Annotated in this window: 58 protein-coding genes and 3 tRNA genes (2 of these 61 only partly in view); 47 read left to right on the top strand and 14 right to left on the bottom strand. The window is 57.0% G+C overall.

Features of this window, described 5'->3' with window-relative positions:
• Positions 1 to 336: the final stretch of a lipoprotein-releasing ABC transporter permease subunit gene (locus C7H09_RS18150; protein ID WP_106765394.1), read on the top strand. 909 nt of this gene lie to the left of the window's left edge; only the last 336 of its 1,245 coding nucleotides appear in the window; the start codon falls outside the window, past its left edge; its stop codon occupies positions 334 to 336.
• Positions 329 to 1,027 carry an ABC transporter ATP-binding protein gene (locus C7H09_RS18145; RefSeq protein ID WP_106765391.1) on the top strand — a complete coding sequence of 233 codons (699 nt, stop codon included), beginning with the start codon at positions 329 to 331 and terminating at the stop codon, positions 1,025 to 1,027. Before C7H09_RS18150 ends, C7H09_RS18145 begins: the two co-directional genes overlap by 8 nt.
• Here the strand turns inward: C7H09_RS18145 and C7H09_RS18140 are convergent.
• Positions 1,015 to 1,569, bottom strand: a complete 555-nt coding sequence (locus C7H09_RS18140; RefSeq protein ID WP_106765390.1) for a DUF2062 domain-containing protein — start codon at positions 1,567 to 1,569, stop codon at positions 1,015 to 1,017. The genes C7H09_RS18145 and C7H09_RS18140 overlap by 13 nt on opposite strands.
• 82 nt (positions 1,570 to 1,651) lie before the next feature.
• Here C7H09_RS18140 and C7H09_RS18135 point away from each other — a divergent pair, with 82 nt between their 5' ends.
• The 9 genes from C7H09_RS18135 (at position 1,652) to murB (ending at position 10,519) form a co-directional block, all read left to right on the top strand.
• Positions 1,652 to 4,069, top strand: coding sequence for a DNA internalization-related competence protein ComEC/Rec2 (locus C7H09_RS18135; RefSeq protein WP_240616651.1), 2,418 nt, complete (start codon positions 1,652 to 1,654; stop codon positions 4,067 to 4,069).
• Positions 4,070 to 4,141: 72 nt separating this feature from the next.
• Complete coding sequence (locus tag C7H09_RS18130) at positions 4,142 to 4,768, top strand: MotA/TolQ/ExbB proton channel family protein (protein WP_106765387.1); 627 nt, start codon at positions 4,142 to 4,144, stop codon at positions 4,766 to 4,768.
• 5 nt (positions 4,769 to 4,773) lie between these two features.
• Positions 4,774 to 5,199, top strand: a complete 426-nt coding sequence (locus C7H09_RS18125; protein WP_106765385.1) for an ExbD/TolR family protein — start codon at positions 4,774 to 4,776, stop codon at positions 5,197 to 5,199.
• Positions 5,196 to 6,968 (top strand): lipid A export permease/ATP-binding protein MsbA, encoded by a 1,773-nt coding sequence (gene msbA, locus C7H09_RS18120; RefSeq protein WP_106765383.1) that lies wholly within the window; start codon positions 5,196 to 5,198, stop codon positions 6,966 to 6,968. Before C7H09_RS18125 ends, msbA begins: the two co-directional genes overlap by 4 nt.
• Positions 6,965 to 8,026 (top strand): tetraacyldisaccharide 4'-kinase, encoded by a 1,062-nt coding sequence (lpxK, locus tag C7H09_RS18115; RefSeq protein WP_106765381.1) that lies wholly within the window; start codon positions 6,965 to 6,967, stop codon positions 8,024 to 8,026. Before msbA ends, lpxK begins: the two co-directional genes overlap by 4 nt.
• On the top strand, positions 8,019 to 8,207 hold the full coding sequence (locus C7H09_RS18110; protein ID WP_106765379.1) for a Trm112 family protein: 189 nt from the start codon (positions 8,019 to 8,021) through the stop codon (positions 8,205 to 8,207). The genes lpxK and C7H09_RS18110 overlap by 8 nt, the downstream gene beginning before the upstream one ends.
• A 23-nt stretch (positions 8,208 to 8,230) precedes the next feature.
• A complete protein-coding gene (gene kdsB / locus C7H09_RS18105; protein WP_106765377.1) occupies positions 8,231 to 9,016 on the top strand; it encodes a 3-deoxy-manno-octulosonate cytidylyltransferase in 786 nt (261 codons plus the stop codon).
• Positions 9,009 to 9,488: a low molecular weight protein-tyrosine-phosphatase gene (locus C7H09_RS18100; RefSeq protein WP_106765375.1), complete on the top strand. Its 480-nt coding sequence runs from the start codon at positions 9,009 to 9,011 to the stop codon at positions 9,486 to 9,488. The genes kdsB and C7H09_RS18100 overlap by 8 nt, the downstream gene beginning before the upstream one ends.
• Entirely contained in the window at positions 9,485 to 10,519 is a 1,035-nt protein-coding gene (gene murB, locus C7H09_RS18095) for a UDP-N-acetylmuramate dehydrogenase (protein ID WP_240616650.1), read from the top strand. The genes C7H09_RS18100 and murB overlap by 4 nt, the downstream gene beginning before the upstream one ends.
• Positions 10,520 to 10,596: 77 nt before the next feature.
• On the opposite strand, the gene C7H09_RS18090 is transcribed toward murB, so the two are convergent.
• On the bottom strand, positions 10,597 to 12,330 hold the full coding sequence (locus C7H09_RS18090) for a proline--tRNA ligase (RefSeq protein ID WP_106765371.1): 1,734 nt from the start codon (positions 12,328 to 12,330) through the stop codon (positions 10,597 to 10,599).
• A 161-nt stretch (positions 12,331 to 12,491) separates the two neighbouring features.
• Here C7H09_RS18090 and C7H09_RS18085 point away from each other — a divergent pair, with 161 nt between their 5' ends.
• Positions 12,492 to 13,115: a TetR/AcrR family transcriptional regulator gene (locus C7H09_RS18085; protein ID WP_106765369.1), complete on the top strand. Its 624-nt coding sequence runs from the start codon at positions 12,492 to 12,494 to the stop codon at positions 13,113 to 13,115.
• Here C7H09_RS18085 and C7H09_RS18080 read toward each other — a convergent pair.
• On the bottom strand, positions 13,103 to 13,600 hold the full coding sequence (locus C7H09_RS18080) for an Lrp/AsnC family transcriptional regulator (protein WP_106765367.1): 498 nt from the start codon (positions 13,598 to 13,600) through the stop codon (positions 13,103 to 13,105). The genes C7H09_RS18085 and C7H09_RS18080 overlap by 13 nt on opposite strands.
• Before the next feature lie 145 nt (positions 13,601 to 13,745).
• Between C7H09_RS18080 and leuA the strand changes: the two genes are divergently transcribed.
• On the top strand, positions 13,746 to 15,440 hold the full coding sequence (gene leuA / locus C7H09_RS18075) for a 2-isopropylmalate synthase (RefSeq protein WP_106765364.1): 1,695 nt from the start codon (positions 13,746 to 13,748) through the stop codon (positions 15,438 to 15,440).
• Between the two features lie 98 nt (positions 15,441 to 15,538).
• Here leuA and C7H09_RS18070 read toward each other — a convergent pair whose 3' ends face one another.
• From C7H09_RS18070 to xseA, 3 genes are all read right to left on the bottom strand, one after another.
• On the bottom strand, positions 15,539 to 15,748 hold the full coding sequence (locus C7H09_RS18070; RefSeq protein ID WP_106765361.1) for a cold-shock protein: 210 nt from the start codon (positions 15,746 to 15,748) through the stop codon (positions 15,539 to 15,541).
• A 310-nt stretch (positions 15,749 to 16,058) separates the two neighbouring features.
• A complete protein-coding gene (locus tag C7H09_RS18065) occupies positions 16,059 to 17,933 on the bottom strand; it encodes a propionyl-CoA synthetase (RefSeq protein WP_106765359.1) in 1,875 nt (624 codons plus the stop codon).
• 96 nt (positions 17,934 to 18,029) lie between these two features.
• Positions 18,030 to 19,400 carry an exodeoxyribonuclease VII large subunit gene (xseA, locus tag C7H09_RS18060; protein WP_106765357.1) on the bottom strand — a complete coding sequence of 457 codons (1,371 nt, stop codon included), beginning with the start codon at positions 19,398 to 19,400 and terminating at the stop codon, positions 18,030 to 18,032.
• A 214-nt stretch (positions 19,401 to 19,614) separates the two neighbouring features.
• Here xseA and guaB point away from each other — a divergent pair, with 214 nt between their 5' ends.
• From guaB to C7H09_RS18030, 6 genes are all read left to right on the top strand, one after another.
• Positions 19,615 to 21,078: an IMP dehydrogenase gene (gene guaB, locus C7H09_RS18055; protein ID WP_106765354.1), complete on the top strand. Its 1,464-nt coding sequence runs from the start codon at positions 19,615 to 19,617 to the stop codon at positions 21,076 to 21,078.
• A 65-nt stretch (positions 21,079 to 21,143) separates the two neighbouring features.
• Positions 21,144 to 22,721, top strand: a complete 1,578-nt coding sequence (gene guaA, locus C7H09_RS18050; protein WP_106765351.1) for a glutamine-hydrolyzing GMP synthase — start codon at positions 21,144 to 21,146, stop codon at positions 22,719 to 22,721.
• 20 nt (positions 22,722 to 22,741) lie between these two features.
• The gene (gene tadA, locus C7H09_RS18045; RefSeq protein ID WP_106765348.1) at positions 22,742 to 23,263 is read left to right on the top strand and encodes a tRNA adenosine(34) deaminase TadA; all 522 of its coding nucleotides are present in this window, start codon (positions 22,742 to 22,744) and stop codon (positions 23,261 to 23,263) included.
• Positions 23,260 to 24,261 (top strand): UDP-glucose 4-epimerase GalE, encoded by a 1,002-nt coding sequence (galE, locus tag C7H09_RS18040; protein ID WP_106765346.1) that lies wholly within the window; start codon positions 23,260 to 23,262, stop codon positions 24,259 to 24,261. The genes tadA and galE overlap by 4 nt, the downstream gene beginning before the upstream one ends.
• A 16-nt stretch (positions 24,262 to 24,277) precedes the next feature.
• Entirely contained in the window at positions 24,278 to 25,624 is a 1,347-nt protein-coding gene (locus C7H09_RS18035; RefSeq protein WP_106765344.1) for a UDP-glucose dehydrogenase family protein, read from the top strand.
• A 17-nt stretch (positions 25,625 to 25,641) separates the two neighbouring features.
• Positions 25,642 to 26,067, top strand: a complete 426-nt coding sequence (locus tag C7H09_RS18030; protein ID WP_106765342.1) for an HIT domain-containing protein — start codon at positions 25,642 to 25,644, stop codon at positions 26,065 to 26,067.
• A gap of 17 nt (positions 26,068 to 26,084) precedes the next feature.
• On the opposite strand, the gene fabR is transcribed toward C7H09_RS18030, so the two are convergent.
• Positions 26,085 to 26,711: an HTH-type transcriptional repressor FabR gene (gene fabR / locus C7H09_RS18025; RefSeq protein WP_106765339.1), complete on the bottom strand. Its 627-nt coding sequence runs from the start codon at positions 26,709 to 26,711 to the stop codon at positions 26,085 to 26,087.
• Between the two features lie 209 nt (positions 26,712 to 26,920).
• On the opposite strand from fabR, the gene aspS reads away from it, so the two are divergent.
• From aspS to nadA, 14 genes are all read left to right on the top strand, one after another.
• Complete coding sequence (aspS, locus tag C7H09_RS18020) at positions 26,921 to 28,720, top strand: aspartate--tRNA ligase (RefSeq protein WP_106765337.1); 1,800 nt, start codon at positions 26,921 to 26,923, stop codon at positions 28,718 to 28,720.
• A gap of 187 nt (positions 28,721 to 28,907) precedes the next feature.
• The gene (ruvC, locus tag C7H09_RS18010) at positions 28,908 to 29,435 is read left to right on the top strand and encodes a crossover junction endodeoxyribonuclease RuvC (RefSeq protein WP_106765335.1); all 528 of its coding nucleotides are present in this window, start codon (positions 28,908 to 28,910) and stop codon (positions 29,433 to 29,435) included.
• Between the two features lie 29 nt (positions 29,436 to 29,464).
• Positions 29,465 to 30,094, top strand: a complete 630-nt coding sequence (ruvA, locus tag C7H09_RS18005; RefSeq protein ID WP_106765332.1) for a Holliday junction branch migration protein RuvA — start codon at positions 29,465 to 29,467, stop codon at positions 30,092 to 30,094.
• 158 nt (positions 30,095 to 30,252) lie between these two features.
• Positions 30,253 to 31,284 carry a Holliday junction branch migration DNA helicase RuvB gene (gene ruvB / locus C7H09_RS18000; RefSeq protein ID WP_106765330.1) on the top strand — a complete coding sequence of 344 codons (1,032 nt, stop codon included), beginning with the start codon at positions 30,253 to 30,255 and terminating at the stop codon, positions 31,282 to 31,284.
• On the top strand, positions 31,277 to 31,702 hold the full coding sequence (gene ybgC, locus C7H09_RS17995; RefSeq protein WP_106765328.1) for a tol-pal system-associated acyl-CoA thioesterase: 426 nt from the start codon (positions 31,277 to 31,279) through the stop codon (positions 31,700 to 31,702). Before ruvB ends, ybgC begins: the two co-directional genes overlap by 8 nt.
• 38 nt (positions 31,703 to 31,740) lie before the next feature.
• Positions 31,741 to 32,424, top strand: a complete 684-nt coding sequence (gene tolQ / locus C7H09_RS17990) for a protein TolQ (protein ID WP_106765326.1) — start codon at positions 31,741 to 31,743, stop codon at positions 32,422 to 32,424.
• Positions 32,425 to 32,464: 40 nt separating this feature from the next.
• Positions 32,465 to 32,911: a protein TolR gene (tolR, locus tag C7H09_RS17985; protein ID WP_106765323.1), complete on the top strand. Its 447-nt coding sequence runs from the start codon at positions 32,465 to 32,467 to the stop codon at positions 32,909 to 32,911.
• 18 nt (positions 32,912 to 32,929) lie between these two features.
• Complete coding sequence (tolA, locus tag C7H09_RS17980) at positions 32,930 to 33,937, top strand: cell envelope integrity protein TolA (RefSeq protein ID WP_420844200.1); 1,008 nt, start codon at positions 32,930 to 32,932, stop codon at positions 33,935 to 33,937.
• Positions 33,938 to 33,951: 14 nt separating this feature from the next.
• On the top strand, positions 33,952 to 35,271 hold the full coding sequence (gene tolB / locus C7H09_RS17975; RefSeq protein ID WP_106765321.1) for a Tol-Pal system beta propeller repeat protein TolB: 1,320 nt from the start codon (positions 33,952 to 33,954) through the stop codon (positions 35,269 to 35,271).
• A gap of 54 nt (positions 35,272 to 35,325) precedes the next feature.
• Positions 35,326 to 35,895, top strand: a complete 570-nt coding sequence (gene pal, locus C7H09_RS17970) for a peptidoglycan-associated lipoprotein Pal (RefSeq protein WP_106765530.1) — start codon at positions 35,326 to 35,328, stop codon at positions 35,893 to 35,895.
• 24 nt (positions 35,896 to 35,919) lie between these two features.
• Complete coding sequence (gene ybgF / locus C7H09_RS17965) at positions 35,920 to 36,696, top strand: tol-pal system protein YbgF (RefSeq protein ID WP_106765318.1); 777 nt, start codon at positions 35,920 to 35,922, stop codon at positions 36,694 to 36,696.
• Between the two features lie 112 nt (positions 36,697 to 36,808).
• Positions 36,809 to 36,884, top strand: a tRNA-Lys gene (locus C7H09_RS17960).
• Between the two features lie 63 nt (positions 36,885 to 36,947).
• A tRNA-Lys gene (locus C7H09_RS17955) sits at positions 36,948 to 37,023 on the top strand.
• 187 nt (positions 37,024 to 37,210) lie between these two features.
• Positions 37,211 to 38,272: a quinolinate synthase NadA gene (gene nadA / locus C7H09_RS17950; protein WP_106765315.1), complete on the top strand. Its 1,062-nt coding sequence runs from the start codon at positions 37,211 to 37,213 to the stop codon at positions 38,270 to 38,272.
• A gap of 32 nt (positions 38,273 to 38,304) precedes the next feature.
• On the opposite strand, the gene C7H09_RS17945 is transcribed toward nadA, so the two are convergent.
• Positions 38,305 to 39,777 (bottom strand): M48 family metalloprotease, encoded by a 1,473-nt coding sequence (locus C7H09_RS17945; RefSeq protein WP_106765312.1) that lies wholly within the window; start codon positions 39,775 to 39,777, stop codon positions 38,305 to 38,307.
• Between the two features lie 166 nt (positions 39,778 to 39,943).
• Here C7H09_RS17945 and C7H09_RS17940 point away from each other — a divergent pair, with 166 nt between their 5' ends.
• A complete protein-coding gene (locus C7H09_RS17940; protein WP_106765310.1) occupies positions 39,944 to 40,174 on the top strand; it encodes a sulfurtransferase TusA family protein in 231 nt (76 codons plus the stop codon).
• Between the two features lie 15 nt (positions 40,175 to 40,189).
• Positions 40,190 to 41,263 (top strand): AI-2E family transporter, encoded by a 1,074-nt coding sequence (locus tag C7H09_RS17935; RefSeq protein WP_106765308.1) that lies wholly within the window; start codon positions 40,190 to 40,192, stop codon positions 41,261 to 41,263.
• A gap of 21 nt (positions 41,264 to 41,284) precedes the next feature.
• Here the strand turns inward: C7H09_RS17935 and C7H09_RS17930 are convergent, their stop codons facing one another.
• The gene (locus C7H09_RS17930) at positions 41,285 to 41,752 is read right to left on the bottom strand and encodes a peroxiredoxin (protein ID WP_106765306.1); all 468 of its coding nucleotides are present in this window, start codon (positions 41,750 to 41,752) and stop codon (positions 41,285 to 41,287) included.
• Positions 41,753 to 41,826: 74 nt separating this feature from the next.
• Between C7H09_RS17930 and dapA the strand changes: the two genes are divergently transcribed.
• The 5 genes from dapA to C7H09_RS17905 are packed head-to-tail and all read left to right on the top strand — an operon-like array spanning position 41,827 to position 46,393.
• On the top strand, positions 41,827 to 42,705 hold the full coding sequence (gene dapA / locus C7H09_RS17925; protein ID WP_106765304.1) for a 4-hydroxy-tetrahydrodipicolinate synthase: 879 nt from the start codon (positions 41,827 to 41,829) through the stop codon (positions 42,703 to 42,705).
• Between the two features lie 31 nt (positions 42,706 to 42,736).
• Positions 42,737 to 43,825, top strand: a complete 1,089-nt coding sequence (bamC, locus tag C7H09_RS17920) for an outer membrane protein assembly factor BamC (RefSeq protein ID WP_106765301.1) — start codon at positions 42,737 to 42,739, stop codon at positions 43,823 to 43,825.
• Between the two features lie 42 nt (positions 43,826 to 43,867).
• On the top strand, positions 43,868 to 44,581 hold the full coding sequence (purC, locus tag C7H09_RS17915; protein WP_106765299.1) for a phosphoribosylaminoimidazolesuccinocarboxamide synthase: 714 nt from the start codon (positions 43,868 to 43,870) through the stop codon (positions 44,579 to 44,581).
• Positions 44,582 to 44,605: 24 nt separating this feature from the next.
• On the top strand, positions 44,606 to 45,331 hold the full coding sequence (locus C7H09_RS17910; RefSeq protein ID WP_106765297.1) for a TIGR04219 family outer membrane beta-barrel protein: 726 nt from the start codon (positions 44,606 to 44,608) through the stop codon (positions 45,329 to 45,331).
• A gap of 54 nt (positions 45,332 to 45,385) precedes the next feature.
• The gene (locus tag C7H09_RS17905; RefSeq protein ID WP_106765295.1) at positions 45,386 to 46,393 is read left to right on the top strand and encodes an NAD-dependent epimerase; all 1,008 of its coding nucleotides are present in this window, start codon (positions 45,386 to 45,388) and stop codon (positions 46,391 to 46,393) included.
• Between the two features lie 66 nt (positions 46,394 to 46,459).
• Here C7H09_RS17905 and C7H09_RS17900 read toward each other — a convergent pair whose 3' ends face one another.
• A complete protein-coding gene (locus C7H09_RS17900; protein ID WP_106765293.1) occupies positions 46,460 to 47,266 on the bottom strand; it encodes an RluA family pseudouridine synthase in 807 nt (268 codons plus the stop codon).
• A 160-nt stretch (positions 47,267 to 47,426) separates the two neighbouring features.
• Here C7H09_RS17900 and C7H09_RS17895 point away from each other — a divergent pair, with 160 nt between their 5' ends.
• The gene (locus tag C7H09_RS17895; RefSeq protein WP_106765291.1) at positions 47,427 to 47,597 is read left to right on the top strand and encodes a DUF2897 family protein; all 171 of its coding nucleotides are present in this window, start codon (positions 47,427 to 47,429) and stop codon (positions 47,595 to 47,597) included.
• Positions 47,598 to 47,600: 3 nt separating this feature from the next.
• Here C7H09_RS17895 and C7H09_RS17890 read toward each other — a convergent pair whose 3' ends face one another.
• Complete coding sequence (locus C7H09_RS17890; RefSeq protein WP_106765289.1) at positions 47,601 to 48,500, bottom strand: LysR substrate-binding domain-containing protein; 900 nt, start codon at positions 48,498 to 48,500, stop codon at positions 47,601 to 47,603.
• Between the two features lie 148 nt (positions 48,501 to 48,648).
• On the opposite strand from C7H09_RS17890, the gene putP reads away from it, so the two are divergent.
• The 5 genes from putP to C7H09_RS17865 are packed head-to-tail and all read left to right on the top strand — an operon-like array spanning position 48,649 to position 53,449.
• Positions 48,649 to 50,127, top strand: coding sequence for a sodium/proline symporter PutP (gene putP, locus C7H09_RS17885; RefSeq protein WP_106765287.1), 1,479 nt, complete (start codon positions 48,649 to 48,651; stop codon positions 50,125 to 50,127).
• 22 nt (positions 50,128 to 50,149) lie between these two features.
• Positions 50,150 to 51,019 (top strand): urea carboxylase-associated family protein, encoded by an 870-nt coding sequence (locus C7H09_RS17880; protein ID WP_106765284.1) that lies wholly within the window; start codon positions 50,150 to 50,152, stop codon positions 51,017 to 51,019.
• 30 nt (positions 51,020 to 51,049) lie between these two features.
• Positions 51,050 to 51,799, top strand: coding sequence for a 5-oxoprolinase subunit PxpA (locus C7H09_RS17875; RefSeq protein ID WP_106765282.1), 750 nt, complete (start codon positions 51,050 to 51,052; stop codon positions 51,797 to 51,799).
• Positions 51,799 to 52,509, top strand: coding sequence for a 5-oxoprolinase subunit B family protein (locus C7H09_RS17870; protein WP_106765280.1), 711 nt, complete (start codon positions 51,799 to 51,801; stop codon positions 52,507 to 52,509). The genes C7H09_RS17875 and C7H09_RS17870 overlap by 1 nt, the downstream gene beginning before the upstream one ends.
• A 1-nt stretch (position 52,510) precedes the next feature.
• Positions 52,511 to 53,449 (top strand): 5-oxoprolinase subunit C family protein, encoded by a 939-nt coding sequence (locus tag C7H09_RS17865; protein WP_106765278.1) that lies wholly within the window; start codon positions 52,511 to 52,513, stop codon positions 53,447 to 53,449.
• A gap of 147 nt (positions 53,450 to 53,596) precedes the next feature.
• Here C7H09_RS17865 and C7H09_RS17860 read toward each other — a convergent pair.
• Positions 53,597 to 53,673: transfer RNA gene (locus C7H09_RS17860), tRNA-Val, on the bottom strand.
• Positions 53,674 to 53,716: 43 nt separating this feature from the next.
• On the bottom strand, positions 53,717 to 54,676 hold the full coding sequence (locus tag C7H09_RS17855; protein WP_106765276.1) for a DMT family transporter: 960 nt from the start codon (positions 54,674 to 54,676) through the stop codon (positions 53,717 to 53,719).
• A 427-nt stretch (positions 54,677 to 55,103) separates the two neighbouring features.
• On the opposite strand from C7H09_RS17855, the gene C7H09_RS17850 reads away from it, so the two are divergent.
• The gene (locus C7H09_RS17850; RefSeq protein WP_106765274.1) at positions 55,104 to 55,517 is read left to right on the top strand and encodes a helix-turn-helix transcriptional regulator; all 414 of its coding nucleotides are present in this window, start codon (positions 55,104 to 55,106) and stop codon (positions 55,515 to 55,517) included.
• An 8-nt stretch (positions 55,518 to 55,525) separates the two neighbouring features.
• Here C7H09_RS17850 and galU read toward each other — a convergent pair whose 3' ends face one another.
• On the bottom strand, positions 55,526 to 55,606 hold the final stretch of the coding sequence (gene galU, locus C7H09_RS17845; RefSeq protein ID WP_106765271.1) for a UTP--glucose-1-phosphate uridylyltransferase GalU. It continues 756 nt past the right edge of the window; only the last 81 of its 837 coding nucleotides appear in the window; its start codon lies off the right edge, out of view; the stop codon is at positions 55,526 to 55,528.

Here is a 55,606-nt window from a genome sequence, read left to right as displayed (position 1 = left end):
ATTCTTCGGACGATGGGCGCAACGCCCGGGCGCATCATGAGAATTTTTATTGTTCAGGGGGCGGTGATCGGAGTATTTGGCACGCTTACCGGCACGGCACTGGGTATTCTGGGAGCCTTGAAAATCAGTGCGTTCATCTCCTGGCTCGAGAATGCCCTGGGGCACCAGTTCCTGAGCGCAGATGTGTATTTCATCAGTTATCTGCCGTCCCAGTTGTTGCTTGAGGACGTGATGATTATCAGTGGAGCGGGCCTGGCAATGAGCTTGTTGGCGACGATCTATCCGGCCTGGCGGGCTTCGCGGGTCGAACCGGCGGAGGCACTGCGTTATGAGTGATACCCAGAAAAATCTACCGGTTATCGAATGTCGGACGGTCACCCGCACCTACAGCGAAGGGCCGGAAAAGTTGACCATTTTTTCCGATATTTCACTGCAGGTGAGTCCTGGTGAAACCGTCGCCATTGTCGGCAGCAGTGGCGCAGGCAAGACGACCCTGCTGAATTTGCTGGGCGGCCTGGACAAACCGTCGTCTGGCCATATCCGAATTTGTGGCGAGGATATCCACGGCTTGTCCGAAGCCGGCCGGGCCCGTTTCCGTAATCAGCATTTAGGGTTTGTATATCAGTTCCATCACCTGCTCCCGGAATTCTCCGCCCTTGAAAACGTAATGCTGCCGTGTGTGTTGGGCAAAATGTCGCCGCGACAGGCGCGCCCGACGGCCGAGGCTCTACTGGGCCGGGTCGGTTTGGGTGAGCGGCTGAAGCACAAGCCCGGCGAATTGTCCGGGGGGGAGCGCCAGCGCGTGGCAATTGCCAGGGCACTGGTGAATAATCCGAACTGTGTACTGATGGATGAGCCGACCGGTAATCTGGACGAGCACACAGGTGAGGGTATTCGGGCGCTGATCGGGGAGTTGCAGGAAACGTCGGGTACGGCGTTTGTGATGGTGACCCACGATATGGCGATGGCGAGAAGTCTCGGGCGGGTGTTACGGCTGGAGCAGGGGCGCCTGGTTCAGGAGGCCTGATCCCGGGAGGCAGGCGGTGTAGCATCGGAGTTTCGGCTCTGGCGCCGTATCCGCCAGTCGGTTCGGATTTTTCGGCGCCAGATGTATTGAATGGTGAGATAGGCAACACAGGCGGTGACGGTGGCCATCACCAGAGAGCCCAGGTACAGGGGGACGCCGATGTCGACTAAGCGGTGGCTGATCCAGTCCCACTCAAGCTGGAATTCAAATGCCAGAACCGGTCGGTTCAGTATCCAGGCTCCTACCTTGTAGTTGAAGTAGAACATCGGAGGCATGGTCAGCGGGTTGCTGATCCAGACGAGTACGACAGATAACGGCAGATTGGCGTTGAACCAGATGGCGCAAAAGGCTGCGGCGAGCATCTGGAAGGGCATAGGAATAAAGCAGAACCAGACGCCGACCAGAAAGGCGCGGGCAACCCCGTGCCGGTTGATATGCCACAAGTTCGGCTCATGAAGGATGTCGCCCATAAAGCGTAGCGACTCCATCGCCTGCACTTTCTCAGGGGAGGGCAAGTAACGTTTCATGAACTTCTTCGGCATAGGAAGTTCGGCCTGTCTGCAAAAGAGTTGGGTAATGCTGGCAGGCTGACGCCGCCAGTTTCAAATTACAGGAGGACAAGGATTGTCCGAATATCCGGTCACTGGCCGATGGGCCAGCCACAGGCAACTGATTCCTGTTGGCATTATCGCATTTTCGCTGGGCGTTATCTTACTGTATCGATTCACGATCTTGCCACCATCTGCGGGTTTGTTTGTGGCCGGGTTGGCCCTTCTTCCCTTTGTTCTCGCAGGGCGCTTATTTGCACGTAAAGTTTCCGTGATGCTGTTTGCAGCGATCCTGGGGTTGGGCTGGGCTGCGGCGCATTCCGAGCGTAGCCTCCAGCAACAACTGCCTGCGGAACTGGAGCGGACACCGCTTCAGGTTTCCGGCTATCTGTGCAGTCTGCCAGCACCGGGCAGCTTTGATAGCTTGCGTTTCGATTTTTGCGTATCGCGATGGCATGACCTGAGTCAGGCAGAGCGACCACTGCCGGACAAACTGCGCCTTTCCTGGTATGGCCGCAAAGGTCAGACCTTGCCCGGGCATCGTTTGCAGTTGCAGGTGTCCCTGAAGCGCCCCCATGGCAACCTGAACCCGGACGGCTTCCGCTATGAAAACTGGCTGTTTCGCCAGGGTATCCGGGCGACTGGGAGCGTGAAAAGGGTGGAGGAGGACAACTCGGTTGCCTGTGGTATTCGTTGTCGCTACCACAACTGGCACCGCAACATGGCGGAACAGGCGCAGAGAAGCTTCGGTAACGCACAGCACTATCCGCTGGTGGCATCCCTGCTGATAGGCGATCGCCGGTATTTGAATGAAGAGCACTGGCAGGTGCTCAGAGCGACCGGCACTATCCATTTGGTGGCTATTTCCGGATTGCACCTGGGCCTGGTGGCGGTGGCCATCGGTCTGGTTGCGCGCAGGGTGCTGTTGGCTGGGGTTGCCAGCTCCGTGAAGGCGCAGACCCTGCGTACGCTGATATTTTTCGCGGTTTTATGTGGCTGTACCGGTTATGCGTTATTGGCAGGCTTTACGGTGCCTACGCGGCGGGCACTGATCATGGTTTCAGTTGGTGGCTGGTATCTGCTCAGAGCCCGTCAGCACAGCGCGTGGTGGCCGTTCAGCCTGGCCCTGCTGGCAGTGTTGCTGCTCGACCCATTGGCCCCTTTGGATCAGGGCTTCTGGCTTTCCTTCGGTGCCGTGGCGTTGTTGTTGATGGCCTTCGCCGGTCGGCTGAGGTCGCCGGGTTGGCTGGCGTCGCTGTTCCTTGCGCAGCTGGTGGCGTTCTTCGGGTTGTGGCCGATGTTGATGCTGGCCGGGCAGGATCAGCCGCTGGCGGCCATGCTGGCTAATTTGCTGGCGATTCCCTGGTTAACCCTTATTGTTATGCCGTTGTTGTTCGCAGGTGCGGTACTTGTATTTGCGGGCGTGCCTGCAGAACCGTGGGTTGTGTATGGCTACGACGGCAGTCTGGGCCTGCTTTGGTATTGGCTTGGCCACGTGGCAAGCCTGCCGCTGGGCAGTCTTCAGGTGATGTCTTTGCCATTGGCGATTTCCGTGGCTGCGCTGGTGCTGTTCGGGGTTCGCTGGCCAGACTGGCGGTGGTGTGGCTTGCTCGTTGCCGCCATGGGGTTGTCGGTATGCAGCGTATCGGGTGATTCGGTTGACGGTGAGAACCCCCTGGTGGCGATTCCGGAAGTGCGTGTGCTGGACGTCGGGCAGGGGCTGGCCGTGGTTGCCCGGACAGGGCACAAGGTGATGATCTACGATACGGGCCCGGAGGTGAAAGGTGTGTATTCGGCTGTTGAAAGTGTGCTGATTCCCGGGCTTCGCGCCATGGGCGTGAAGGCCATCGACCTGCTGGTTATCAGTCATGGTGACAGTGATCATGCTGGCGGGCTGGAGGCGCTAGCTGAAGCGTTTCCCATCGGCGATATTGTCAGTGGCGAGCCGGAGCTTGTTTCCGGGCGCCTGAACCGGCCGGTCAAACGGTGCAGGCAGGATGTCTGGCTCTGGCCTGGCCTGGAGTTGTCGTTCTGGCGCACCCGCGAGCAGGCGCAGGGCAATGATGCATCCTGTGTGCTGAGCCTGCGGCACCGGCCGTCAGGCGCTGAGCTTCTATTAACGGGGGATATCAGTACCCGGGTGGAAACGGAAATGATCTTGGAGCCCTGGCCAGCGGCAAAGCTGGCAGGGCAGCGGTTTGTGATAGCGCCCCACCATGGCAGCAAAACGTCGTCGTCACGCGCCTGGATCGAATGGATACGCCCGGATACGGTCATCTACACGGCCGGATACCGCCATCATTTCGGACACCCCCATGAAGACGTTACGGCCCGCTACCGGGTTGCGGGCGCAAACGCTTTCAACACCGCCTGTTCCGGCCAGATTACACTGAAGTTCACCCCGCTGGGATTGGTAATGTCTGAGATCTGGCGCACCCAGCCATTCTGGATAAGTGCCGATAACCAGGTTCGCGCCCAATGTAAAATACTGTGACAATCTGAAGGTGGTGTGCACGGGCAGCTATGCTAAAGTAGCGCGGCTTGTAATTAACCAGGGAGATCAAGCGTGTTCGAGCTGTTGAAAGCCGGTGGCATCCTGATGGTGCCGATTGTTGCCTGTTCCATTTTAGCCCTTGCCATTATTCTGGAACGTTTCTGGACGCTGCGTGAAAAGCGCGTAGCACCAACGCAATCGATCAACGAACTGTGGCGCTGGATTAAGAAAAAGGAATTGAATGGTCGCAAGCTCAAGGCACTGCAGGCGTCCTCTCCCCTGGGGCGTATTCTTGCCGGCGGGCTGATTAACGCCAAGCATGGCCGTGAAATCATGAAAGAAAGCATCGAGCATGAGGCCAGCCAGGTGATTCATGAGCTGGAACGTTTCCTCAACCCGCTGGGGACTGTAGCCACCATAACGCCACTGCTTGGCCTGCTGGGTACCGTCATCGGTATGATCAAAGTGTTCGCAGAAATCCAGCTGGCGGGCGTTGGCAATGCCGGTAATCTCGCCGGAGGCATATCCGAGGCATTGATTACCACTGCAGCAGGCCTGAGCGTAGCCATTCCAGCTCTGATTGCCCACCGCTATTTTATACGCCGGGTTGATGCGCTTGTTGTCAACATGGAACAGGAAGCCATCAAACTGGTAGAAGTCGTCCACGGCGACCGCGAAATCGACGTTGAGGGAGCCTGAACACCGTGAAGTTCAAGCGCCAACGCAGTCAGGAGACAGGGGTGGATCTCACGCCCCTGATTGATGTTGTTTTTTTGTTGCTCATTTTCTTTATGGTGTCGACCACCTTTACCCGGGAAAGCCACCTGCAGGTGGAATTGCCCGAAGCGAGCGGTGAACCGGCGACCCCGTCAGAGGTTCAACAGATCGATGTGGTGATCAATGCCGAAGGCCAGTATTTTCTGAATGACAAGCCCCTGGTGAACAACCGCAGGGAAACCCTTGAGCGCGGTGTCAGCGAGCTGGCGGCAGGCGATGCCGGTCTGCCGTTTATTATTACCGCCGACGCCCGGACACCCCATGAATTTGTGGTTCGGGCCATGGATGTGGCAGGTCGTCTGGGTTTTGCCAAACTGAGCATTACCACCGAGCGGGAGGCTGAGGGCCAGTGAGTCAGGTTCGGCCGGAAACACTGACGACACCTGCAACAGGTAGCTGGGCCACCTACAAGCGCCTGCTGCGCTATGTAAAACCTTTCTGGCTGGCATTTTCGCTGGCGGTCTTTGGCAACATCATCTATGCAGCGGCCTCTACGGGTATGGCTGCGGCCATGGAGTATGTGATAGCCGCCATCGAGAACCCTACCGACCAGAACCGCCTGCTGCTGACAGGGTTGATTGTCGGTGTTTTCGCACTGAGGGGTGTGGGCACATTTTTCAGTCAGTATTTTATCAGCTATGTTGGCCGCCAGGTGATCAATGCACTGCGCAACGAGGTCTTCGACCGGTTGATGACCTTACCGTCGCGCTATTTCGATGACAATGCGACCGGCCGGCTGGTATCGAAGCTTACGTTCAACGTGGAGCAGGTGGCCGAAGCCTCCACCAACGCCATTACCATTACCCTGCGCGAAGGCCTGACCATTCTGGGCCTGCTCGGTTTTATGCTTTACACCAACTGGAAGCTGACACTGATTTTTCTGGCCGCCGGGCCGATTATCGGTCTGGTGGTAAATTACGCCAGCAAGCGGTTCCGCCGGATCAGCCAGCGTATCCAGGGTTCCATGGGCGACATTACCCATGTGGCGTCTGAGTCCATCAGTGGTTATCGGGTGGTCAGAACCTTTGGTGGCGAAGACTATGAGCGGGAGCGGTTCCGCGATGTCAGTGCTCGCAATTTGAAACAGAGCCTGAAAATGGCGTCGACCCAGGCTATCAGTGTTCCGGTAATCCAGGTGCTGGTGGCCTTTGCCATTGCGGCACTGGTCTGGACCATGCTGGCGCCGGAAATCCGTGGTGAAATGACCACCGGCCAGCTCGTTGCCTTCATCACCGCCGCCACCACCATGGCCAAGCCGATTCGCCAGGTGACTTCGGTTCACGCCAAGATTCAGAAAGGGGTGGCGGCAGCCTATGATGTCTTTGAAACCATGGATGAAATGCCCGAAGACGATCATGGAACCTATGCCCCGGAGCGGGTGAATGGAGAAATTCAATTCGATCAGGTGTGCTTCCGGTATCGTGACCAATTGGACAACGTGCTGGACAACATCAGCGTAGACATTGCCGCAGGGCAGAGTGTGGCGCTGGTTGGGCGTTCCGGTAGCGGCAAGTCGACTCTGGTGAGCCTGTTGCCGCGCTTTTACGATTACACCGGTGGTGATATTCGCATTGACGGCCAGTCTCTCAAGGCATTTTCTTTGCGGGCGCTGCGCTCCCAGATTGCTCTGGTGAACCAGAACGTGGTGCTGTTCAACGATACCATTGCCGCCAATATTGCTTATGGTGCTCTGCGGGACTGCAGCCGGGAAGACATCAGGGAGGCGGCAGAAAAGGCCCACGCCCTCGAATTTATTGAGCGCATGCCCGAAGGTCTGGATACCCGGATCGGAGACAACGGCGTGATGTTGTCCGGAGGCCAGCGCCAGCGCCTGGCCATTGCCCGGGCGATCCTGAAAAATGCCCCCATCCTGATTCTGGACGAGGCGACCTCGGCCCTGGATACTGAATCCGAACGGCATATTCAAGAAGCTCTGGAAACCGTGATGCAGGGGCGCACAACCCTGGTGATTGCCCATCGCCTGTCGACCATCGAAAAGGCCGACCGGATTCTGGTGATGGACAATGGCCGGATTGTCGAGTCCGGCAGCCATCACGAGCTTCTGGAAAAAGAGGGTGCCTACGCCCAGTTGCACCGTATCCAGTTCAGCGAGCATGCATGAGTACGCAGTGGATTGATCGGCTATGGTATGGCCAGAAGCGCCCACTGGCGTTTTTGACCCCGCTGGCCTGGTTGTATCGACAGGTGTCCGAGTCTCGTCGTCGTAAAGCCTGGGATGCCCGCAATAAGAGATTGCCCGTGCCGGTTGTTGTGGTGGGAAACATCACGGTCGGTGGCACCGGCAAGTCCCCATTGACCGCGCGTTTGGCTGAAATCCTGTCGGAATCAGGCTGGCGGCCTGTGATTATCAGCCGTGGTTATGGTGGCCGCAGTGATCGGTATCCGCTTCGTGTAACCGAGCGGACACCAGCGTCGGTCTGCGGCGATGAGCCCTTGATGCTGGTCCAGACAACCGGCCATCCTGTGGTGGTGGATCCGGATCGCTTACGTGCTGCCGAGTGGGCGATTGCCGAGAACCTGGGCAACCTGTTGCTGTGCGATGATGGACTTCAGCACTATCGCCTGCCCCGAGATATTGAGCTGGCGGTGTTTGACGCTTCCCGCGGCGTTGGTAACGGAGGCATCATTCCGGTAGGGCCATTGCGGGAGCCATTGGCGCGGCTGAGTGGTGTTGATTTTGTGATATTGAACGGAGAGAGTTTCCCGGATTCTGGCGATCGCATCGAGTCCTTTTCCGACGTTGATCACCCCGACATTCACGCCATGGCTTTGCAGCCCGCCGCTCTGGTTAACCTGAATACGGGTGAACGCCTGATGCCGGAAACCCTGAACGGCAAACGGGTGAGGGCGGTTGCGGGTATCGGCAATCCCGGGCGTTTTTTCGATACCCTCAAGCGTCTTGGCGCTCTGGTCACCGAGCAGCCGTTTCCGGATCATCATCATTTTCGGCCCGAGGATCTCGGATCTGCCGCTGGCGAATGGCTGGTGATGACCGCCAAGGATGCCGTGAAATGCCGTGGATTTGCGCCAGACAACGCCTGGATGCTGACCGTCCAGGCCCGTTTGTCAGGGCCCTTTGAACAAACCTTTCTGGAGCGGGTACAGGCCTGCTCCTCTCTGTTACAACATCCGGTATCCGAGGATAGTGATCATGGATAAGAAATTGCTGGCGTTGCTGGCGTGCCCCGTATGTAAAGGCGAATTGAAATTGAACGACGCCCGCACCGAGCTACTCTGTTATCAGGATGCCATGGCATTTCCTGTGCGCGAGGGTATCCCGGTTATGCTCGCCAGTGAGGCCCGCACACTGACCACCGACGAGCGGCTCGACAAGCACTGACAGCCCCGTAGCAGGACTCTAGTATGACTTTTACCGTTGTCATTCCCGCCCGTTATGCATCCACCCGTCTGCCGGGTAAACCGCTCGCCATGATCGGTGGTAAACCGATGATCCAGCACGTCTGGGAGCGAGCCAATGAGAGCAGGGCCAGCCGGGTCGTGATTGCCACCGACGATACGCGCGTTGAGGAGGCTTGCCTGGCGTTTGGCGCCGAAGTCGTGATGACCTCGGCCAACCACGCCAGCGGTACCGACCGGCTGGAGGAAGTGGCCAGAATGCTCGAGTTCCCGCCCGAGCACCGGGTGGTCAATGTGCAGGGCGATGAGCCGCTGATCCCGCCGCGCTTGATCAACCAGGTGGCGGACAATCTGGAGCAGTATACTGAGGCGGCCATTGCCACCCTGTGTGAGCGTATCCATGACGCCCGCCAGGTATTCAATCCCAATGTGGTCAAAGTGGTGTTCGATGCCAGGGGCATGGCCCACTATTTCAGCCGCGCCCCCATTCCCTGGGCCAGGGATTATTGGCCTGAAAATGCCGCAGCCCGGAACATTGACTTGCCCGATGGCATTGGTTTTTTCCGACACATCGGGATTTATGGGTATCGCACCCGGGTGCTGGGTGATTTTGTTAGCTGGATGCCCGCGCCCACCGAGCGGCTGGAGTCGCTGGAGCAGCTGCGTGCCCTTTATAACGGGGCCCTGATTCATGTAGATGTGGCGGAAACGCCACCCGCACCGGGTGTTGATACCCAGGAAGATCTTGATCGCCTGAGGGCGTTAATGGAAGCAGGAGGCTCTTATGTCTGACCAGGTAAGCGTATTGTTTGTCTGCCTGGGCAATATCTGTCGCTCACCCAGCGCCGAGGGTGTGTTTCGTCATCTGGTGGCGGAGCAGGAGATGACAGATAACGTTCGTATTGACTCGTGTGGCACCGGTAACTGGCATATCGGCAAAGCGCCGGATGCCCGGGCGATTGCGGCGGCGGAACGCCGTGGTATTGCCATTGATGATCTGAGAGCGCGGCAGTTCCGGGCTGAAGATCTCGACAGCTTTGATTACATTCTGGTGATGGATCGGCAGAATCTGGCCGATATCCGGGAAATCTGGCACCAGAACGGTGGTACCGAGCCAAGGCTGTTTCTGGAGTTTGGTCAGGCGGATCTGGCCGAGGTGCCAGATCCGTATTTTGGTGGTGAAGACGGCTTCGAGCATGTCCTGGACTTGATCCAGGAAGCCAGCCAGGGCTTGCTGGATGACATTAGAGGGCGTCTGGCTTGAGTCCAATGCTGCCTTTGCAGGAGCAGGCCTTGCTGCAGTCCCTGAACACCATGGCGGTGCCTGCAGTGGCCCGCTTCCTGGTGGAGGTGACCTCTCAGGATCAGCTCACGAGCGCACTTGACTGGGCCCGTGAGGAAAGCTTGCCGGTGCTGATTCTGGGCGGCGGCAGCAACCTGGTGTTTGCCGGGGATTATCCAGGACTGGTGATTCGCATAGCCTTGCAGGGCCGCAGCTGGGAACAGGTAACGGATGATTCTGCGGTGCTGGTGCTGAAGGCAGGAGAAAACTGGCATGATTCGGTGCTCTATGCGGCCCGCTCGGGGTATCGGGGTATTGAAAACCTGGCGTTGATTCCGGGCACGGCCGGTGCTGCGCCGGTACAGAATATCGGCGCTTACGGCACAGAACTTTGCGATATCCTGCAAAGTGTGACCGTGCTCGACCGCCAAACCCACGCTGTCGAGCGCCTGACAGTCAATGATTGTGCCTTCGGTTACCGGGATAGCCGGTTCAAACGGGAGCCCGGTCGTTATGTGATCCTGGAGATCCGCCTCAAGCTTTCCCGTAGCGCGTCGTTGAACATCGGCTACAAGGACCTTCAAGAGTATTTTGGTGAGGCCTCTGGCTCCGGGTTAACGCCGCTGGAAGTGGCTGAGGGTGTGATGGCCGTCCGGCACCGTAAACTGCCAGACCCTTCCGTGCTCCCCAATGCCGGAAGCTTCTTCAAGAATCCTGTTATTCCATTGGCGCAGTTCAAGGCGCTACAGTTGGCCCACGAGCATGTAGTCTTCTACCCAGTGGGAGAGAGCCAGGTGAAGCTGGCCGCGGCCTGGCTGATTGATCAGGCGGGCTGGAAGGGCTACCGGGATGCCCGGGTAGGGGTTCATAACCGGCAGGCGCTGGTGTTGATTAACCACTCGGGCGGCACCGGTGAAGACATACTCCGACTCGCCGCTAAGATCAAAGAGTCGGTCTGGAAAACGTTTGGCGTTGTGCTGGAAATGGAACCCGGAGTTGTTGGCGGGCTGTGATTCGCCCGACAGACTGTAGCGTGCCAGTCGTTGCTTTGCCCCGCAACACCAATTACTGGGTGTGCGGGGCGAGAGTCTTACAAACCGGCTTTCGGTGAAGTCTTCACCAGAAACGCCAGCGCATCTTCCAGTGCGATGTCCTGCTTGTCCGCATCCCGACGCCCCTTGTATTCCAGAGTGCCCGCCTGCAGCCCGCGTTCCGACACCACAAAGCGATGGGGAATGCCGATCAGTTCCATATCGGCGAACTTGACGCCTGGGCGTTCATTGCGGTCGTCCAGCAATACGTCGTAACCCGCCTGGCGTAACTGTTCATATAGCTTTTCGCCAGCTTCGGCCACGACCGGCGCTTTGTGAGCGTTGAGAGTGACGATGGCCACCTCAAACGGTGCAATGGCGTCTGGCCAGATGATGCCCTTGTCGTCGTGATTCTGTTCGATGGAGGAAGCCACAATGCGGGAAACGCCGATGCCGTAACAGCCCATCTCCAATACTGAGGTTTTGCCGTTCTCGTCCAGTACGGTGGCGCCCATGGCGTTGCTGTATTTGTTGCCCAGCTTGAAAATGTGGCCAACTTCGATACCGCGGCGAATTTCCAGGGTGCCGTTGCCGTCCGGGCTGAGATCACCTTCCACCACGTTGCGCAAATCCTCCACGCGGGCCAGAGGCAGATCCCGTTCCCAGTTGACGCCGGTCAGGTGGTAATCATCCTTGTTGGCACCGCAGACGAAGTCTGCCAGGTGCGCGGCGCTGCGGTCGACGATGACCGGCACTGGCAGATTAACCGGGCCGATGGAGCCAGGCTGGCAGCCAATGGCTTTTTCGATTTCTTCATCGGTTGCCATGGTCAGGGGCTCGGCAACCCCTGGCAGATTTTCGGCCTTGATCTCATTCAGGGTATGATCGCCCCGCAGAATCAGTGCCACCAGACCAGACTCGCCGTCTTCGCTTGCCTCGCCTTTCACCAGCAGTGTTTTCACGCTCTGTTCCGGAGCCAGGCCGAGAAAAGCCGATACCGCATCAATGGTACGCTGGCCGGGAGTGTGTACCTCGGTCATGTCGGCCGTCGGCGCCGCCCGCTCGCCAGCAGGGGCAACGGCTTCGGCCTTTTCGATGTTGGCGGCATAGTTGCCACTGGTGCTGAACACGATGTCATCTTCGCCGGAAGACGCCAGTACATGGAATTCGTGGGAAGAACTGCCACCGATGGAGCCGGAGTCGGCCTGTACCGGGCGGTAGTCCAACCCCAGCCGGTTGAAGATGTTGCAATAGGTCTGATGCATCACCTGATAGGTCTCATCCAGTGATTCGGCATTCAGGTGAAACGAGTAGGCGTCTTTCATCAGGAATTCCCGGGCCCGCATTACGCCAAAGCGAGGGCGACGCTCATCCCGGAACTTGGTTTGAATCTGATAGAAGTTGGCGGGTAACTCCTTGTAGCTCTTGAGCTCATTGCGGATCAGATCGGTGATCACCTCTTCGTGGGTGGGCCCGAAGCAAAAATCCCGGCCATGGCGATCGTTCAGCCGCAGTAATTCGCCGCCATACTGCTCCCAGCGTCCGGATTCCTGCCAGAGTTCGGCCGGTTGTACCGCAGGCATTAAAACTTCCTGGGCGCCGCTTTTGTCCATTTCCTCACGGACAATGCGCTCTACTTTGCGCAGGGTGCGCAGGCCCATGGGCAGCCAGGTGTAAAGGCCCGCGGCCAGTTTTCGAATCATGCCCGCCCGCAGCATCAGCTGATGGCTGATTATTTCGGCGTCTGCAGGGGTCTCTTTCTGGGTCGCAATCAGGTAACGGCTCGCTCGCATTGTCTCTTCCGCTGTCGTCAGATAATTGGGGTTGCAGGGCTGGCTAGTGTTGCAGCTTCTGCCCCGTGCGACTAATTGGCAAGGCAGTATGGGGTGCTGCTGCCTTTTATTGTCGCTGAGTGGGCGTTATTGTACGGAGCCTGTTTCACAAGGTACAGATAATGACAGACGAATCCGTTGATGTTTCACCGCGCAGGCGCCCGGTGCAGGCTCGAAGCCGGGAGCGCGTGAGCGCCATTCTCCGGCACGCGGCGAATATTTTTCATGAAACCGGGGTAGAAGGTTCCAGCATGTCGGCCATTGCCCGGGCTTCTGAAATGTCGCTGGCATCGCTTTATCGGTACTTTCCGAACAAGGCGGCCATTGTGCATGCCATCGCTGAAGAACACGTGGAAAAAATGGAAGCGGCGTTGCGGGCCAGGCTGCCTGAAGTCAGCCTGACCGAGGCCGTCGATGTTTTGATTGATCTGTTTTACGATTTCTATCGCTCCGAGCCCGCCTATTCGGCGATCTGGAGTGGTGTCGAGGCCATGCCCGAGCTTCGGGAGCTTGACCTCCGGGAGCTGTACAGTAACGCCCGGGATCTTGATGCCCGTTTGCAGCAGGAGTGCCCGGCGTTACCGACAGATCGCCGCTGGACAGCCAGCCTGTTGTTACCACGCGCTGCCGGGACGATTCTTCGACTGGCGGCAACTCTGCCGGACGACCAGGGGGCCTTGCTGGTACAGGAGATGAAAGCTATGGCCAACGCGTACCTGCAGACACTGACTGGTCAGGACAGATAGCCCAGGGGCAGGGCGGTGCTGTCAATTACCCGCCTCAGCACGAAGCTGGAATGGACGCCGCTGACCCCCTGAATGCGGGTAATGTGATTCAGCAGAAAGTGGTGGTAGTGATCCATATCCGGCACCACCACTTTCAGCATGTAGTCAGCGCTCTGGCCGGTAATCAGATAGCACTCCTGTATTTCCGGATACTCGGCCACCTGCTCCTCGAAAGCGGCAAAGCGTTCAGGAGTATGCCTGTCCATGCCGATCAGAACAATCGCGGTCAGAGACAGGCCCAGCTTTTTGTGATCAAGAATGGTTGCCGTGCGGATGATGATGCCAGCATCTTCCAGGGCTTTGACCCGGCGCAGGCAGGGGGATGGCGACAGCCCGACCTTTTCGGCCAGTTGCTGGTTGGTCAGTGAGCCATCTTTTTGGAGGTTTTCCAGGATTCGCCGGTCTGTTCGGTCAAGTTTAACCAGTGATTCATCAGTCTTCGCCATTTTATGCCCCATGTTTAAGATTTTGAGCGTTTTCGTTGCTCATTATTGTTATCGAAAGAACGTAAAAGCAACCAAATAGCGCAGTTTCATCGTTACACTGTCATTTCATCAAGCCGTTCATTTCATTTTGAAGGAATATTCCATCATGGCCTTTGATCATCGCAAATATGTTGCTTTTCAGCCGGTCGCAAAAAAAGATCGTCGCTGGCCCGACCAGGTTATTCAGCAGGCGCCTGTGTGGTGCGCCGTTGACCTTCGGGATGGCAATCAGGCGCTGGTCAAGCCGATGTCGGTGGCTCAGAAACAGCGCATGTTTGATCTGCTGGTGAAGCTCGGGTTCAAGGAAATCGAGATTGGCTTTCCAGCGGCCAGCCAGCCAGATTTCGATTTTTGCCGAAAGCTGATCGACGAGAACCGCATTCCGGAAGACGTGAAGATTCAGGTGTTGACCCAGGCACGGCCGGAGCTGATTGAGCGCACCTACGAAGCATTGCGAGGCGCCAGGCAGGCTATCGTGCACGTGTATAACTCCACCTCGACCGTGCAGCGTGAGCAGGTGTTTGGTCTGGGCCGTGATGGTATCCGGGATATTGCCGTCCGGGGTGCTGCGTTGGTTAAGGAATTGGCCAGCCAGCATCCGGAAACCGACTGGACGTTCCAGTACTCACCGGAGAGCTTTACCGGCACCGAGCTGGATTTTGCTGCCGAAGTGATCGATGCGGTGAACGAAGTATGGCGTCCGGATCAGGGGCAGCCTGTCATTATCAACCTGCCGGCAACGGTGGAAATGTCGACGCCGAACGTCTTCGCCGATCAGATCGAGTGGATATGCGACAATGTGCGTTACCGTGAACACATCACCATCAGTCTGCACACCCACAACGACCGGGGCTGCGCCGTGGCGGCGGCCGAGCTGGGTGTGATGGCCGGTGCCGACCGGATTGAGGGCACCTTGATGGGGAACGGCGAGCGCACGGGTAACATGGATCTGGTCACCATGGCCATGAACCTCTACTCCCAGGGTATAGATCCGAAGCTGGATTTGTCGGGAATGGCAGAAATCACCGAGGTGGTCGAAGCCTGTACCGAGATTTCCACCCATCCTCGCCATCCCTATGCGGGCGAGCTGGTGTTCACCGCCTTCTCCGGTAGCCACCAGGACGCCATTCGCAAATGTCTGGCGCGCCGTAACGAGGGCGATGCCTGGAACGTAGCCTATCTGCCCATTGATCCTTTCGATGTGGGACGGCGCTATGAAGAAGTGGTTCGGATTAACAGTCAGTCTGGTAAGGGTGGTGTTGCCTATGTGCTGGAGCGTGACTACGACATAACCTTGCCGCGCTGGTTACAGATCGAATTTAGCAAAGTGGTGCAGGGTGAGGCGGAGCAGAATGGCGGTGAGATCGATTCCCATACCATTCACCGTCTGTTCGAAGAGCACTACCTGAAGGTCTTTAATGGCTGGAACCTGCGCTCCTACGACTTGCATCGCGACGATGACGGCGTGCGTGCCGAAGTGGTGGTTGGCGAGGATGCGCAGCGGACGCTGCTTGAAGGTCGCGGGTTGGGAGCGGTTGAAGCCGTTTCGGATGCGCTGGCGCAGCGTTACGGGGTATCGGTGTCGGTAGAAGCCTATGACGAGTTTGCTCTGGGCGAAGGTACCAACGCCAACGCGCTTGCCTGTATTCGTTTGATGGCGAACGGCCAGCATTGCAGTGCGGCGGCGTTGGCGGAGGATACAACGTCGGCAACCTTGCAGGCATTACTGTCGGCGGTCGCTCGGGTGATGGTTAACAGTAAGGTAGACGGCGCGGTATCGCCGCAGGCCGAACCGGCCTGACCGGATTTTCCTGAAACGAAAAAAAACGGCTGGCAATGTTCATTGTCAGCCGTTTTTCGTTGAGCCCGTGAGGGGCATCAGCGTGTCAACATAACGAATTACAGGGGCGTTACGTTTTCAGCTTGCGGGCCTTTCGGGCCCTGGGTCACGGTAAACTGCACCTGCTGACCCTCGGTCAGGGTACGGAAACCGCTGGAGTTGATTGCACTGTAGTGAACGAAAACGTCACTGCCGCCTTCCTGGGCAATGAAGCCAAAGCCCTTGGATTCGTTGAACCACTTTACGTGGCCTGTTTTTGTATCGGACATTGATCTTTCCTGTCTTACTGGGTATTTGCCCTCACGGGGCCTTCTGAGCCTGCTGGACACCTGGAGCGTACTGAGGAAGGGCAACGAAAAGCCGGAGGCAGGACGTAAAGCGCATTCGCCAAATACCGCTGCAGAAGTACACAGCAAATCTCAGTATAGACCGACTTACCGGTGCGTCAATTGTTTTTTTTATGAACAGCTGGCGCTGGTAAATTGATATAAAACAAAAAGTTGGAATAGGGCAAAGGCGCCCGGCCCGGCGGTGAAACGCCAGGCCGGGTAATCGGATTGAGCCGGTTTTCCGGTGTGATCAGCCGGTGAGCTTCTCGCTGATTTCCTCAAGAATGGCCGGGTCATCAATCGTGCTGGGAACGCTGTACTCTTCCCCGTCGGCGATCTGGCGGATGATACGGCGCAGAATCTTCCCGGAGCGGGTCTTTGGCAGGCGGTCGACCACGATGGCCCGGCGGAAGCAGGCAATGGCGCCGATCTTGTCGCGCACCATTTCCACCAGCTCTTCCTCAAGCTCATCCTGGTCGATGGTGGCGCCATCCTTGATCAGCACCAGCCCCACCGGAATTTGCCCTTTCAGGTTGTCATGAACGCCAACTACGCAGCATTCGGCGATGGCCGGGTGCGATGCTACCACTTCTTCCATTTCGCCGGTGGATAGCCGGTGCCCTGCCACGTTAATAACGTCGTCGGTGCGGCCCATAATGAATACGTAGCCGTCTTCATCGACGTAGCCGCCATCACCGGAGCTGTAAAAATCAGGAATGGGTGCCAGGTAGCTGTTCCAGAAGCGGCCATCGTCTTCCCAGACGGTGGTCAGGCAACCTGGAGGCAAGGGCAGTTTGACGGCAATCTGCCCCTGTTCTCCGGGAGCAACCTGATTGCCCTGGCTGTCGACCACCTGAACGTTGTAGCCGGGAGAGGGCACGGTGGCGGAGCCGGGTTTGGTGTTCATCATTTCAATGCCGACCGGGTTGCAGCAAATGGCCCAGCCGGTTTCGGTCTGCCACCAGTGATCCAGGATTGGCAGGCCGGTGTGTTCTTTCAGCCATTCATAGGTCGGCGGGTCCAGTCGTTCGCCCGCCAGGAAGATGCGCTTGAGGCTTGAAACGTCGTAGCGTTGCAGTTGGTCGGCCTCCGGATCTTCTTTGCGAACCGCACGGAAGGCCGTGGGGGCGGTGAACAAAATATTGACCTTGTGATCCTGAATAACGCGCCAGAAGGCTCCGGCATCCGGAGTTTTGACCGGCTTGCCTTCATAGAGGATGGTTGTGCAGCCTGCGAACAGTGGGGCATAGACAATGTAACTGTGACCGACCACCCAGCCGACATCCGAGGCGGCCCAGTAAACATCACCGGGTTTTGCATCGTAGACCAGCTTCATACTGTAATTGAGGGCGACAGCATGGCCGCCGTTGTCCCGCACCACGCCTTTGGGTTTGCCGGTAGTGCCGGAGGTATAGAGTATGTAAAGCGGGTCGGTTGAACGAACCGGCACCGGGTCGGCAGGTGTGGCCTCTGCCATCAGGGTGTCCCAGTCGTAGTCACGGCCCGCTTGCAGGGTTGCTTTGGCCTGGGGCCTGGCGTAAACCACGCAGCATTCGGGTTTGTGGCGGGACTGTTCAATGGCTTTGTCGACCAGCGGCTTGTATTCGATAACCCGGTTGATCTCGATGCCGCAGGAGGCAGTGATGACTGCTTTCGGTGTGGCATCTTCTATGCGAACCGCCAGCTCGTGGGCGGCGAAACCGCCGAATACAACCGAGTGAATTGCGCCGAGCCGGGCACAGGCCAGCATTGCAATCGCGGCCTGGGGAATCATCGGCATATAGATAATAACCCGGTCGCCTTTTTCGATACCCTTTGCCTGCAGGGCGCCTGCAAACAACGCAACCTGATCGCGCAATTCGTTGTAGGTGAACGATTGCTGGCTGTTGGTGACGGGGGAATCGTATATCAGGGCTTTCTGGTCGCCGCGACCGGCCCGGATATTGGCATCGAGAGCTACGTCACAGGTGTTCAGCATGCCATCCGCAAACCATTCGCCGTGGCCGTTTTCGATTGGGCGCCAGATGATTTCCGGTTCTCTGATCCAGCTGATGTGTTTGGCCTGTTCGCTCCAGAAATCTTCCCGATTATCGATTGAGCGTCGGAATTCGGAGTTGTAACCCATGTATACCACCTCAGTTGTGACTGTTCTTGTTGTTGAATGGATCTCACAACTTTAGGAAGTTTCAGCGGTGGAGCTAGTAGACCATAGGCGTAGTCGTTATAACTTTAAGTCCTGCTGGCCTTTTTCAATACGGTCACAGACCCGTGCGGTTACCTGCCCGTGGGCCAGTTGTGCCCGGATCAGATCGCCCTCTGCCAGGTCTCCCGCATCCCGCACAATCTGATCCTGATCATTTTTGATGATGGCGTAACCCCGGCCCAGAGTAGCGAGTGGGCTGACGGCGTTGAGCGTTTGGACGGTGCTTTGCAGGCGATCCGATGTTTGTTTCAGCCTATGCCTGGTGGCCAGAGCCAATCTTTGCCGTAGGTTGTCGATACGCGCGTCCTGGGCGGTCAGGAGCCGGGCCGGGGATTGTGCCGACATACGTTGCTGCAGGTGATCTGCGCGTTGATGGCCTTGCTGCAGGCGGCGGGTGATCACCTGTCGCAGGCGCATTTCCAGTTCGTCCATTCTCTGGGCCTTATCCTGAAGATCCCGCCGGGGGTCTTTCAGGCGGGATGACAGGTGATTCAGCTGGGTTTGTAACCGTTGCAGCAGCCTCAGGCTGGCATGACCCAGGCGACTCTTCTGATCTTCCAGTTGCCTGGCCCAGGCCAGCTGATCGGGCGAGATTTTCTCTGCAGCAGCAGAGGGAGTGGGCGCCCGCAGATCGGCCACAAAGTCAGCGATGGTTACATCCACTTCGTGGCCGACCGCGCTCACGGTGGCAATCGTGCACTGGGCGATTGCCCGGGCCACGGCTTCCTCGTTAAAGCACCAGAGATCTTCCAGTGAGCCGCCGCCACGGCCAATGATGAGGACATCGGCAACGCCATGGCTCTGCGCGTTGGCGATGGCCTGAACGATATCAGCAGCAGCGGCCTGGCCCTGAACCGCCGTGGGATAGAGCGTAACCGGAATCGCCGGGCAACGGCGCCGGAGTACTGTAAGAATGTCGTGAATAGCGGCGCCGGTGGGCGAGGTAACAACGCCGATGTGTCTGGGGGTGGGAGGTATCGTTTTTTTGCTCGCTGCATCGAACAGGCCTTCACTCTGCAGCTTCGCCTTGAGCGCTTCAAAAGCCTGTTGCAGAGCGCCCAGCCCGGCCGGTTCCATGTGTTCCGCAACAATCTGGAAGTCCCCCCGGTTTTCGTACAGGGTTACCTTGCCTCTGATGCGCACCTGGTCACCCTCTTTGGGTAGTGTGCGAATTCGCTGATTGGCGCCGCGGAACATGGCGCAGCGCACCTGGCTTTTCTGGTCTTTCAGGGAAAAGTACCAGTGCCCGGACGATGGTCGGGAAAAACTGGATAGCTCGCCCTCTACCCACACCTGCATAAAGCTGGATTCAAGCAGATGTCTCGCCTGGTGATTCAGCTCGCTGACGGAAAGGGCACGGGGGCGGGTATCCGGAAAACGGGTGCTCACAGAAAATCTCCAGGGCGGGGTTATAAGCAATAGCCGAAAGAATCGGGCAAAAATAACGAAAATTCAGAAAGATGCAACCGGGCGGCAAAATTTGCGCGGTTTACTGTGCTACGGCTCCACCTTATAATAGATCGATTAAGGATTTTGTTCGGTTGCACCGCCGCGGGTGCGGCACGAGACTTCCCAATTTAGCACGTTCAAAAGGCGGATCCCAATGCTGCGAATTGCCGAAGAAGCCCTCACGTTTGACGATGTTCTGCTTGTACCTGGTTACTCTGAAGTTCTGCCCCATCAGGTGGATCTAACCACTCAGCTAACCAAAGGCATCACCCTGAATATACCGCTGGTATCAGCTGCCATGGACACTGTCACCGAGGCAGAGCTGGCGATTGCCATGGCCCAGGAAGGCGGCATCGGCATCATGCATAAGAATATGACTGCAGAACAGCAGGCAGCTGCTGTGCGCAAGGTCAAGAAGTTCGAGAGCGGTGTGGTGAAAGACCCGATCACGGTCACGCCCGATACCACCGTGCGCGAGCTGGTCGATATCACCATGGCCAACAACATTTCCGGCTTGCCGGTGGTGGATGGCGACAACCTGGTGGGCATTGTAACCGGCCGGGATATTCGTTTCGAAAGCCGCATGGACACGCCGGTGCGTGACATCATGACCGGCAAAGACAAGTTGGTGACGGTAAAAGAAGGTGCCAACCTTGAAGAAGTAAAAGAGCTTCTGCACCGACACCGGATTGAGAAAGTACTTGTGGTCAACGACGCTTTCCAGTTACGTGGCCTGATTACGGTTAAAGACATCCAGAAGTCCAAGGATTATCCGCTTGCCTGCAAAGACGAGCAGGGGCGCCTGCGGGTCGGCGCGGCTGTGGGCACGGGTGGCGATACTGAAGCCCGGGTGGCTGCACTGGCGGAAGCCGGTGTCGACGTGATTGTTGTCGATACCGCACACGGCCACTCCCGAGGCGTGATCGATCGTGTGCGCTGGGTAAAAGAAAACTACCCGGAAGTCCAAGTGGTCGGTGGCAACATTGCCACCAGCGATGCTGCTATTGCGCTTGCTGAGGCAGGTGCAGACGCTGTGAAGGTGGGCATTGGCCCTGGCTCTATTTGCACAACCCGTATTGTGGCGGGCATCGGCGTGCCGCAGATCTCGGCAGTGTCTAATGTGGCGGCGGCCTTGCGTGACCGTGGTGTTCCGCTGATTGCCGATGGCGGCATCCGCTTCTCTGGTGATATTGCCAAGGCCATTGCCGCAGGCGCATCCTGCGTGATGGTCGGCAGTCTGCTGGCTGGCACCGATGAAGCTCCCGGTGAAGTTGAGCTGTTCCAGGGTCGTACCTACAAGGCTTACCGTGGTATGGGATCTCTTGGCGCTATGGGCCAGGGTTCCAGCGACCGTTATTTTCAGGATGCCAGCAAGGGCATTGAAAAGCTGGTGCCGGAGGGTATCGAGGGTCGCGTTGCCTGTAAGGGGCCAATGCGCAACATCGTGCACCAGCTGGTCGGCGGTATTCGTGCTTCTATGGGCTACACTGGTAGCGCAAACATGAATGAAATGCGCACCAAGCCCGAGTTTGTGCGCATTACCAACGCCGGTATGCGCGAAAGCCATGTGCACGACGTGACCATTACCAAAGAAGCGCCCAACTACCGAATCGGCTAATCCTGCCCGATCACACACGGCCCGCGAAACGGGCCGTGTTGCTTATAGACAGCCCCGAGGACTCCATGGCCCAGAACATTCACGATTACCGTATTCTGATTCTCGATTTCGGTTCCCAGTACACGCAACTGATTGCCCGGCGTGTGCGTGAGATCGGTGTTTACTGTGAAATCAAAGCTTTCGATATCACAGATGAAGAACTCAACGAGTTTAATCCGAAAGGCATCATTCTTGCCGGAGGGCCGGAGTCGGTTACCCAACTGGGCGGCCCACGAGCGCCAGACGGGCTGTTTGATCGGGGTATTCCGGTACTCGGGATCTGCTATGGCATGCAAACCATGGCCGAGCAGCTTGGCGGGCGGGTTGCCAGTTCGGAAAAGCGGGAATTCGGTTATGCCCAGGTCAAGGTGCGGGCCAAGGGGCCATTGCTGGCAGATATTACCGACCACCTGACTCCGGCCGGAGACTCTTTGCTGGATGTCTGGATGAGCCATGGTGACAAGGTTGTGGCCATGCCGGATGGGTTTGAGCTGCTGGCATCCACCGAAAGTGCGCCGATTGCGGCGATGCAGGATCTCAGTCGTAACCTGTTTGGTGTACAGTTTCACCCGGAAGTAACGCACACCCTGCAGGGCAAGCGTATTCTCGAGCACTTTGTGTTGAATGTCTGTGGCTGTGAAGCGCTCTGGACACCCGCGAAAATCGTTGACGATGCTGTTCGCCAGATTCGCGAGCAGGTGGGTAGCGACAAGGTATTGCTTGGGCTGTCCGGAGGCGTTGATTCCTCGGTGACGGCGGCGCTGCTGCACAAGGCCATCGGTGATCAGCTGACCTGTGTATTTGTTGATAACGGCCTGCTTCGCCTGCACGAAGGTGATCAGGTGATGGACATGTTCGCCAGCAACATGGGTGTGAAAGTCATCCGTGCCGATGCCGAAGACCTGTTCCTGTCCAAACTGAAAGGTGTGACCGACCCGGAGCAGAAGCGGAAGATTATTGGTAATACGTTCATCGACGTGTTCGACGACGAAGCCACCCGTATTCAAGATGTGAAATGGCTGGCCCAGGGCACCATTTATCCGGATGTGATCGAATCCGCTGCGGCTAAGACCGGCAAGGCTCATGTGATCAAGTCTCACCACAATGTCGGTGGCTTGCCGGAAACCATGAAGCTGAAACTGGTGGAACCGTTACGAGAGCTGTTCAAAGACGAAGTTCGCCGGATTGGCCTTGAGCTTGGCTTGCCCTACGACATGGTTTACCGCCATCCCTTCCCGGGGCCGGGCCTCGGCGTTCGTATTCTGGGCGAGGTAAAGAAAGAGTACGCCGATATCCTGCGCCGCGCGGATGCCATTTTCCTCGAGGAATTGCACCGGGCCGATCTTTACCACAAAACCAGTCAGGCGTTCGCCGTGTTCCTGCCGGTCAAATCGGTGGGTGTAGTGGGTGATGCCCGCCGCTATGAGTGGGTCATTGCCGTCAGAGCGGTGGAAACCGTCGATTTCATGACTGCCCGCTGGGCGCGGCTGCCATACGATGTGCTGGAGACAGTATCCAACCGGATTATCAACGAGATTTCCGGTGTGTCTCGGGTTACCTACGACATCTCCTCCAAGCCGCCTGCGACGATTGAGTGGGAGTGAACGGCTAACCGGGGCGGGCAGTGTCAGATTTGAAGCAGGATGACGTCTGGATGGCCAGGGCGCTAACCCTGGCCAGGCATGCGGAAGCGCTGGGCGAGGTGCCGGTTGGCGCAGTCGTTGTTCTTGATAACAAAGAGATCGGCGCAGGCTTTAACGCGCCGATCTCCGGTTGTGACCCTACCGCCCATGCCGAAATCCGTGCGCTTCGGGATGCCGCATCGCGCGTTGGGAATTACCGCCTGGCGGGCGCCACCTTGTATGTCACCCTTGAGCCCTGCACTATGTGTGTTGGCGCTGTTGTTCATAGCCGTATCAGCCGGCTGGTGTTCGGCGCGGCCGAGCCTAAAGCTGGAGCTGTGGAATCTGCCCGTAGAACTCTGGACGAGCCGCACCTTAACTGGAAGGTTGCAGTAGCCGGAGGGGTAATGGCAGCCGAGTGCGGGCAGGTTATCTCTGCGTTTTTCAGTCGCCGGCGTAAAGAGATCCGCGAGCGGCGCCAGCAAAATCAACAACTGTTAACGAAAGGAAGCGAAACACCATGAAAGTACTGGTCACCGGCGGTGCTGGCTATATTGGTAGTCATGTGGTGCGCCAACTCGCGCACGCGGGCCATGATATTGTTATATTCGACAATCTTTCAACGGGTTATCGCTGGGCTGTTACGGCTGGTGAGCTGGTGGTGGGCGATCTGGCAGACGAAGCTGCGCTGGATAGCCTGTTCAGTGAGCACCGGTTCGATGCTGTACTGCACTTTGCCGCGCACATTGTGGTGCCGGAGTCTGTGGCCAATCCTTTGAAGTATTACAGCAACAACACCCGTAATACCCTGAATCTGCTGAAAGCGGTCGAGCGATATCAGGTGCCTTACATGGTGTTTTCTTCCACTGCTGCGGTGTATGGCATGCCGGAAGAAACGATTCTGACGGAAAATCTGCCGCTGGCGCCCATCAACCCCTACGGCGCCTCAAAAATGATGAGCGAGCGCATGATGATGGATCTGGCGGCAGCCAGCGACCTGCGGTATGTCATTTTGCGCTATTTCAATGTGGCAGGGGCGAACCCGGATGGGCTTTTGGGGCAGGCAACACCTGAAGCTACCCATCTGATCAAGGTGGCTTGTGAGTGCGTAACCGGGCAGCGCGATGGCATGAGTGTGTTTGGTACGGATTACGAGACCCGCGACGGCACCTGCATCCGTGACTACATTCACGTTGAAGACCTGGCCAAGGCGCATGTTATGGCGCTGGATTATATGGCCCGGGGTGGTGATAGCCAGGTGTTGAATTGTGGCTACGGACGCGGGTTTACCGTCCGTGAAGTGATTGATGTGGTCAAGGCGGAGTCGGGTTGCGATTTCCCGGTAACCGAAGTGGGGCGGCGCGCTGGCGACCCGGCAGCGTTGATGGCGGATAATGACCGTATCAAGCGTGTGCTTGGCTGGGCGCCGGATTACGATGACCTCAACACGATCGTGCGTAACGCGCTGGCCTGGGAAAAGATCTGGCAGGCCAAAAAGCCGGGTAACCGTTTCAACGTTTAGTTTCAGGAAGGAAAGCATGAAAATCACGATTTTTGGAACCGGGTACGTGGGGCTTGTTACCGGGGCTTGTCTGGCGGATGTCGGGCACCACGTGCTGTGTATGGATGTTGATCAGGCCAAGATTGAAAAACTGAAGAATGGCCAGATTCCGATTTATGAGCCGGGCCTGGAGCCGATTGTCCGGCACACGGTTGAGGCGGGGCGGCTGGCGTTCACCACCGATACCGAAGAGGCAGTCAGGCATGGCGCTTTGCAGTTTATTGCCGTTGGCACACCGCCTGATGAAGATGGCTCGGCAGATCTGCAATACGTGCTGGCGGTCGCCAAAGCCATTGGTGACCACATGGACGACTACAAAGTCGTGGTCGACAAATCCACGGTGCCGGTGGGTACCGGTGACAAGGTGAGGGCTGCGCTGCGATCGCGGCTCGACAAACGGGGTCTCGAGCTGGACTTCGACGTGGTCTCCAATCCGGAGTTTCTGAAAGAAGGCGCTGCGATTAACGACTTCATGAAGCCGGATCGAATTATTGTCGGCACCGACAGTGAGCGGGCGGCGGATCTGTTGCGGGAAGTGTATTATCCCTTCAACCGCAGCCATGATCGGATGATCTTTATGGACATCCGCTCCGCGGAGCTGACCAAGTACGCGGCGAATGCGCTGCTGGCTACCAAAATCAGCTTCATGAACGAAGTCGCCAACCTTGCCGAGCGACTGGGTGCGGATATCGAAGAGGTGCGTCGCGGCATTGGTTCTGATCCGCGCATCGGTTACCACTTTATCTACCCCGGGTGTGGCTACGGTGGCTCCTGTTTTCCAAAAGACGTACAGGCGCTGGCGCGCACTGCCGCAGACTGCGACTACGATGCCAGGCTGCTGAATGCGGTCGAAGCCGTTAACTACGCGCAGAAACACGTTCTGTTCGACAAGGTTTCCCATTATTTTCAGGGCAACCTTGATGGCAAGGTGGTGGCACTCTGGGGGCTGGCGTTCAAACCCAACACCGACGATATGCGCGAGGCGTCTTCCCGCACCTTGATGGAAAGTCTCTGGAAAGCCGGTGCCAGTGTTCAGGCGTTCGACCCGGAAGCCATGGAAGAAACCCAGCGGATTTATGGCGGCCAGAAGGGCCTGGTTCTGTGCGGAACCAAAGAGCAGGCGCTCAAGGATGCCGATGTGCTGGTGATTTGTACCGAATGGAAGGAGTTCCGCTCTCCGGACTTCCGAGCCATTGCCGGGGCACTGCGGGAGCCTGTTGTGTTTGATGGCAGAAATCTTTACGAGCCGGAAATGCTGGAGCGTCACGGGCTGGTTTACTACGCGATTGGCCGGGGTCGCAACCAGTTCCACTCGGCTGGCTGACACCCTGGGGGGCAACAATGTTCCAGTTGCATGAACGCCTGAAAGCCGATACTCACAATCTTGGCAGAACCCGCCTGTGTGAGGTGTTGTTGATGAATGACAGCACCTGGCCGTGGGTGATTCTGGTGCCGGCCGTGCCAGGTATCCGTGAGATTTATGAACTAGATGAAGCCCGGCAGCAGCGTTTGTTGCATGAGTCATCGCAGTTGAGCCGGGCGATGATGGCCGAGTTTTCCGGCAACAAGATGAATGTTGCGGCCCTGGGCAACATGGTTCCCCAGCTGCACCTGCACCATATTGTCCGGTTTGAGGGCGATCCTGCCTGGCCGGGGCCGGTATGGGGCAAACAGCCGCCGGTGCCCTACACGCAGGAACAGCTGCGGGATAGGGTTGGCCGACTCAACGCTGTGGTCAGTCAGCTCGCGGATCAACCAGGCTTTTAGTGTCGCAGTTACCGGAGTTACTCGCGGCCCTGCTGCCATTGTGCCAGGGTTTGCGAGCCCACCAGTATCATCCGCAGTTCGGTTTTCAGTTTCTGTTTCAGCTCTTCCCGCTCTTTTGGGGTGGCGTCCAGAGCTTCTGCGCCCTGATTGAACACCAGCGTGACCATGGCCTCGGCAACAACCCGGGCGTCTGAAAGGAGTTTGTTCTGCTCCTCGGCAAACCGGCAGAGGTCGTCTGCCAGTTCCGTGACAAAGTGGTCGATTTCTGCCTTCACGGCAGTACGGAAGGGTTTGGATACGCCAGTGCGCTCCCTGAGCATCAGCCGGAACAGGTTGGCGTTGTTATCAAGATATTCCATGAAAGTGTCGATCGATGTGGAGATGGCACTGCCATCCCGGGCAATCCGTTTGCGGGCCTGGCGCATCAATTGCCGCAGCGCTACACCGCCTTCATCCACCAGAGCCAGGCCTAATTCATCCAGTTCGGAGAAGTGGCGGTAAAAGGATGTGGGGGCAATACCGGCCTCCCGGGCAACCTCTCTCAGGCTCAGGCTGCCAAAGCCCCGATCGGCACTGAGCTGGGCAAGAGCAGCGTCCATCAATGCCCGGCGGGTTCGTTGTTTCTGCTCTGCTCTGGTGCTCAAGGTACTGCTCCGTCCGTGTTCAAAACCTGCATTCTAGCCCCCGGTATTTCTGTAGTCATCCTCATCACTGATTTGCGCGTTGGTACGCCTGATTTTCAGCGCCATTGTGTTTATAATGGGCGGCCTTTCAGCTTTCAGCGCTGCCCTGAAGAGGGCAGCACTAACGCTTTGATTTTACGCGAACACATTCAGACATTACGGGAAACGGTATGCGCAGCCATTATTGCGGTGGGATCAATGAATCCCATATTGATCAGGAAGTAACACTTTGCGGGTGGGTACATCGCCGTCGCGACCATGGCGGGGTTATTTTCCTGGATCTTCGGGACCGGGATGGTATGTCCCAGGTTGTTGTCGATCCGGATACCCCCGAGAGCTTTGCGCTGGCAGAAAAAATCCGTAGCGAGTTCGTGGTAAAGGTGACCGGTCGGGTGCGTCGTCGCCCTGCGGGAACTGAAAACAACAACATGCCGACCGGCCAGGTGGAGCTGCTCGGGAAGGAAGTGGCGATTCTCAACGCGGCGGCCACGCCTCCGTTCCCGCTGGACGAGCATGTCGACGTAGGTGAGGATGTTCGCCTGCGCTATCGTTTTGTGGACCTGCGTCGCCCGGAGATGATTAATCGTTTGCGTTTCCGTTCACGGGTAACCAGTTACATCCGTAACTTCCTCGACAGCCGTGGTTTTATGGACGTAGAAACACCGATTCTCACCCGTGCGACACCGGAAGGTGCCCGTGACTATCTGGTGCCCAGCCGTACCCATGAAGGCTCCTTCTTCGCCCTGCCGCAGTCGCCACAGCTGTTCAAGCAGCTGCTGATGGTATCTGGCGTTGATCGCTACTACCAGATTGCCAAGTGTTTCCGCGACGAGGATCTGCGGGCAGATCGTCAGCCGGAATTCACCCAGGTGGATATCGAAGCATCGTTTATCGATGAGCAGACCCTGATGGGCCTCAACGAAGAAATGGTGCGCTCACTGTTCAAGGATGTGCTTGATGTTGAGCTGCCGGAGTTTCCGCGCATGCCGTACTCGGAAGCCATGCAGCGTTACGGTAGTGACAAGCCGGACTTGCGTATTCCACTGGAACTGCAAGATGTTGAAGACCTGGTGGCCAGTGTTGATTTCAAGGTGTTCGCCGGGCCGGCAGCGGATCCCAAGGGCCGGGTAGCGGCTCTGCGCGTGCCTAAAGGTGCGGAGCTGAGCCGTAAACAGATCGATGACTACACCAAGTTCGTTGGCATATACGGTGCCAAGGGCCTCGCTTACATCAAGGTTAATGAGCTGGCCAAGGGCGCTGAAGGCCTTCAATCGCCGATTGTGAAGTTCCTGGGCGATGACGTGGCGCTGGCGATTATGGAACGTGTCGGGGCGGAAGACGGTGACATCGTGTTCTTCGGAGCCGATAAAACCTCGGTGGTGAACGAAGCCCTGGGCGCTCTGCGCATCAAGGTAGGCCACGATCTGAACATGCTCACCTGCGAATGGGCGCCGCTCTGGGTTGTCGACTTCCCGATGTTCGAGGAATTGCCGGATGGCAGTCTGACTGCGATCCATCACCCGTTCACGGCGCCGTCCTGCACACCTCAAGAGCTGGCTGATAACCCGGCTACCGCCCTGTCACGGGCGTATGACATGGTGTTGAACGGAACCGAGCTGGGTGGTGGTTCTATCCGTATTCACGATGAAAAAATGCAGGAAACCGTATTCCGCATTCTCGGTATCGGTGAAGAAGAAGCCCGTGCCAAGTTCGGGTTCCTGCTGGATGCCCTGAAGTTCGGTTGCCCTCCCCATGGTGGTCTGGCGTTCGGTCTGGACAGGTTGGTGATGCTGATGACCGGCTCAACCTCCATCCGTGATGTGATCGCCTTCCCGAAAACCCAGAGCGCTACCTGTCTGATGACTCAGGCTCCGGGTGAGGTTGACGAAAAACAGTTGAAAGAACTGCACATCCGCCTGCGTCGCTCAGCCAAGGCTGTGGACGGCAATAAGGCCGAAGACAAGTCGTAACCAAAGCAGACCGGAGGCAGCTGTTGCCTCCGGTTCCTGTCAGGAGTCTTGGTAATGGCTGAGCACAGCAAGCGGGCCGAGATCAAATACCCCAAGGCGGCCCGGGATGCCAAGCAGGGCAAGATTTTCACCAAAACAACACGTGAGATGACGACGTGATGCACCTAAGCCCGGGCGGACGGGCCTGATGGCCATCATTCTGGGTGTCGACCCGGGATCCCGCATTACCGGCTACGGGATTATCCGTTCGGAAGGTCGCACGATCGAGTACATCGACAGTGGGTGCATCCGCGTTGGTGAAAAAGCCATGGCTGAGCGCCTTCAAACCATTTTTCAAAGCCTCGCCCAACTGATTGGCGAATACCGCCCCGAGGAATTTGCCATTGAACAGGTGTTCATGGCCAGAAATCCGGACTCTGCGCTCAAGTTGGGGCAGGCCAGGGGAGCGGCCATTGTCAGTGCTGCCAATAGTGGGCTGCCGGTACACGAATACTCGGCACGTCAGGTAAAGCAGGCAGTGGTTGGCAGTGGCGGCGCAGATAAGGCCCAGGTGCAGCACATGGTGCAGGCACTGCTCGGGTTGTCGCGCAAGCCGCAAGCTGATGCGGCCGACGCGCTCGCCATTGCTCTTTGTCATGCCCACATGAATCAAAGCGTGTTACGGGTTGCTAATGCCGGCGGCAAAGTCCGGGGCGGGCGCGTGCGTGGACATTAAGCAACTGCAGACAGCAACAGGAGGCTCAGTTGATTGGTCGTATCCGTGGAACCCTGGTTGAAAAAACACCGGGGCAGGTGTTGGTGGAGTGTGCCGGGCTTGGCTACGAGGTGGATATCCCCTACACCACGTTCTTCCATCTTCCGGACGCGGGCTCAGAGATTGTGCTCCACACGCACTTTGTAGTTCGGGAAGACGCCCAGAGCCTGTTCGGCTTTGCGGCCCGGCTGGATCGGGATTTGTTCCGTTTGTTGATCAAGGTTAATGGTGTGGGGCCAAGGCTGGCCGTCGGTATCCTGTCTGGGTTGGAGGCTGGCCAGTTCATCCGCTGCGTTGAATCGAAAGACATCAACGCGTTGGTAAAGCTGCCGGGCATTGGCAAAAAAACAGCGGAGCGGCTGTTGATCGAAATGACAGATCGGATTAGCCAGCTGGAGGGGCAGGTCGAGTTGGCTGCGACGGGGCCTGTTTCCGCTGCTGACCAGCCGGAGTCGCGCCGGGTGGCGGCCGATCCAAAAGAGGAAGCGGAAGCCGCATTAATCGCTCTGGGTTACAAGCCGCAAGAAGCCGCAAAAGCGATCAGCCGTGTTTCCGGGCCCGGGATGAATAGTGAAGGCCTGATTCGTCTGGCGCTGAAAAGTATGATTCCCGCCGGGTAATATCCCGGCGTTTTTCATTGGGTTGTGGCCAATAAACCATGACACCAATGTGTAGAGAGCGTAACGTGACTCAAAACCGCCCATTTGTACAATTGGGGCAGCCTGATTGGCAGGTTTCGGGCACAGGCTCGTTGATTATTCCCTGATCGGATAGTGTCATGATTGAATCAGACCGACTGATATCGGCGAAAGCCGGAGATTATGAGGAAGTGCAGGATCGCGCGATTCGCCCGACCTTGTTGTCCGAATATGTTGGTCAGCCTACCGTGCGGGAGCAGATGGAGATCTTTATTTCTGCTGCCCGAGGCCGCCAGGAAGCACTGGATCACGTGTTGATTTTTGGCCCGCCGGGGCTCGGTAAAACCACGCTGGCCAATATCATTGCCAATGAAATGGGAGTTGCGATCAAAACAACGTCCGGCCCGGTCTTGGAAAAGGCGGGTGACCTTGCCGCCATGCTGACCAACCTGGAAGAAGGCGATGTGCTGTTTATCGATGAAATCCATCGCCTGAGCGCCGCTGTGGAAGAAGTGTTGTATCCGGCCATGGAAGACTATCAGCTGGATATCATGATTGGTGAAGGGCCTGCCGCACGCTCTATCAAGCTGGATCTGCCGCCGTTCACCCTGGTGGGAGCGACAACCCGTGCCGGTTTGCTCACGTCACCGTTGCGAGATCGTTTTGGCATTGTTCAGCGTCTGGAGTTCTACAATCATCGGGACCTTACCCACATTATCTCCCGGTCTGCCCGCCTGTCCTCGGTGGAAATTGATGAGGCAGGTGCGTTCGAGATAGCCCGGCGCTCCCGGGGGACACCCCGTATTGCCAACCGTTTGTTGCGTCGGGTTCGGGATTTTGCTGAAGTTCGTTCAGATGGCCGTATTACCTCTGAAATAGCCGACCAGGCATTGAACATGCTCAAGGTAGATACCGAAGGCTTCGATCATATGGATCGGCGGCTGCTACTTGCGATGATCGAGAAGTTCGATGGTGGCCCGGTCGGTGTCGAGAGTCTGGCCGCAGCAATCAGTGAGGAGCGGGGAACTATCGAAGACGTTCTGGAGCCATTCCTGATTCAGCAGGGCTTTATGGTGCGAACCCCTCGTGGCCGAATGGTGACCTCCAGTGCCTATCAGCATTTTGGGGTGATACCACCCAAAGCCGGGCAGGAGGAATCGTCCGTTGACTGAACCACGCCCGCAGCCTGTATTTGAACTCCCGATCCGGGTTTACATCGAAGATACCGACGCCGGTGGCATCGTGTTTCATGCCAAGTATCTGCACTACATGGAGCGGGCCCGCACAGAGTGGGTGAGGCACCAGGGTGTGGGGCTGCGCGCGGGTATGGCTGAAAATATCAGCTATGTCGTACAGAAAGTGAATATGCATTACCGTGCGCCTGCGTACCTGGACGACGAGTTACTGGTGTCTGCCGAGCTTATCGAAGTATCCCGTGTTTCCATGGTGTTTCGTGAGTGTGTATACCGTGTGCCGGATCGCCAGTTGTTGTGTGAAGCCGATGTTCGCGTTGCCTGCGTTGCCCTGGATAGCGGTAAGCCCCGGCGATTCCCGAAAGATATGCAGGATATTCTCAAGAAATTCGTCTAATGTTCTGAAAGATATATAAAACCAAGTGGGAGTACACAGTGGAATCGGAACTTTCTGTCTGGCATCTGATTGCAAACGCCGGGATTCTGGTGCAGCTGGTTATGCTGCTGCTTATGCTGGCCTCGGTGGTGTCCTGGGCGCTGATTTTCCAGCGCTTGCAGGTGTTCCGCAAGGCACGGCAGGCGCAGCTGGAGTTTGAGGACAGGTTCTGGTCCGGAATGGATCTTGGCCAGCTTTACAAAGAAGTGAGTGCCGAGCCCACGCCTTTCTCCGGCATGGAGTCGGTGTTTCGGGCCGGGTTCAAGGAGTTTTCCCGCCTGCGCCAGCAGAGCCGTGATGCGGATGCCGTTATGGAGGGCACCCAGCGTGCCATGCGGGTGGCGTTTTCCCGCGAGCAGGAGCGGCTTGAGGCACACCTTCCGTTCCTTGCCACGGTTGGTTCGACCAGCCCTTACGTCGGCCTGTTCGGTACCGTTTGGGGCATCATGAACTCGTTTCGCGGGCTTGCGCAGGTGCAGCAGGCAACGCTGGCCACGGTCGCACCGGGTATTTCCGAGGCATTGATCGCAACGGCGATGGGGTTGTTCGCGGCGATTCCGGCTGTCATTGCCTACAACCGGTTTGCGGCCATGTCCGATGCCCTGCTGAAAAATTACGAGACCTTTGCAGAGGAGTTCTCCAGCATTCTGCATCGTCGTGTTCACAACAGTGAGCAGGCCTGACAATGCCCGGGTTTTACGGCATGAACAGGGGTGAGATGTCATGAGAGGTATGGGAATGATGCCGCAGCAGCGGCGCAAGCCGATGGCGGAAATCAATGTGGTTCCCTACATCGACGTGATGCTGGTGCTGCTGGTTATTTTTATGGTGACGGCGCCCATGCTGACGCAGGGGGTAAAAGTGGATCTTCCGGAAACCACGTCGGATCCGATTCAGCACGATAAAGATGTGGAAACCATCACGGTATCGGTTGATACCAATGGTGCCTATTACCTGGAAGTGGGCGATCAGAGCGGCGAGCCGATGACGCTGTCGGATATTCGCAGTCAGGTAGCCAAAATCCTGTCACAGCGAGCCAATGGAGAAGTTATGGTTCGTGGTGACGAATATGTCGATTACGGCGTAATGGTGCGCCTGATGGCTGAGTTGCAGGCAGCCGGAGCTACCGGCATCGGCCTGATTACCGACGCACCAGGCGACAACCCGTAACAGAGGCATGGTGTTATTTTGAAAGGTAACGAACGGGATACTGTCAGCACCGGCAAGGCGCCGCTTAAATCGCCCGTGGTTGTGTCTGTCGTGCTGCACTTGCTGGTTTTCGGTATTGCGCTGGCCGGGTGGTCGTGGAATTCGCCGCCGGAACCTCAGCCCCGGAGTATCTCCGCCCGGCTGATCAGCCCTGAGCCCCGACCGTCACCGGTGATTGAGGAGCAGCAGGAGAAGGAAAGGGAACAGGTTCGACAGCAGGCGGAGGCCCTGAAGCGGCAGCAGGAAGAACAGGCTCGCGAGGCCGCTGAAGCGAAAGCCCGTGAACAAGCGCTGCGGCGGGAAGAGGAGCGTAAAAAACAAGAGGCTCAGGCTCGGGAGGCCGCCGAGAAGCAAGCCCGGGAGCGTGAGGCTGCGCGAAAGAAGGCGGAGGCCGAAGCGAAAGAGCAGGCGCGCCGAAAGGCAGAAGAAGAGCGTCGTAAACAGGAAGAGGCCAAAAAGAGGGCAGAACAGGAAAAGCGCAAACAGGAAGAGCAACGGCGTAAAGAAGAGGCTGAGCGTAAGCGCAAAGAGCAGGAAGCCCGTGAGGCTGCAGAGCGCAAGCGCCAGGAAGCTGAACGCAGACTGCGTGAGCAGCAGCTTGAAGCCCTGGCCGACAAGGCCCGGCAAGAACGGGAGGCCGAGGCGCTCCGGCAGCAACAGGCCGCTGCAGCCAGAGCCAGAGAAGCCCAAATGCTGAGTGAAAGCGAGAAGTATCAGGGCTTGATTCGGGAGCGCTTAAGCCAGGCCTGGTATCCGCCGTCTTCGGCAACGGAAAATATGACCGCAAGATTGCAGATATCCCTGTTGCCGACGGGCGAACTTGCAAGTGTAAAACTGGTCAGCAGTAGCGGGAATACGGCGTTCGATAATTCCGCGCTGGGCGCCGTCCGCTCCCTGACCCGATATCCGGTTCCTGAAAGCCGGGATACGTTTGAACAGTATTTCCGCCAGTTTACGATCGAATTCAATCCGCAACGATTGCGGTGAGGCAGAGAGAGCAAATGATGAACCGGAACCGTTATCACAATAAAGCCCAGGCATTCCCGGTAGTTCTCTGGCTGCTGTTGCTGTTTGTACCTTCCGGTGCAGGCGCCGAGCTGCTGATTCGCATTACCGAGGGTGCGGATTCGGCGATACCTGTGGCCGTTGTACCCTTTGCGGAAAGTGGCAGTCTGCCCGCGGGCGACAAGGTGAACAGCATTGTCCAGGCAGACCTTACACTCAGCGGTGAGTTTCGTCCGCTGGATCCGTCGAAAATGCTGAGCCTGCCCTCGGAGCGCTCGGAGGTGTATTTTCGCGACTGGCGTTTGCTGGGTCAGCGTTATGTTCTGGTGGGAAAGCTGTCCCGCAATGGTGATCGGGTAGAGGCCCGTTACGAGCTGTTTGATGTGAATCGTGAGCAGCGCATCCTGGGTGAAACCGCGGCCGCGCCGGTTAGCAACATTCGCTCTTTGGGTCATCACATCAGCGATCGCGTGTACGAGGCGATTACCGGTGACCCCGGAATTTTCTCAACCAAACTGGCCTATATCACACTGACGGGTGAAGGGGATCAAACCCGTTACCGGCTACAGGTGAGCGATGTGGATGGCAAGCGCGCAAAGATCCGGCTGGAAAGCCGGGAGCCGATTTTGTCTCCCGCCTGGTCACCAGACGGGAAGAAGCTCGCCTATGTCTCATTCGAGACCGGTAAACCGGTGATTTTTGTACATGAGCTGGCCACCGGAAAACGCCGGAAAGTAGCTGATTTCCCCGGGCTGAACTCCGCGCCAGCGTGGTCTGCAGACGGCCGTTCGCTCCTGATGACGCTTTCCCGGGATGGCAACGCGGAGGTCTATCGCATGGAATTGGCAAACGGTAATCTGGCCCGCCTGACGGATCACTGGGCGATTGATACCGAAGCAGCCTGGGATCATGCAGGTCGGGGAATCTACTTTACCTCGGATCGGTCCGGTGGCCCGCAGATCTATCACATGGAGCGACCGGGTGCAGAGCCCCGGCGGATTACCTTTGGCAGTCGCTACAACGCGCGCCCCAGGCCGGATCCGGTGGGCAAATATGTTTATTACGTGCATCAGCGCGACAAGTCGTTCCACATTGCAAGAACCAGCCTTGAAACCGGCGAGGAAAGCGTGATTACCCGCACGGGTTCTGATGAATCTCCAAGCGTTTCTCCGAATGGGCGGCTTCTGATTTACGCCACCCGGCAGAACGGTCAGGGGGTTCTCACCGTGGTTTCTGCAGACGGCGGCGCTGCCTATAGCCTGCCGGCTTCGGAAGGTGAAGTCCGTGAGCCCGCCTGGGGGCCCATCATGAAATAGGCCCCTGCCTTGATTAAGTTTGAATACCCAAGCCCAAAGAGAGGAAAGGTAATGATGAAGAAGTCTGTTACGGCCAAAGCGTTTGCCATGTTGATGTCTGCCGGATTTGTAGCCGGTTGTAGCTCAACCGGAGAAACTGTTGAAGAAGAGGGCTACGGCTCCGATGTTGCCGCCATTGACCAGGATGGCGGGTCCACTGTTTACGGCGGTGCGGATGGCGACGGTGTGTCCTCGACCACGCTGACCGATGAGGAGCGCCAGGCGGCACGGGAACAGGCCGAGCAACAGGCGCTGCGGGACATTACCGTGTTCTATTTTGATTTCGATACCTCCGAGATCAAGCAGGATGCCCGGGATGTACTGGTTGCGCACGCACGCCACCTGGCTGATAACCCTCGCACACAGGTGCGCCTGGAAGGCCATGCGGACGAGCGTGGTACCAAGGAATATAACCTGGCACTGGGTGAGCGCCGTGCCAACGCCATCCAGCGGTTCCTGATTGTAAACGGCGCTTCCCGTGGCCAGATTGAGACCGTAAGCTATGGTGAAGAAAAGCCGGTTGTTCGTGGCGCCACAGAGAGTGCACACGCCCAGAACCGTCGCGTAGAACTGGTGTTCAAGTAACCGTAAGCATTTGGCGGATATACCATGAGAAAACAGCTCATGGCGGCCGTGCTGATCCCGCTGGGCCTCGGCCTGGCGGGAGTGTCTCAGGCACAGTCGTCCACACCGGCATTCCAGAATAACAGCTCAGAGGCTCAGCGGAAGGCGGGAAACAGCCAGGCAACCGCTGAGCTTTTCTACATGATCCAGCAATTGCAGAGCGAGATACGCGATCTGCGGGGTAAGGTTGAGGAGCAGGAGCATCAGATTTCACGCCTTCAAAAGCAGGGCCGGGATCGCTATGTAGACCTCGATCAGCGCATTCTGGAGTTGGCGAAAGCAGTGGAGTCTGGTGCCCGGGGCGGCTCTCAGGCGGCAGAATCGCAAGCGGGGAGCAGTTCGCCTGCGGCCACTCCGGCCCGCAATTACCGCTCTCCGGCGCCGGAAGAGCAGCAGGCGTATAGCGAGATCATTGATCTGATTCGCAACAAGAAAGACTATGATGCGGCAATCACCCGGCTGTATGAGTTTGTGGACAAATATCCGGAAGGAGACTTGACCGTGAACGCTTACTATTGGCTCGGGGAAGTCTATCTGGTGAAGCCGCAACTGGAGCAGGCCAGGCAGGCATTCACCATCGTTACCACGCGGTACGCAGACCATAGAAAAGCAGCTGATGCGGCGTTCAAGCTAGGCCTTACCTATGATCGCCTGGGTAAAAAAGATGAAGCTGCCCGCCGGATGCAGGCCGTGATCCGTGACTACCCGGGCTCAGGCGCAGCAGATCTGGCCCGCAAGCACCTTGAAGCCAGCAACGGTTGATGGTTATTTCACCGATTTCGGGGCCTGAGAACCGAAGATTGAAAAAAGTTGGATTTATCCTGAAAAAAGGGTTGATCGACGAAAAAATATCGGTATTATTTGCGCCTCGTTTGGGTCGTTAGCTCAGTTGGTAGAGCAGTTGGCTTTTAACCAATTGGTCGAAGGTTCGAATCCTTCACGACCCACCAAACGCAAAGCTTCAGGAGACAAGTCCTGGTAGCTTGCCAGATGAAAGGCTGGCACACAGTTAGGGGTCGTTAGCTCAGTTGGTAGAGCAGTTGGCTTTTAACCAATTGGTCGAAGGTTCGAATCCTTCACGACCCACCAAATAGCAGGCTTGGCATCAGGCTTGCGGAAAAAGAGCTTTTAGGCTCTTTTTTTTTGCCCGCAAGAACCCATCTACTGCTGAAGAGGGGAGGCAAGGCCGCTTGATTGACGCGGGTTACCTCACGACCAAGATTTGGCGGGCAGAAGTGATATACTCTGGCCGTTACCGTGATTCAGAGATTTAACAATGACACAAGCGCAAGACCGCATTCTTGTTCAGGAGCATCTGGCCCACATGGCAGAGCCAAAGCCTTTGAGCGCCGCGGAGAAAGCCGGGCTTGAGAGTAAAATCAAGTCTGTGCTCCGCGAGAAGGATGCTGTTCTGGTGGCCCACTATTATACCGATCCGGACATTCAGCGACTGGCTGAAGAGTCCGGAGGGTGTGTGGCCGACTCTCTGGAAATGGCCAGGTTTGGCAACCAGCATCCGGCCACGACCGTTGTTGTCGCTGGCGTTCGCTTCATGGGAGAAACCGCAAAGATCCTGAACCCCGAGAAGCGGGTACTGATGCCGACTCTTGAAGCAACCTGTTCTCTTGATGTGGGCTGCCCGCCGGACGAGTTCGCCGCTTTTTGCGATCAGCATCCGGATCGTACCGTCGTGGTTTATGCTAATACTTCTGCGGCAGTGAAAGCGCGGGCCGATTGGGTGGTCACATCCAGTTGTGCTCAGGCGATTGTTGAGAGTCTGGATGCCAGGGGAGAGAAAATACTCTGGGCGCCAGACAAACACCTGGGCCACTATGTTCGAAAAACCACAGGAGCTGACATGCTGCTGTGGGACGGTTCCTGTATCGTTCATGAGGAGTTCAAGTTTCGGGGGCTGGAGGATCTCAAGGTGCTCTATCCGGAGGCAGCTGTACTGGTGCACCCGGAGTCTCCGGATGCCGTGGTGGAGCTGGCCGACGTTGTAGGCTCTACCTCACAGCTCATTCACGCCGTGCAAACCCTGCCAAACGAGCAGTTTATCGTGGCTACCGATAACGGCATTTTTTACAAAATGCAGCAGTTGGCGCCAAACAAAACGCTCATTGAGGCGCCTACGGCGGGTAACGGCGCAACCTGCCGAAGCTGTGCCCAATGCCCATGGATGGCTATGAACGGCCTTGAAAACCTGCTGCATGTGCTGGAGACGGGCGACCAGGAAATCGAAGTCGACCCGGCCCTGCGGGAAGATGCGCTGAAACCGTTGCGTCGCATGCTGGACTTTACTGCAGGTGCCAACCTGAAAGCTGCCGGTAACGCCTGATTGCCTCTATCCGGCTTGCTTGGCGGGCCGGATCAGCTGGTATTGCGGGCCTGAAGGCGGCTGGTGATTTCGCCCAGACGTTCATCTACAACCTGCCGTTCGGCAGAGCCTGCGGGCAGCTTTTCCTGTGCCTGTCTCAGTTGGCGCTGGGCGGATTTCAGATCGCCCATCAGTGCGTCGTATTCGGCCCTGGCCCTGTGAACACCTACGATGTTTCTGGCCAGGCCCTCTGCCTCGGCCAGCTTTAACCACAGTTGTTCGCGCCCCGGGAACTGGCGGGTGAGCTGCCGCAGGTGTTCTGCGGCGGCGGTGCCGTTGCCATCAGCGGTTTCAAGATCCGCCAGCGTGGCTATGATGGGGTAGTTGCCCGGGTTTCGGCTCAGCGCTGATTGCAGAAGCTCCCGCGCCTGGCTGTATTTCTGCTGGCTGATGAGCGTTTCCGCAAGAGTAACCTGGAAGGTGATCCGCCCGGGGTGATCTTTCAGAAGTGCTTCCAGCAACTGCTGCGCTTTCTGGTTTTGCTGGTTGTGATAGTAGGCAACCGTCAGGCCGTAGCGGATAGCGTCGTTCGATTGATTGGCGGTATCGGCCAGGTAGGCTTCAAACAGTTCAACAGCGCGCGCAGGCGACTCACTGTAGTGAACTTGCAGGCGACTACGAACCAGATGGTATTCCTGGGTATCCCGAATGTTTGCTTCCGGATACTGTTCGGCCCGGTTTCGGGAATCGGCCACCCGGTTCTGGGTAAGCGGGTGAGTCGACAGGTATTCCGGCAGTCGGTTACCCTGCAACCGGTTCTGCCTCATCATGATCTCGAACATTTCTGGCATGCCGCGGGGATCCATGCCTGCATTTGCGAGAATCTCCATGCCTACCCGATCCGCCTCCTGTTCATGGGCCCGGCTGTAGGCGAGCATGTTCTGAACCGCCATGGCCTGGGTTCCGGCAATAGCGGCAATGCCTATATCTGACTGGGTAACCGCAGAAAGTACGATGCCGGCAATCATGCCGGCAATGGTGAGTGGCGCACTGGTTTCCTGTTGCTGCATTCGGCGGGCAAAGTGCCGTTGGCTAAGGTGGGCGAGCTCGTGGGCTAATACCGACGCAAACTGCTGCTCTGTGGCGGCATTCAGGAAGAGCCCGCCGTTAACGCCAACCACGCCACCGGGCACGGCAAAGGCGTTGATGGCCGGACTGTCGACCAGGGCCAGTTTCAGGTTCCGGTCGTCAAGAGGCGCTGAGGGAACCAGTCGGTAGGTGATTGCGCTGAGGTAATCATAGACAACCGGATCGTGGATTTGCGGGGCCGAGCGCCGGATTGAGGCCATCACCTCCCGGCCGATGTCGGCTTCCTGCTGGCCGGAGATCAGGCCGCCACTGCCGCCAATGCTGGGAAGGTCTGCCGCCTGGACCTTTGCCGGTGTGCTTGCCCCCGGCAGATTGAGGGCAAGCGCGAATGCCAGAGCAATCGCAGGACGGGTGTAGCGGGATAAGTGATGGGTCATAGGGACGACAAGAGCCTGAGTAGAAATATCCGGTTAGACCAGGTGGCCGTCGGCAAGTTCGCGCAGTTGGCGGGATCATGCCTTAACAACTCTTATGATGCATTAGAGTACCACCAGCGGCATAATGCCTGCCTGGTTGTTGTATGAATCTTAATGGTTATTTGTGATGACGGCAGACAGAATACTTGACGCCAGCGGCTTGCAGTGCCCCATGCCCCTGCTGAAAACGAAACTCGAACTCAATGGTATGTCGCCAGGCGAGCGGTTGGTGGTGATTGCTACTGACACCGGCTCGTTGCGCGATATACCGGCATGGGTTGCCTTGTCATCTCACCAGTTGCTCAGTCAGTCGGAAGAGCAGGGCGCCTACCGTTTTACGATAGAGCGCGGCGCTTAATTTTCGGAGTTGTTCATGTTCAGAATTCTGCGTGGCCTGGCCCACAAGTATTTTTCCGACGAAGAAGCAGTCATCCTGTTTCTGTTGTTGCTGGCTGGCACGGCCTTCATCATTTGGTTCGGCGCCATGCTGGCTCCGGCCATCGCCTCTTTGATCATTGCATTCATCCTGCAGGGGGTGGTTGCCAGGCTTTGCCGAACGGGCGTTCCCGAGTTGCTTGCGGTAATTGGTGTGTTTGTGGTTTTTCTGGGGATTCTGGTGGGGTTTATTTTCGGCCTGTTACCACTGATCTGGTCCCAGTTAAGCGCTCTTGCAGGTGAGGCGCCAAGAATTATCCGCGAATTGCAATCGTATCTGTCGCTTTTGCCGCAGGAGTATCCGCACCTGATTTCGGAAGAGGCGGTGACCGCGATTTACCAGCAGGTATCCGCAGAGGTTGGCCATCTTACCCAGTGGCTGGTGTCCTTTTCGCTCTCCAGTATTCCGGATCTGGTTGCTTTGTTGATCTATATGGTGCTGGTGCCGATCCTGGTGTTCTTCTTTCTCAAGGACAGGCAGGTGCTGGTCGATTCCGTGGCCCGGATGCTGCCGCCACAGAGGCCCATGATGGTACGCATCTGGCACGAGGTGAATCTGCAGTGTGCCAACTATGTGCGTGGCAAGGCGCTGGAGATCCTGATTGTCGGCAGCGTGACCTACGTTGGTTTCAAGGTGCTCGGTATGCCCTACGCAGCGCTGTTGTCGCTCCTGGTAGGCTTGAGTGTGGTCATTCCGTACATCGGGGCAGCCGTCGTGACCGTGCCGGTTGCGGTGATCGGTCTGTTCGCCTTCGGCTGGGGCAGTCATTTTATCTGGGTGATGGTGGTTTACGGAGTAATACAGGCACTGGATGGCAACGTTTTGGTTCCTGTCCTCTTCTCCGAAGTCAATAACCTGCACCCGGTAGCCATTATCGTTGCGGTGCTGTTTTTTGGCGGCATCTGGGGATTGTGGGGCGTATTTTTTGCCATCCCGCTGGCAACCATGCTCAAAGCCGTGTTTGCGGCCTGGCCGGTGCAGGAGGCGCTCCAGGCACCGGCCGAAGAGTAAACTCAAGGGCACGTTAGAGTCTCAAAGGGCCCTTGTGGCCTCCAGAACTTCATCGGCATGGCCTTTCACTTTCACACCCCGCCACTCTTTGCGCAGCACGCCTTCCTTGTCGATCAGGAAGGTGCTGCGCTCAATGCCCAGATGCTCTTTGCCGTAGAGCTTTTTCAGCTTGATCACGCCGAACAGTTGACACAGGGTTTCGTCTTTATCCGAAATCAGGTGGAACGGAAAATCGTATTTGGCCCGGAAGTTTTCGTGGGCTCTGAGCCCGTCACGTGAGACCCCGTAAATGACCGTGTCCAGCTCTTCAAACGAATCCATCCGGTCTCGAAAATCCTGGCCTTCGGTGGTGCAGCCGGGCGTGTTGTCCTTCGGGTAGAAATAGATCACGATGTTCTTTCCTTTCAGATCCTGCAGGCGCACGGTGATCTCGCCGGTCGCTTCGGCCTGAAAATCGGGTACGGGCTGGTTTAATTCAACGGATGACATGACATCTCCTTTAATTCCCTTGTGTCAGTTCGAGCCCAACATTACCATATCGGTTTTATTTGGACGGAGTGTTTATGATTACGGGTAGCCTTGTCGCACTGGTCACGCCCATGCATCCCAATGGTGATATTCACTGGGAGCACCTGGACAAACTGGTGGACTTTCACATCGAAAACGGCACTCACGGCATTGTGGCTGTTGGCACCACGGGCGAGTCTGCGACTCTGGACCCGGACGAGCATATCCGCACCATAGGCCATATCATCAAACGAGTGAATGGCCGCATTCCGGTGATTGCCGGTACTGGCGGTAACAGTACCCGTGAAGCTATCAACCTGACAACTGAAGCGCATAAACTCGGCGCGGATGCCTGTTTGCTGGTAGTCCCCTACTACAACAAGCCAACCCAGGAAGGTCTTTACCAGCACTTCAAGACCATTGCCGAGGCTGTTCCGGGTATGCAGCAGATTCTTTACAACGTACCGGGCCGAACCGCGTGCGATATGCTGAACGAGACTGTGCTGCGGCTGGCAGATATCCCCAATATCGTGGGCATCAAGGATGCCACCGGTAACATTCCTCGTGGCACCGAGCTGATCGAAGCGCTCAATGGTCGTTTGGCGGTTTACTCCGGTGATGATGCCACTGCGGCCGGGTTGATGCTGGCCGGTGCCAAGGGTAACGTTTCGGTTACCGCTAACGTGGCACCCAAGGCTATGGCGCAGCTGTGCGAGGCCGCCGTTGCGGGAAATAAAGAAGAGACTGAAAGGCTCAACGAACTCCTGACTCCGCTGAATCGCAAGCTGTTCCTGGAAGCTAATCCGATCCCGGTTAAATGGGCGTTGGCTCACATGGGTCTGATCGGTGAAGGTATCCGCCTGCCGCTGACGGTGCTCAGTGAAAAGTTCCACGGTGAAGTGGACGATGCGCTCAAGGCTTCAGGCGTTCTCTGAGGTCAACGTTTCCGCTAACCGGAGTAACCCGATGCAGGTTCCTGCAAAAGCCCGTAGTGTGTCCGTTTTTTTTAAGCACTCGGCTATCGCCCTGGCGATGGCGGGGGCTGTTACCGGTTGTAGTTTGCTGGAAGACCGTTCGCAGCGCTATGTCAGTGCCCCTGAGGGGCGGCCCGTTGAAGTGCCCGAGGGCGCGGATAGCTCGCGCCTCGGGCAGGTGATGCCGATCCGGAGTATTCGGACAGACGACAACCGCTCGCTGTACCCGGCTGCGATACCGCCACCTCCAGATATGACTTCGGATATTCTCGACAAGAACTATGTTGTTGAGGAGCTGGATGGCCGCTTGTGGCTGTTGGTGAACGAGGTGCCCGGACGGCTCTGGCCGGTGGTCAGCGCCTGGATGAATGAGAGTGGCCTGGGTATCGCCTACGACAGCCCGCAACTGGGTATTCTCCAGAGTGAGCTGGCGAATTTCAGCAAGCGAAGCCGCGAGCTGCTTGGAATGCCAGACGTTGCCTTTTCTGCTGAGTCCAAGGTGGTTTTACAGGTTCGCCTGGCCCCTGGGATTCGTCGGAAAACGACGGAGTTGCGGGTGAATATTGTTGAACTTGAGGTTGCCCCGGGTGAGCTGCTGGTGTGGGATGACAGCGCAGATGCCGTCCGACAACAGACGCAGCGGGAACTTCTGGCTACGCTGGGCGAGTTTCTGAAACAGCGGGAGGATAGCAAATCCTTTTCCAGGGCAGCTTCAGGCATGGTCACCAAGCCCCTGGTGAGGCTTTTGTCTGAGGACGAAGAACCCGCTGAAATCGTGGTCGACCTGGATTATGGCCGCACCTGGGCCGAAGTGAACCGCAGTCTGGAAGAGGCAGGCGTTGCGGTGCTGGATCTGAACCGCAGTGAAGGCTGGCTGCAGGTGGACTTCCGAACAGAGGATGAGCGCAACCCCGGCTGGTTCTCCTGGTTCCGTGATTCGAAAAAGGTTTTGCATACCCATACGGTGAACCTGCAGCGCAAGGATGGTGCAGTCCACATCAAAGCGCCGCAACAGAGCGCCTACACCGGCGATCGCAGTGAGGCGCAACTGCTCACAAGTTTGTTTGAACATCTATACTGATTAATCGGGCAGTCTGCGCGGCCTGCCGTTTTGGAGAGAGTAATGGAAAAGCGAGAAGAACTTTACGCCGGTAAAGCAAAATCGGTCTACCGCACAGATGATCCGGAGCGGTTCGTGCTGGTGTTCCGTGACGACACATCTGCGTTTGACGGTGAAAAGAAAGAGCAGCTGAACCGCAAGGGTATGGTGAACAACAAGTTCAACGCGTTCATTATGGAAAAGCTGGAGGCTGCGGGTGTACCGACTCACTTTGAAGGTTTACTGAGCGATACCGAGTCTCTGGTGAAGAAGCTGGATATGATTCCGGTGGAGTGCGTGGTTCGGAACATTTCGGCAGGCAGCCTGTGTCGCCGCCTTGGCGTGGAAGAGGGGCAGGAGTTGAATCCTCCCACGTACGAACTGTTCCTCAAGAATGATGCCCTGCACGATCCAATGGTTAACGAGTCCCTGGCGGAAAGTTTCGGTTGGGCGACAACCGAAGAGCTGGCCCGAATGAAGGCGCTGACCTATCAGGTGAATGGTGTCCTGAAGCAGTTGTTCGATGACGCTGGCATGCTGCTGGTGGATTACAAACTGGAGTTCGGGCGCAACGGTGCCGACATCGTTCTGGGTGATGAGTTCAGCCCCGACGGCTGCCGTATCTGGGATAAGGCAACCCGAAAGAAAATGGACAAAGACCGGTTCCGTCAGGGTCTGGGTGACGTTATCGAGACCTACGAGGAAGTGGGGCGCCGCCTGGGCATCTCCTTCGACTGATCACGGCTTTAAAGCGAGTGAGTTATGCGGAAATTTATGGTTGCACTGGGCAGTGTTGCGGTACTTGCAGCTCCGTTAGTGCATGCGGATGTTTTTGGTGTGGGAGCCAGTGTGAATTACTGGCATTCGGATTTTACCGGTGAGTTTGCAAGGAACAATTCTCTGGTGGATGTCGATGAACAGTTGAACCTGGACAACGACAGCAACGCCAATGCGACCGTCTATCTGGAGCATCCTGTCCCCCTCATTCCCAATGTGCGCCTGAACTACACCCTGGTGCAGCAGAGTGGCAGGGGCAATCTGGATACCGGCTACGACGGTGTTACCGGCAAGGTTAATTCCGAGCTGGATCTGGAGCAGCTTGACCTGACGCTCTACTATGAGCTGTTGGACAACTGGATCAACCTGGATCTGGGCCTGACGGTTCGGGATTTCTCCGCAGAACTGCTGGTTCAGGGCGAAGCGCCACAGCAAACCTCTGAAACCACCGTCGATGCGGTGTTGCCGCTCGGTTATGCTGCCGCACGGTTTGACCTGCCGTTTTCCGGGCTGTCTCTGGGAGCGGAAGTCAACGCGATAGGATACAACGGCGACTCGGTGTACGACGTGAATGCCTACGGCCAGTATACGGTCTCTTTGTTGCAGCTTCGGGCAGGTTATCGCCAGATGGCCATCGATTACGAAGACGGTGATGATCGCCTCGACGTGGAGTTGTCGGGTCCGTTCGCCAGTATCGGCCTGGCGTTCTGAATCGGATGTTATGAAAGGCGCCCCCGGGCGCCGTTCTTTTATGGAGAATGTATTTTGAAAGTACTCGTTACGGGCACTGCCGGCTTCATTGGTTCACATCTGGCGCATCGTCTTCTGGACAGGGGTGATGAAGTGATCGGTGTGGACAACGTCAACGATTACTACGACGTCAGCCTCAAGGAAGCTCGCCTTGCACGCCTGACAGGAAAGCCGGGGTTCACCGAAATCCGCGAGGACGTGGCAGACCGGGCGACCATGGAGGCGATTTTCCGGGATCATAAGCCGGAGCGCGTTGTTCATCTGGCGGCTCAGGCCGGTGTGCGATATTCCCTGGAGAACCCCCACGCGTACGTGGATGCCAATCTGGTTGGTTTTATGAACATCCTGGAAGGGTGTCGTCACAACAATGTTCAGCATCTTGTCTACGCATCGAGCAGCTCGGTATACGGTGCCAATGAGACTATGCCGTTTTCGGTGCACGACAACGTGGATCACCCTTTGAGCCTGTATGCGGCCTCCAAGAAAGCTAACGAGTTAATGGCGCATACCTACAGCCATCTATACAACCTGCCCACCACCGGCCTCAGATTTTTTACCGTGTATGGCCCCTGGGGCAGGCCGGATATGGCCTTGTTCATCTTCACCCGGAAGATTCTCGCTGGTGAACCCATCGACGTATTCAACCACGGCCACCACAAACGGGATTTCACCTACATCGATGACATCGTTGAAGGTGTTATCCGCACGCTGGACAACGTAGCCCAGCCGAACGTTGAATGGAGCGGGGCGCAACCAGACCCCGGCACCAGTAAGGGGCCCTACCGGATTTATAACATCGGCAGCAATAGCCCGGTGGAGCTATCCCGGTTTATCGAGATTATTGAGGAGCGTCTGGGTAAGAAGGCCGAGAAAAACCTGTTGCCGCTGCAGCCCGGTGACGTTCCGGCTACTTACGCCAACGTCGACGACTTGATCAATGATGTTGACTACAAGCCTTCCACGACGGTGGATGTGGGGATTGCGAACTTTGTAGACTGGTACCGGGAGTTTTACAGAGTTTAGGCGTGTTCAGGTGGCTGTCATGCTGTAACGCAACGTAAAGCCAGCAATTTTGCTGGCTTTTTTGCTTTATCCAACAAGCTCTTCTGGTAGGAGCAGCGCCTGTGGTTCATCGGTAAAGGGGCACTTAAATGCCAGCCGGATGGCGGTGAGTTGCAAACCGCTGGCATCGGGTTGTCCGTACAGCCGATCACCAAGGATGGGGTGGCCGAGAGCTGCCAGGTGTCGCCGAATCTGATGTTTACGGCCAGTTTCTATCGTCACTTCCAGCAATGTTGTATTGGTGTCACAGTCAGCGTCGAGAGTGGTAACAACGCTGGCGGATGCCTTGCCATCGATGGGCGTCTCAATACGGCGCCGTTGGACATCCAGAATACCCACCACCCGGGCCTGATAGACTTTGGTCATGGTCCTGCCTGCGAACAGGGCAGAGAGCGCAGCAGCGGCTTTACCATCGTGGGCAATCAGCATCAACCCAGCGGCGTCTGCGTCCAGTCGATGCACCAGAAAGCAGGGGCGCGCCAATTGCACTTCGGCCAGGCGTAGCAGGCTGCAGTGGTCACCCCATTGCGAGCCCTGGGACAGCAGGCCATGTGGTTTGAACCAGGCACTGTAGCGCCCCATGTCCTCCAGCAGCCTTGGCTGGTCGGGTTGGCGTGCCAATACCTGGTCATCATAAAACAGCTGAATCCGGGTACCTGGTTTCAGGTCTCGTTTGGCCTTGCGCAGGCGTACCTGTTTGCCTTTTTGGGTCCACCAGCAGGCCCCTTTGGCCATGGCGTCTTTGATTCTCTGCTTCGGCAGGCCAGAAGCCGCGGCCAACGCATCAACGGCGGTTACGGGAGAGTCGACAACAAGATCAAAGGTTTTTCGCATAGGGTTCGGGAGCGCACAGGTCAATTAAGGTAAGTTGGTGGCCATAGTACGTAGCCGGTCGTGACGGGACAACCTCTTTACACAGGCCAAGGAGGTGCTGATTACCTTTCGGCAAACGGCCCGTGTACACTGTTTGGATCTGTGTTGTGGGAGAGTGGTTATGCCCCTGATCGGCTGGCTTTTTATTTTGGCAGCCTTCGCCATGGTGATCGGCAGCCTTCTGCTTTTGCGAGACACCGCCAATATGAAAATACCCAAGGAAAAAATGGACAAGATCCGGCAACGTCAAAAAGAGACGGAGCGGGAGGATCGCGATCAGGACCAATGGTAGCGCCTAATCTGCGCTGAGGCCGACTTCCGGTTCGCCAGCCTCCTGTTGTAACCATGCCATAAACTCACGAACCGCCGGTCTTGGGTCCGAGTGTGAGAACAGCCAGTAGGCCCGTGAACTGTTAGCCCTGTCGGTAAACAGTACCTCCAGAGTGCCGTTTGCCAGTTCCTGTTCGATCAGGCGGGGCGGGCAGAGCGCCACGCCCTGGCCCGCAATGGCGGCCGAACTCAACAGGTTGAAGTCTTGATAGAACATGCCCCGATCGAGATGGCTGGGGTTCAGCCCCTGTCCCTGAAACCAGTAACGCCATGGATCCGCAGTGGCGTCGTGCAGTAAATCGAGTCTCAGTAGATCTCTGGGGTACTTTATCGGGGCAATTGTCTGCAAATACAGTGGGCTGGCAACCGGTACCGTATCGCCCTTGAACAGCATGGTTTTATGGAAGTTTCCCGGAGGTTTGCCATCGAACCAGGTAATCTGTATGTCGATATCCGGTGCTACGTCGGTGCTGGAAGTGTCAATGTACTGAAAGCTGATGGCGTAATCGGGGTGCAGGTTCCGGAACCGGTTCAACCTGGGAATCAGCCAGCGCACCGCGATAGATGGCAGGCACATAATGCGTATCTGCTCGACCGCGGTGGAGCTGGTGATCGAGTCCAGCGCATCGTCGATCCTCTGAAACCCTTCCCGGAGACGCAGCGCCAGTTGCTCGCCTTTGGGGGTCAGCCGTATACCACGGCCTTTCTTCTCCAATAGCTGAACCTGCAGATTGTCCTCCAGTCGCCTAAGCTGATGACTGACGGCGGACTGGGTTATGTGCAGCACCTCGCCGGCAGCCCGGAGACTGCCGAGGCGGGCGACCACTTCAAACGTTTTCAGTGATGACAGGCTGGGACGTGACATACATGACTCAAATTCAACATTCCGCTCAATAATAATCAATTTTTATTGTTTTTTCTTAACGATAGTCTAGGCAATACCTCACAGGAACTGGAATCAACCTGGCCTGGCGCTGCTGTCTGGCTAACAACAAATACACAAGAGGTGAGCCATGAGCACATCTGTCATTATCTCCTTTGCGATCTACCTGATCATGATGCTGGCGATCGGGATCTATTTCTATCTGAAAACCAATGACCTCTCGGATTACGTCCTGGGTGGCCGAAACCTTCCTCCGAGCGTGGCGGCGTTGAGTGCCGGAGCATCTGACCTCAGCGGCTGGGCGTTGATGGGCCTGCCGGGCGCTATATTCAGTGATGGCTATGGCAAAGCCTGGATTGCAGTATGGACGCTGGTGGGCGTTTACATCAACTGGACGCTCATTGCCGAACGTCTGCGAGTCTTCACAGAGAAAGCCGGTAATGCGCTAACGATTCCCGATTATCTGGAAGCCCGCTTTGTTGATAAGCAAAGAATTCTGCGCACTGTATCGTCTGTAGTCATGTTGGTTTTCTTCACTTTTTATGTGTCCGCTGGCCTGGTGGGCGGGGCTTTGTTGTTTGAAAGCCTGTTTGATATGAACTATTCCGTTGCGCTTTGGGTCGGTGCCGCAGTGATTGTGTCCTACACCTTCCTTGGCGGCTTCTCTGCGGCCTCCTGGACCGATCTGGTGCAAGGCCTGATGATGGCGTCCGCCTTGTTTGTGGTTGCCCTGATGACGGCTATTGCCCTGATGAACGGCGAAACCGGCTCTGCCAACCCGGATGCCATTCCGGCATTGCCCGGCTGGACCCAGGGACTGACAGTCTTGGGCATGATTTCCCTGGCGGGCTGGGCCATCGGCTATTGCGGCCAGCCCCACGTTATCGTCCGGTTCATGGCGCTGCGCAAGCGGGAAGATGTCAAAGTGTCCCGTCGTATTGCCATGATCTGGTCCGCCATCACCATGGCCTCAGCCGTCGCGGTTGGCGCCGTGGGTTACTATTGGTACGGCGGTGCCCTGGAAAACAGCGAACGGGTGTTTATTCTTCTGGCCGATACCATGCTCAATCCGTGGGTAGCGGGTTTCGTACTGGCGGGCGTTCTTGCTGCCATCATGAGTACCATCGACTCCCAATTGTTGGTGTGTTCCAGTGCCATTGCTGAAGATATCTACCGGGGCTTTATCCGCCCTGATGCCAGCCAGAAAGAACTGGTCTGGCTGAGCCGCTTCAGCGTGGCTGCTGTAGCCTTACTCGCCGCGGTTATGGGCATGAATCCGGAAAGCAGCATTCTTGATCTTGTGGCTTACGCCTGGGGTGGGTTTGGTGCCGCCTTTGGCCCGGTTATTCTGTTTTCTTTGTTTTGGCGCGGTATGAATCGCAATGGCGCGATTGCCGGCCTGGTCGTGGGAGCAGCCACCGTCGCGATCTGGAAGCCACTGACCGGAGGCCCCGCTGGTCTGTTCGATATTTTCGAAGTGGTGCCTGGCTTTGTACTGTCCTGTGTTGCGGTGGTGCTTGTCAGCCAGCTGACCAATGGCCAGCGCGAGGCGAAACAATTTGATGAATTGATGGCGCATTTTAACGAACCGAAAAGTGCCAGCAACTGAGTGATCCCGGAGGAAACAAACCATGTCTGATGTACATGCTGCATACCGCGCAACCAAGGGCTCCGTTCTGGATGTCAATAAAGCTTTCTATGACAGCCTGACTGAAGCAAACACACAACGCGAACTGGTCGAAACTCACACCGTACCCCTGCGTGATGGCCTGGCCTGGACAGTGCCTGCCGGCCATGTCTTCCGGGTGAAGGTAACTGACGGTCCGCAAGTGGGTGACTTCAATATGTGGAGCCTGCACAATCCCCGGGAGCGCATGTGGGCGTCCCGAACCCGTCAGTTGCAGCGTGCCCATGTGAGCACCTACGATCGTCTGTGGTCCACCTTGCCGTATCTGCGGCCGATGGCGACCATTATCGATGACACTATGGCGGATTACGGTGTGGATGATGAAGGTGGTCGGGTCCACGATCTTCTTGGTACCCGTTGTGATCCTTACGTAAACCGTTTGCTGACCGGCGAGGATTTTGATTTCCACTGCCACTCAAATCTGGTCCGTGCGGTTGAGCCTTATGGATTAACCGAATTTGATGTGCACGATGTTCTGAATATCTTTCAGTGCACCGGTCTGAACAACAACGATCAGTATTTCATGAAGGCTTGCCCGGCCCGAAAAGGCGATTATCTGGAGTTCTTTGCCGAAATTGATCTTTTGTGTGCCATGTCATGCTGTCCGGGTGGTGATTTGTCGGTGGACCTCTGGGGCGAAAATGCCCAGGACCCGCTGCAGACCTGCAACCCGCTAGGTGTTGAAATCTATCGGGTAAATCCGGATCTTCTGCAGAGCTGGAAATCTCCGGAGTACGCACCATATAAGGGTAAGCACGGCCGTCAGAGTCCTGGAATTGATTGGGCTGCCATCAAGCAACAGAACTGCTGCTGAGTTCAGCAGCCCGTATGGAGGTGTGAAACCATGGCCAAATTACTGCTCAACGCCGATGTGGGTGAAAGCTACGGCGCCTGGCGTATGGGAAACGATCCGGCGGTGATGCCCGTTTTAGATCTGGCCAATATTGCCTGCGGTTTTCACGCTTCCGACCCCGACATCATGCGGGCAACCGTCCGCCTGGCGGTCGAGAATCAGGTGACCATCGGCGCGCACCCGGCCTATCCGGATCTGGTCGGGTTCGGGCGGCGCTCCATGGCCTGTTCACCGGCGCAGGTTGAAAACCTGGTGCTGTATCAGGTGGGGGCGCTGGCGGCCATGTGTCGGGCTGAGGGTGCTACCCTGCATTACGTCAAGCCCCACGGCGCACTCTACAACGACATGGCAACCGATCATGGGTTGCTGGCCGCAGTCATGCGGGGAGTGAGTGCGTTCGGAGGCCATCTGGTGTTGATGGTGCCAGCCACTCCGGACCCGGAGCCCGTGCGGGCGCTGGCCCGGAACTATGGGTTGCAGCTATGGTTCGAGGTCTTTGCAGACCGGGCCTACCATCAGGACGGTCGACTGGTTTCACGCAGCACAGAAGGCGCCGTTCATCACGATCAGCAGGTGATTGTGGAGCAGGCGCTTTGCTTTGCCGAGGGCCGGGCGATTCCGTCCATTGAGGGCAGTGCTCTGGTCCTTCAGGCGGACACCCTGTGCGTCCACGGCGATAACGAGGCATCGATTCAGGCGGCCAGAGCGATTCGTAACGCGCTCGGTCGGAGGGCCGGCTAATGAGCCGGATTCCCAGAATCGAAAACGCCGGTGTGGGTGCCTGGCTGGTTCGGTTGTTCGAGCGCATCGACGAAGGGAATCTGCCCTGGATTCTGGCGTTAACCGAAAGCTGCGAACAGGCCTTTGGCGACACGTTGGTGGATCTGGTGCCGTCCTATACCACGCTGCTTGTGCAATACGATCCATCACGGCTGCATCCGCAACAGGCATGGCGGGAACTGCAAGTGCTGCTTGCAAATCTGGAGCCTGCCAACCCGGAGTCCGGGGGCCAGTTGCGGGAACTTCCGGTCTGGTACCACGCCTCCGTCGGCCCGGATCTGGAACGCCTGTCGCGGGAAAAATCCATGGATGTGGATCAGTTGATTGCTCTGCACACCGGCCGGGAGTACCGGGTTTATGCCCTGGGCTTTGCGCCAGGTTTTGCCTTTATGGGTTCGGTGGACCCCCGCCTGGAGTCACCGAGGCTGTCCACCCCTAGGCAGCGGGTCTATCCCGGCAGCGTCGCCCTGGCCGGGCGGCAGACCTCCGCCTATCCGGCACCATCCCCCGGTGGCTGGAATCTTCTGGGCCGCACCCCTTTAACCCTGTTTGAACGCAACCGGGAGCCCATGAGCTTTCTGCAAATTGGTGATCGGGTACAACTGGTGCCGGTAAGTAAAGACGAATTTATCCGCCTGGGCGGCGATGTCACACCTCAGGAGGAACGCTGAGATGTCGTCTGAATCTGCTTTTCAGGTATTGAAATCCGGCCCTCTGGCCTCATTGCAGGATGCCGGCCGTTATGGCGTAAGGCATCTGGGTATTACCCAGGGCGGCGCTGCAGATCTGCATGCCTGGGCCTGGGCTAACTGGCTGGCGGGGAATTCCTGGGGCCGCGCGGTTCTTGAAGTCACCTTTGGAGGCCTCAGTCTGCAGGCAGACCAGGCGTTGACCTTGGCTCTGACCGGCGCAGATCTTGGGGTAACTCTGGACGGCGAAGCCATTGCCCCCTGGGCATCGTTCAAGGTCCGTGCGGGCCAGACCCTCGCGTTCAGCACTCCCAAATCGGGGTTGCGAGCCTATCTGGCGGTCGCAGGCGGATTTTTTGCCGATCCGGTGCTGGGCAGCTTGTCTGGTGTTGCCCGGGAAAGACTGGGCGGGCATGACGGCCAGGGAAGTCAGCTGAAAGCAGGTGATGAGCTTAGGGTGGACAGCGCAGAAGCCGGGAACTGCAAGCCTCTAAGGGAAATGCCTTCCAGCCGGATTCCCGATTACCGCCAGCCACCGACTCTGGAATTTGTTCTGGGTGCTCAGTCTGCAGAATTTACGGGTATCAGCTTGTTTAACTTCTTTAACCGGCCCTGGGTGGTGGATAACCGGTCGGACAGGATGGGTATTCGGCTTCAAGGGCCCAAACTGAGCTCCAGAGTTGGCAGCATGGTGTCTGAGGGGCTGGCGCTTGGTGCCGTTCAGGTGCCACCGGACGGGCAACCCATTGTGCTGCTGAACGATCGCCAGACCATTGGTGGCTATCCGAGATTGGGCACCTTGCCTCCGCTGGCATGCAGCAGGCTGGCGCAATGTCTACCTGGCGGGGAGGTAAGGTTCCGACCGGTGTCTCTTGAGCGTGCTCATCACGCCTATCTGGAGTTTTCGAGACACTTTCGCTGAGTTGGTCTGTTTCCAGTCACAAGATGGTCACAGGCTTGATTTCTGGGCCATGCAGGGTGCATGGTTTGAGCAGGGATCTTCTAGGGGCGGAAACAAAAAAAGCCAGTTCTCACGAGGCCCGTAAGTAACTGACTTTCTTGGCAGGAATGGTAGGACCACCCAGATTCGAACTGGGGACCTCTACCATGTCAAGGTAGCGCTCTAACCAACTGAGCTATGGTCCTGTCCTGCAACGGAGACGCAATATACGGATTTCATCGGGGCAGGTCAACCACTTTGCGCTGTCTTTTTTCCGTCTATCAGGGCTTTGATCGCCCGGCGAACGGTGTTCCAGCGGTTTATCAGCAGCGCCGTAAAAATAACGGTACAGCCAGCTACCTGAAAGAGGGACATGGTTTCGCCGAACCAGATTACCGCGAACAGTGCCACCCATACCGGTTCCAGAATCAGGATGACCACTCCGTGGCTGCTGACGGAAAGACTCTGGGCATAAGTTTGTAGCAGAAAACGGCCGCCTGTGGCGACCAGGGCGCTGGCAAGTACCCACACAATCCACATTGGATCCGGGTTATTGAATGTCGCCTGCCAGGGCTCACTAATTGCTGATTCGGTGAAGGTCAGGCTGCCAACGGTCAGCAGCGCAATAGCCGTTAAAGGCAACGCCGGTACCTTCTTCTTTTCGATGGTCTGGCCGTGACGATTGACTACCGTACGCTGGTTGGCCGTTCGGGTATTCAGCGTGAAGTAGAGCGCAAAGATGCTGGCGGCGGTGATAAAGTAGAGTTGGCCCGGTTCTGGTCGAAAGCCGTTTTCCAGAGACAGCAGGGCCAACCCGGCAATGGCGATAGGAATTGCAAGCCAGGTACTGATGGGTTGTGGTTCGCCAAACACCAGCCGGGCAATGATGGGCACGATAACAACGCCGAGGCTGGTCAGAAATGCACCTTCGCCCATGCTGTCGGTGTTGAACAGCCCCATGATCCAGCAGGTCATGGCGATGCCGAAGACAAAGCCGACGCCCAGGCTGCGTAATAACTGGTCGCGGGTGAGCCGGAGCAATGAGGGCAGTGCTAAAAGGGCCAGAAAGCTGCCCGCAATCAGAAAGCGGCCAGCCATGAACATCAAAGGTGGCATTAGCAGTACCGCTTCTTTGGAAAAAATCCACCCGATGGCTGCCATCAGGGTTACAACAACCAGATAGAGATCTGATTTCTGGGCGTCAGACATGATTGATCCGATATCAGGAAATGATCGGTGCACAATCTATAGGTAGCAAATCAAAAAAGAAAGCAGGGAATACCGGAAGGTCGGCTCATCCGTGAGCCTGGAGAAAGCGTTATCAGTTATCAAGTGTAGTGTAGACCAGGCTGGAAATACTGCTCTGTGCCGAATTCGGTACTGGCTTTGGGGAATCTCAGGGCGGGTTGGTGCCAGGAACGGGCAGGGTATCGTGAACGATGTCCCGGGCGTTCAGTGCAAGTTGCCAGGCCGTGTCGACATCCATTGGGTTCTTGGTCATAGCGTGTCCGTGATTGTTATTGTCGTTACTCTCGTTATTCTCGGTTCAGTATAGGTGGATTGTGCCGGTTGCTATATGTACGGTACATTTCCAGATTGAATCACTTTCCGGGCAACCTTTCAGGGGCATGGAGCCATGCGGTACCTGCAATCGTTCAATCGTCGTCTGCGTTACCTCCGTGAACAGGCACAGCTTTCGGTATCTGATGTGGCGGAAATCTGCGGTGTGCAGGAAGCTCAGGTGCATAGCTGGGAAGCGGTGGATGCCCGCAAACGCGGCTACCCGGGCATCAGTGAGTTACTCGATTTTTGTCTGAAAACAGAAACTCCGCTGGAACAGTTGCTCGACATGGATGACGGGGCGGGCGGGCAACTGGATCTGCCGGGCCTGGCTTTCAGTAACAGTGACGACCTAACGACAGCACTGGCAGAACTGGAGCAGACTATTGGCCGGTTTCAGCCTAACGATCAGGAGCAGGAGTTGTTGCGCCGGTTCCGCAAAACGACGGACGAAAACCGGCGAATGATTATCCAACTGCTGGGTGACTGACAGCGGGTTCAGCTCTGTTTTTTATAGATGTTTTCGTACACGTAATTGGTGGCGTCTACAAACCCGTCAATGCTGCCGCAGTCAAAACG

The sequence above is a fragment of the Marinobacter fuscus genome (assembly GCF_003007675.1).
In the GTDB taxonomy this organism is placed as follows: domain Bacteria; phylum Pseudomonadota; class Gammaproteobacteria; order Pseudomonadales; family Oleiphilaceae; genus Marinobacter; species Marinobacter fuscus.
The sequence above is the reverse complement of the archived record's forward strand: the minus strand, read 5'-3'. Positions and strand labels throughout refer to the sequence as shown.

Coding starts and splice junctions, on each gene's coding strand:
- tolR (WP_106765323.1), top strand. CDS start 32,465: ATGAGAGGTATGGGAATGATGCCGCAGCAGCGGCGCAAGCCGATGGCG.
- C7H09_RS18145 (WP_106765391.1), top strand. CDS start 329: ATGAGTGATACCCAGAAAAATCTACCGGTTATCGAATGTCGGACGGTC.
- C7H09_RS17850 (WP_106765274.1), top strand. CDS start 55,104: ATGCGGTACCTGCAATCGTTCAATCGTCGTCTGCGTTACCTCCGTGAA.
- purC (WP_106765299.1), top strand. CDS start 43,868: ATGGAAAAGCGAGAAGAACTTTACGCCGGTAAAGCAAAATCGGTCTAC.
- C7H09_RS17940 (WP_106765310.1), top strand. CDS start 39,944: ATGACGGCAGACAGAATACTTGACGCCAGCGGCTTGCAGTGCCCCATG.
- C7H09_RS17900 (WP_106765293.1), bottom strand. CDS start 47,266: ATGCGAAAAACCTTTGATCTTGTTGTCGACTCTCCCGTAACCGCCGTT.
- bamC (WP_106765301.1), top strand. CDS start 42,737: ATGCAGGTTCCTGCAAAAGCCCGTAGTGTGTCCGTTTTTTTTAAGCAC.
- C7H09_RS17910 (WP_106765297.1), top strand. CDS start 44,606: ATGCGGAAATTTATGGTTGCACTGGGCAGTGTTGCGGTACTTGCAGCT.
- galE (WP_106765346.1), top strand. CDS start 23,260: ATGAAAGTACTGGTCACCGGCGGTGCTGGCTATATTGGTAGTCATGTG.
- C7H09_RS17855 (WP_106765276.1), bottom strand. CDS start 54,676: ATGTCTGACGCCCAGAAATCAGATCTCTATCTGGTTGTTGTAACCCTG.
- guaA (WP_106765351.1), top strand. CDS start 21,144: ATGGCCCAGAACATTCACGATTACCGTATTCTGATTCTCGATTTCGGT.
- C7H09_RS18030 (WP_106765342.1), top strand. CDS start 25,642: ATGTTCCAGTTGCATGAACGCCTGAAAGCCGATACTCACAATCTTGGC.
- C7H09_RS17870 (WP_106765280.1), top strand. CDS start 51,799: ATGAGCCGGATTCCCAGAATCGAAAACGCCGGTGTGGGTGCCTGGCTG.
- C7H09_RS17930 (WP_106765306.1), bottom strand. CDS start 41,752: ATGTCATCCGTTGAATTAAACCAGCCCGTACCCGATTTTCAGGCCGAA.
- lpxK (WP_106765381.1), top strand. CDS start 6,965: ATGAGTACGCAGTGGATTGATCGGCTATGGTATGGCCAGAAGCGCCCA.
- leuA (WP_106765364.1), top strand. CDS start 13,746: ATGGCCTTTGATCATCGCAAATATGTTGCTTTTCAGCCGGTCGCAAAA.
- pal (WP_106765530.1), top strand. CDS start 35,326: ATGAAGAAGTCTGTTACGGCCAAAGCGTTTGCCATGTTGATGTCTGCC.
- tolB (WP_106765321.1), top strand. CDS start 33,952: ATGATGAACCGGAACCGTTATCACAATAAAGCCCAGGCATTCCCGGTA.
- C7H09_RS17865 (WP_106765278.1), top strand. CDS start 52,511: ATGTCGTCTGAATCTGCTTTTCAGGTATTGAAATCCGGCCCTCTGGCC.
- ruvC (WP_106765335.1), top strand. CDS start 28,908: ATGGCCATCATTCTGGGTGTCGACCCGGGATCCCGCATTACCGGCTAC.
- C7H09_RS17945 (WP_106765312.1), bottom strand. CDS start 39,777: ATGACCCATCACTTATCCCGCTACACCCGTCCTGCGATTGCTCTGGCA.
- C7H09_RS18090 (WP_106765371.1), bottom strand. CDS start 12,330: ATGCGAGCGAGCCGTTACCTGATTGCGACCCAGAAAGAGACCCCTGCA.
- aspS (WP_106765337.1), top strand. CDS start 26,921: ATGCGCAGCCATTATTGCGGTGGGATCAATGAATCCCATATTGATCAG.
- ybgF (WP_106765318.1), top strand. CDS start 35,920: ATGAGAAAACAGCTCATGGCGGCCGTGCTGATCCCGCTGGGCCTCGGC.
- guaB (WP_106765354.1), top strand. CDS start 19,615: ATGCTGCGAATTGCCGAAGAAGCCCTCACGTTTGACGATGTTCTGCTT.
- ruvB (WP_106765330.1), top strand. CDS start 30,253: ATGATTGAATCAGACCGACTGATATCGGCGAAAGCCGGAGATTATGAG.
- C7H09_RS17895 (WP_106765291.1), top strand. CDS start 47,427: ATGCCCCTGATCGGCTGGCTTTTTATTTTGGCAGCCTTCGCCATGGTG.
- C7H09_RS17935 (WP_106765308.1), top strand. CDS start 40,190: ATGTTCAGAATTCTGCGTGGCCTGGCCCACAAGTATTTTTCCGACGAA.
- C7H09_RS17880 (WP_106765284.1), top strand. CDS start 50,150: ATGTCTGATGTACATGCTGCATACCGCGCAACCAAGGGCTCCGTTCTG.
- putP (WP_106765287.1), top strand. CDS start 48,649: ATGAGCACATCTGTCATTATCTCCTTTGCGATCTACCTGATCATGATG.
- C7H09_RS18085 (WP_106765369.1), top strand. CDS start 12,492: ATGACAGACGAATCCGTTGATGTTTCACCGCGCAGGCGCCCGGTGCAG.
- C7H09_RS18035 (WP_106765344.1), top strand. CDS start 24,278: ATGAAAATCACGATTTTTGGAACCGGGTACGTGGGGCTTGTTACCGGG.
- C7H09_RS18100 (WP_106765375.1), top strand. CDS start 9,009: ATGTCTGACCAGGTAAGCGTATTGTTTGTCTGCCTGGGCAATATCTGT.
- dapA (WP_106765304.1), top strand. CDS start 41,827: ATGATTACGGGTAGCCTTGTCGCACTGGTCACGCCCATGCATCCCAAT.
- nadA (WP_106765315.1), top strand. CDS start 37,211: ATGACACAAGCGCAAGACCGCATTCTTGTTCAGGAGCATCTGGCCCAC.
- C7H09_RS18080 (WP_106765367.1), bottom strand. CDS start 13,600: ATGGCGAAGACTGATGAATCACTGGTTAAACTTGACCGAACAGACCGG.
- C7H09_RS17875 (WP_106765282.1), top strand. CDS start 51,050: ATGGCCAAATTACTGCTCAACGCCGATGTGGGTGAAAGCTACGGCGCC.
- C7H09_RS18140 (WP_106765390.1), bottom strand. CDS start 1,569: ATGCCGAAGAAGTTCATGAAACGTTACTTGCCCTCCCCTGAGAAAGTG.
- kdsB (WP_106765377.1), top strand. CDS start 8,231: ATGACTTTTACCGTTGTCATTCCCGCCCGTTATGCATCCACCCGTCTG.
- C7H09_RS18065 (WP_106765359.1), bottom strand. CDS start 17,933: ATGGGTTACAACTCCGAATTCCGACGCTCAATCGATAATCGGGAAGAT.
- C7H09_RS18110 (WP_106765379.1), top strand. CDS start 8,019: ATGGATAAGAAATTGCTGGCGTTGCTGGCGTGCCCCGTATGTAAAGGC.
- C7H09_RS17890 (WP_106765289.1), bottom strand. CDS start 48,500: ATGTCACGTCCCAGCCTGTCATCACTGAAAACGTTTGAAGTGGTCGCC.
- C7H09_RS18070 (WP_106765361.1), bottom strand. CDS start 15,748: ATGTCCGATACAAAAACAGGCCACGTAAAGTGGTTCAACGAATCCAAG.